The sequence below is a fragment of the Halomonas sp. AOP27-A1-41 genome (genome assembly GCF_052378605.1).
In the GTDB taxonomy this organism is placed as follows: Bacteria; Pseudomonadota; Gammaproteobacteria; order Pseudomonadales; family Halomonadaceae; genus Vreelandella; species Vreelandella citrativorans.
Window position 1 is genome coordinate 1 of sequence record NZ_JBQSXT010000018.1, and the last position, 57,671, is coordinate 57,671.

The window sequence follows — 57,671 nt, forward strand, 5'->3', positions numbered from 1 at the left end:
AGATATCGAACCCCAGCCCAGGTGTTTTTAGGAGAATATTCAGGAGCACTAGAAACCGCAGGTGCTGCACTTATTAGTTGAATTCAGGTTTTTAAGACCCCTTCTTTTTAAATCCATGGGAGTCGCATGAATCTCTTACGCCACTCTCTTGTAGCTCGTATTACTGCTTACCTCCTGGCCATCACGGGGATGACCGTTCTCAGCATCGGCGTCACCATGATGGTTGCCCAAAATAGCCAGGGTGATGCAGCGGCGATTAATGTCGCGGGCTCATTACGCTTGAACAGCGCTCAGCTTTCTGAAGCCTTGGGCCCATTGACCCAAACGCAAAACGGGTCTCAACAAAACGTTAACCAACTGACTGATCAGCTTACCGCGAAACTGGAAGGCCCAGCACTCGCCGTTGGGTATCACTACACCCATGATGAGGTGCTTCAAGAGCAGCTTGCTGGGCTAAAAGCGCTGTGGCATAACACCTTAATCCCCCTGCTTGATGATGCTATTCATGGTAGTAGCAATGATGTAGCACAAGCCAGAGTAGCGCTGAATAATCTTATTCATCATATTGACCAGTATGTCTCGACACTTGAAAGCAGCACTAAATCCAAGATGCATTTACTGGGTTCTCTGCAGCTGCTTTTTTTCCTTTTGATTGGTGTGCTGCTTTTCATTGCGCTCTACGATATTCGGCATAATCTGGTGACGCCGCTTCGCCAGCTTAGAGTCCTGAGCCGAGAAGCGGGCCATGGCAACTTCCAGTATCGCTCTAATTTTTCCAGCCACGATGAGCTAGGCCAGCTTGGGCGCGCTTTTGATCAGATGGCAGCGAGGCTGGATACGCGTTACCAGGCGTTGGAAGCGCGTGTATCTCGCAAGCAGGCAGAACTTAAACGCCACAATCGCGCTCTCCAGATCATTCACAATGGAAGCCGTACGCTTTATGGGGGCGGCAATGACCTTTGCGCCAGCACGGCACCTATCTTACGCGAGCTTGAAGACTTACTGGATATCGGCCCGATCGTGCTTTCGCTGCGCAGCGAGCATGACGATACTGATATGGCAATTTTGGCGACCCACTCATCCGAGCGGCCTCTCTATTGTCGAGACTTAAACTGCCTTGCCTGCCTGGAGCCGCAACGAGGCAATGCGATTGCTCGCAATGCCGAAGCGATCGTGCTGCCCGTTGCGGTTGGCGAGGAGATTCTTGGCTCCCTTACCGTGGGCTACTCTGCGCCCATCAACGCATCGAAGCAGCAGCTACTCAATACGCTTACCGACAACCTGGCCACAGCTATCTTTTTACAGAAGCGTATTGAAGAAGAGCAACAGCTTTCTCTTGTCAACGAGCGCACGATTATTGCCCGTGAGCTTCATGACTCACTCGCCCAGTCACTGTCTTATTTAAAGATGCAGGTAACCCGCTTGGAACGCATGCAGGCGAAGCAATTTTCCGCCGAGCAACAACGTGGCGTGACCAGCGATTTACGTGAAGGGCTGAATAGCGCCTATCGCCAGCTCCGTGAGCTATTAAGCACGTTCCGGCTTAGTTTGGATAAGCCAGGCCTTCAGCCCGCACTACAGCAAACCATCAAAGAGTTTAGCCAGCGGCTTGGGTTCCCGGTCGAGCTAACCTACCGCCTGCCGCCTCACTTACTTAGCGCAAGTGAAGAAATACACCTGCTGCAAATCACGCGTGAAGCACTCGCCAATACACATAAGCATGCCAAAGCTCACTGGGCACACGTTAGCTTGGTATTTGATCAGGCAACACTGCACTTGGCGATTGAAGATGACGGTATAGGCCTACAGGATGATCAGTCCCCCCCCATGCACTACGGGCTAGTGATCATGCGTGATCGAGCCAATAACATTAATGCCGACCTCCATTTCAATAATCGACCGGAAGGAGGCACAGGCGTTTATCTGTGCTTTACCCCGTTGACCGAACGTCTTATCAAGGAAGGAAGTACTTGAATATGGCTAGCGAAATTTACGACGAGCCCGCCACACTTATCGTAATTGATGATCATCCATTGCTACGACGAGGCGTACGTCAATTACTGGAAATGGAAGATGATCTGGCATTGGTATTTGAAACAGGAAGCCCCCGTGAAGGCATCCATCAAGCCATTACGCTTGATCCAGACATGGTACTGCTGGATCTCAATATGCCCGAGATGGATGGCCTGGAAACACTTAAACATTTGCGCGAAGAAGGTTATGCAGGCCGCGTCATTATGTATACCGTGTCAGATCAGGAAGACGACGTGGTCGATGCACTGCGTGGCGGGGCCGATGGCTACTTGTTAAAGGACATGGAGCCAGAGGATATGATTCATCAACTGCGCCAGGCTGCCAAAGGCCGCATGGCCATTAGCGAAAATTTAACAGCGCTACTTGCCCAAGCATTGCGCAACCAGCGTTCACTCCCTACGAAACCGTCTATTAATGCGCTTACTCAGCGCGAAAAAGAGATTCTTGCCGAATTAGCCGCAGGCATGTCGAACAAGCTCATTGCCCGCAAGCTTGATATTACCGAAGGCACCGTCAAGGTACATGTTAAGCACCTGCTCAAAAAGCTAAGCCTGCGCTCGCGCGTGGAAGCGGCTGTTTGGGCCGTACAAGAAGGCCTCAATAAGTAGCTGAAAGCCTGCCATGAGTGGATACCCCTTAAAATCCAACTTCCACTTATTGCCATTTATTACACCACCAAACGCATCATTAAAACTTTTAAAAACAATACATTAGATACTCAGCATACATACCTCGTAAGAGGTACTTGAGAGTTCCCATCCATTGACCTGCCTCATTCCCCCTCTGCTTGCTAGCGCGTATCTTTCGTATAAGCAGTGCTATGCGGCACTTTTCTACAAGGGGGTACATGATGGCCAGAAAAAATGCTGACATTGAACGCTGGGATGTCGAAGACTCCGGCTTCTGGGAAAACGAAGGAAAGCACATTGCAAACCGCAATTTATGGATTTCTATTCCGAGCCTTCTGGTAGGCTTTGCGGTATGGATGATGTGGGGCATGATCGCCACCCAGATGCAAAACCTGGGCTTTCCTTTCACCACTGACCAGCTCTTTACCCTTACCGCTACTGCGGGGCTGGCGGGCGCAACATTACGTATTCCTGCGGCATTTATGCTTAGTTTAGCGGGGGGACGTAATACGGTTTTTCTCACCACAGCATTGCTGATCATACCCGCAGCAGGCACTGGGTTCGCGCTTATGAATCCGAACACGCCTTTCTGGATTTTTCAGGCACTGGCCCTGTTATCAGGTATTGGCGGAGGAAACTTTGCCTGTTCCATGAGTAATATTTCGAGCTTCTATCCCAAAAAACAGCAAGGCTACGCACTGGGAATGAACGCAGGGCTTGGCAATTTTGGTGTCACCACCATGCAAATCCTTGTTCCCCTGGTGATGACTGTCGGCCTTTTTGGTGTTCTTGCGGGCGGCCCCATGGAGCTTCAAAACACAAGCGGAACCTTGATTGGCCGGATTGAGGCGGGCACCCTTACCTGGATACAGAATGCGGCGTTTATCTGGGTGCTCTTTCTCATCCCTTTAGCCTTTGCTGGCTGGTTTGGCATGAACAACTTGCGCCCTATTAGCCCCGACCCAGGCACCCCGCTACAGGCATTTGGCAAGATACTGGGGCTTTATGGTGTCGGTATTATTGCGACATTCCTTGGCCTTGTGGCGCTGTCTTGGCTAAATATGTGGCTGACTCTGCCCTGCACCGTCATTGTCACTCTGATCATGCTGCGCCTTATACCTGGCGAACAAATCAAACCTAACATCCAAAAACAGTTTACGATTTTCCGTGATAAACACACGTGGGCAATGACGCTACTTTACATCGTCACCTTTGGCTCATTTATTGGCTTTTCAGCGGCTCTTCCCCTTTCAATCACGATTATATTCGGCAATATGGCCGAAGTAGCGGCCGATGGCAGCATTACTCGAATCGCCAACCCGGATGCGCCCAGCGCGCTTACGTGGTCATGGATAGGCCCTTTTATAGGTGCGCTGGTACGCCCTATCGGTGGCTGGGTAGCTGACAAATTCGGTGGCTCACTGGTCACACAAATCATCACGGTGGTAATGGTCTTTGCATCAGCCGGGGCGGGTTACGTCATGATGCTGGCGTACAACGCCACCGATCCTAACCAATACTTCTGGTTATTCATGCTGCTGTTTATGGTGCTCTTCACCGCCAGCGGCATCGGCAACGGCTCTACATTTCGCAGTATTGGCTTTATTTTTGACGCGCAGAAAAAGGGTCCGGTACTGGGTTGGACAGCGGCTATTGCTGGTTACGGCTCGTTTATTGCCCCCGTTGTGCTGGGGGATCAAATTCGTGCAGGCTCACCTGAAGTAGCCATGTATGGTTTTGCCGTTTTTTACCTGGTTTGCCTGCTGATCAACTGGTGGTTCTACCTGCGCAAAAATGCCTATGTGCGTAATCCATAGTGGTTTGATGCCAATTAAATTGGGGACCTGGATATCAATGCTATCTATCCTATTGACGCGAAAACTCAGGGGGCATCATGGCTACCCATCGTTTTAAGCAGAATGCAGTACTCATTGCCAACACCTTTGCGTTCACCATGTGCTTTATGGTCTGGACCATGTTTGGTGAAATTGGCGTTCCTATTGCCGAGGAATTAGCACTTAACGGAACGCAGTTTGGCATTTTAACGGCTATTCCTATTCTTACCGGTGCTCTCGCCCGCTTGCCCTTGGGCTCCATGACAGACCGTTACGGCGGGCGTCCGGTTTTCTTTATTGTGCTTTTGGTTATTGTGCCCGCTATCTGGCTGGTGCAGTTCGCTACCGCTTATTGGCAGTTATTAATACTAGGCGCTTTTATCGGCCTATCCGGGGGAGCTTTTTCGGTTGGTATCACTTATACGGCAAAGTGGTTTGAAAAAGATCGCCAAGGCTTGGCAATGGGGGTATTTGGGGCGGGCAATGCGGGTGCCGCTGTTACCAAATACATAGCCCCTACCGTTATCGTTATGCTTGGCTGGCAAGCGGTACCCAATCTGTATGCGATTATCATGCTCACAACTGCCGCTTTCTTTTGGTTCTTCTCGTTTACTGACCCGAGCCATCGCAATACACAACGTAGCTCCTTGCGTGAGCAGCTCAACGTTATCAACGACCCAAAAGTCTGGAAGTATTGTCAATACTACTCGGTGGTGTTCGGCGGCTATGTCGGCGTCTCGCTATGGCTTACCCGTTACTACATGAATGAATATGGCTTTGGCATTCAATTAGCTGCCGTGATTGCCACTATTTTCGTCTTGCCTTCCGGCATTATTCGCGCATTCGGCGGTTGGTTATCGGATCGTTTCGGCGCCCACACCGTGACCTGGACATGCTTATGGGCGAGTCTAATTGCGCTCTTTATCATGTCCTATCCAGAGACTTACTATAGCGTTCAAGGCGCTGCCAATGGGGCTCGCGTGGAGTTTGGATTTGGCATACCCGTGTGGCTTTTCACTACCGCGCTATTTGTAGTGGGCATTGCGTGGGGAATTGGTAAAGCTTCTGTCTTTAAGTATCTTGCCAATGACTACCAGGAAAACCTTGGTTTGGTATCCGGCATTGTCGGCCTTGCAGGCGGCCTGGGAGGTTTTCTACTACCTATCATGTTTGGCGCCCTCGTCGACCTGACAGGCATCGCCACCACCGTATGGATGCTGTGCTTCGCGGTAACACTTATTTCGATTATCTGGATGTGGTGGACAGAAAGACGCGTCAAAACGTTTACAAAAGAGACGGAAGATTAAGCAAATCATACTTCCTCTCTTCTGAAAGCCGTTGTTTACCGTTTGAAGTAGTGGCCTTTAGTAATTTGCCATGATGGAGTGTTGTCTACCACAGTGATCAGCGAGATTATATGCTGCTTATCTGCCGGTTCTTGGCGTGGTTTCAGCCACTCACTGCATCGCCAACCTGGTCCTTGGCTTGGGTCAGGTTGTTTTTGATTATCTTGATGGCACTTCCAACACTTAAAAGGAGTATACCATGGCGCGTTTTGACAACAGAATTGGTCTTATTACTGGGTCTGCCAGCGGCATCGGCAAGGAAATTGCCATTCGTTTTGCTGCCGAGGGTGGTACTCCTATCATCGCTGACCTCAACCTAGATGCCGCCAAGGCCACTGCCGAAGAGATCAAGGCCTCGGGCGCCGATGCGTTTGCGGTGGCAATGAACGTCACCGACGAAGAGCAAGTCGAAAAGGCGGTGAATGAGGTCATTGCCAAGTACGGCAAGATTGACATCCTGGTCAGTAACGCAGGTATCCAGACCGTGCATCCGCTGGTCGACTTTCCGTTTGAAGACTGGAAAAAGCTGCTGTCCATCCATCTTGACGGCGCATTCCTTACTACGCGAGCCTGCTTAAAGCACATGTACGCCGCCAATTATGGCCGTGTAATTTATATGGGCTCGGTCCACTCTAAAGAGGCCTCTAAGCTCAAGGCGCCCTATGTCACCGCCAAGCATGGCCTGATCGGCCTCAGCAAGGTGCTGGCCAAGGAAGGAGCAGAGTACAACGTGACGTCCAACGTGGTATGTCCAGGTTTTGTGCGCACGCCGTTGGTAGACAAACAGATCCCTGAGCAAGCAAAAGAGCTGGGTATCACTGAAGAAGAAGTGATCAAAAACGTCATGCTTAAAGACACCGTGGATGGGCAATTCACTACCACTGACGATGTGACCGATGCCGTACTATTCTTTGCGGGCGCCGAGAGCAATGTGATGACCGGTCAGTCGTTGGTAGTAAGCCACGGCTGGTTTATGCAGTAACCCGCTAGCCTGCTGATGTCGGGGCCCGCATGATTGATTACACCTTCCAAAATAATTCGGGCCTATCAGCCTGACACTGCTTCATTGCGCCCACCGGAGGCTGATGGTGCATTGATGTGGTTGTACAGCCAGTTACAACGTGACAGATCATGTTGCGTCTCTCGGTAGCACCCACCGGGCAATCGTGGGACAAGAAACACGATAACGCAGCGCCAATTCACTATCGCTAACCGAGGCGGGTGCCAGCTGGATCTCGCGGCGGATGCGTGGGGTAGTGGTCGCTGTCTTGTGTAATTTGATATCCATTTCACTGCTCCTGAATAAAGTAAGCAATGAGATCACGTGCTGCCAACAGATATGACTTAACCTATCATCCGGCCTCTTACACCAAGTGTCCAATACCTTACTTAGTGGTATCGCCAGGTTATCAAAGCAAAAGTAAGTTCGTGTACCTCAGCCATGTAGTGGCAAAGCTGGAGATTCAACGGGCTCCATGAAACCGGAACGCCAAAGGGAAAGTAATCTCATGCAACTTAGGAAGGCGTCTTCGGTAGTAGTTAGGAACAGGCAGTTACGAGTCCCTTCAGTTCTACGCGTGGAGAACGCGAGAGACCAAGGGGAGTGCGTGAAGGCTACGACATGTCAATGGAAGCGCCTTAGTCATATCCAGGGCGCACCCGAAAGCCAGTTTACTGAGTCGGCCAGCACGGCAGATCAGATCAGTAATGACGACTTGCACGAGCTGGCCAACAAAGTGCGAAGCGAGGCGCTTATCGGTTCTTCATGCCCTTGCCACTGGCACCGAAGACACCCAAAACGCCATCACCAATCTCTTTGCCAATTTTATCTAGATTATCAAGGAAAGATCGCTTAGTGCCTATTTCGGAGTCGCAAGCGGCGCAAACAACTTGCTCATCATCGTTATCAGGGATGCTGAGTTCGGTATTGCCGCAGTCTGGGCATTGTGCCGTGATTGTGTCAGCCATTTTTTTAGCTCCTGGTGTGTGGAAACTTCAGGATAGCTAAGACGCGCTAACTGCGATAGTGAGACCCAGCGCCCCGGTCGAGGCCGAGAATGCCGACCATTTCCCTGCATTCGCCCCTCACCCGAGGGGCTTTTTTCCAGAATTAGCCGTGTATCAGGCGAGCGCCAGGTGGCACCTGATATCGCAACTTGTGGCAATCGCCAGGAGGCGGCTGGTGGCCAGGTGGCCTATCTGTGTACCAGATTCGGCATTCACCGGGAGGCGGAAGATGCCCATTCGGGACGCCCGAACCCCGCTCGTAGTCACGATGCCCGCCGTACCCATAGCCGTCGCTGTATACCGCGCAACCAGACAGCGCTGCAGCGATAACTGCCGCAGCAGTTAATTGCAATTTTCTCATCTGTATCTCCTACCTCGCGATAGCGCGAGATTACCAGAGATGCCCGCCAAACACTTAGAGGAATCTCGATATGGCCACATTATTGCCAATTACGAAACCCCATTGCCGTTAAAACCGGCGAATACCAAGACCGATAATCAGGCCAGACAAAAGCGCGCTGGCAAAACGTCGGCACGCTGATGAAAAGCGACGACGGCAATGAGTTCATCATTCTGCATCGCTGGTTTAATCCGGCAGGATTGTGCCTAATCCGGATAACCGCGATAGGGTAATCATGTCGTGCTTCAAGCCCAATAAACAGCATGGCAACGGCCATCCGCCAGCAAACAACGGAGGCTAACAACAGCCCCCGCATAACCAGCGTCCATCACAAAATAACCATCAGCCATACGGCGCCCTCAATCCTGCGCAGTATGACGACTTCGACGACGAAATCCCTTTTAACTGACGCCTGATCGGGGCGCTCAAATACCGAAAACGTAGAGCCTAGCGCCTCGCATTGCGGGGCTTTTTAGACTTCGCCATTACTGCCTTGCGCAGAGCGCGCCATATTCTGCGATACAGCGCGGTACGGGCGGCAGCATTGCGCTTTTCAATATCCCGCATTTTCGGGTCAGGGTTGTGGAAAGCCATGTGATTCCCCTTTTTTTATTAACGAAGGCTACCACTGTGATGACGTACGTCGCCAGTGGGCTTCTTTTTGTCTGGAGGAAATTATGCAGGCACCAATTCTCATTAACGAGCCGCTGTTAACGCCGGATATGAAGCGCACCTGGAGTGGAGCTACTCAGCTTTTCCGTAAAGACTACAAAGACCAGCAATTCACCAGTGAAGAAAACGCTGATGTTGTTCTGCGTCCGCCTGAACATCATTTATTTGCCGAGCTGATTGGCGGGCAATGGTGCTGGGTAAACGGCTGCGCTGAATGTAATGGTAAACCACGCGATTGGATGACCTATATCGAGTGCGATAAGCACGACGTTTGTCGCCTCAAAGCCAGTTACCAGAATCCCCATGGGGCGGCAAACACGACCGGCAATGCAAGCCTTGCGCCGAGATTGAGCACGAGGCAGAAAAGACGGAATCGCTTGCAGCGATGCCGAAAGAGCAAGACGAGATTGATTACCGCCTTGAGGATAATCCGCGCTGCCCCTATTGCGATTTACAGTTTGAAGCAGAAAGCGAAGAAATTGACGGCATGGTCAATAGAGAGCAAGAGCGTGAATGCGAGCGATGCGATAACACGTTCACGATTGAAGCAGAGATCAGCGTTACCTATTCAACCGCGAGGATAAAAGGCTAATGAAAACACAGCTATGGACAATAGCCCGCAATCCCACTGGCGAATGGCTCACTGCTGGGTCAGCTAACTTGCCAACGTTATGAGCAGACGGGGGAAGGCGCTGCCCAGCCAGCGCAGGCCGTATCACGCGAAAGCGAGGGCTTTATAACGAGCAGCGCAAGGTAAGACATCCTTAAGGTAGCGACAGCATGATAGAGGTTTCTTAGAAATAGTCGAGGCAAGTTATGGGTTATCTAGACTACAGCAAACTGATGCTCGCCAAGATGGCTAAAGCCGAAGCGCGGGAAACCTGGGAGCGGCATATTGAAAGCCCTGACCAAGCGCTGCCTACTGGCCGGACGAGCCGCGACCGTTACATCGTTACCGGAGATAAACTTGGACCAAGCACTTGAAAAAGCCCAGAGGCCATTAACGAGCAGTTAGCATCCCGACATGAGGACTGAAGCGAATAAAGCGGCATTAATTGCCGAAAATGGGACATTAGCGGAGCGTATTGCTGCACTCGAAGCAGATAATGCGGAGCTGCGTCGGCAGCTTGTTTCGATGAGGGCCGCGTAATGGCTATGGATCAACAATATACCGACGCACTAAAAGAGCTAGAGCAGGTTAAGGTCGAGCGTGACGAACTGGCGGCGCATGCAGAAACGGTAGTGGATACCATAGGCTTTCCGGCTCGCCACGATATTCGCCGCCAGACCTGCGTGATAGTAACGAATATTCAAAATTGCTGGCGTTTTGCAAAGTATCTGCATGCTATTGAAAACAAGTTCTTCATGGTCCCGGGAGAGCCAGACGAAGATTACCCAGATGATGAATGCTTGGTTAATTCCTGGGGCTCAACTGAAGAGCAGTATATTGATCAGTTCGCTAAAGCAATCGCGATAAAGCAGACTGAGGCAATCGAACAATGGGCTGAATGCTTGGAAAATATTGTCAGCCACATCGAAGCCCGGCACTCGAAAGACCCCAATTACCCTGATGTTAGTAAGGTATGCGCGAATTTGCAGTAGATATGCGTGACGCCTCAGCCAAGCTACGCGGCCAATCCAATGAGAGTACGTGATGCGACGCTACCTTAATCAAAGCTTATCAGCTGACAAGCTGGCCATGGGAGTCGAAACATACCGGAAACAGCTGATAGACGTTGCAACCGATTCTGGTTCGGAGTGGATGGATACTCGCTGTCGCCGTTACTCACTGCGCGACTCAGCCGCCAGGTCGAGGGCAATCAATGATCCACCACCCCAAAGGCAGCATGTGCAAGGCCTGCCGCCACGCTATCAAAGACTGCAGCCACCTCCCCTTTCCAACCATGCCCACCTTAAGCAAGTGCAAGCATAAGGTAATCGTGCGATGCACGGAGTTTGAGCATGCTAACCGATCTTCCCAACGTCAAGCGGATCGCTGCCCTACTGAGACGACAGCGATTAATACCTGATACGCCTTATTGGCGAGTATCAACCCAACTCTTTAAAAACTATCGCCGCCAATGAGCGGTTTTTTTATGCCTGGAGATAACCATGGGCGAAATGCTAATGAGCCGCGATGAGGCTGCTACAGAACTGGCTTGTCATCCTGCCACTGTGTCGCGCTGGGTAAAGGATGGCACGCTGCCAGGCCTCAAAATCGGCGGCAAAACCTACGTCAATAAGCAAGCCTTGCAAGCCATGATTGCCGGAGTTGCATCGGTAAGCGACACTACCGATGCACCCGGCGCGAAAACGGGAGGAAAGCCATGCCGTATAAGCGCCCAGACTCGCCTTATTGGTGGGTCTACCTATCCCCGCCGGGAGGCGGCGAGCCAATTAGACGCTCTACTCGGACGACCGACAAGCAAGCTGCAGAGGCGCTAGAAGGAAAGTGGAAAGCGCAGCTTTATCGCCAATCCTATTGGGATGAGGCGCCGGAACGCAGCTTTGCTGAGGTTGCTACAGAGTATCTATTGGCCAGCCAGGATAAACGTTCGCTGTCCGACATCATGATGCGCACCGGCAAGCTGTACGACTTCTTTGGTGCCGATAAGGTGATGGGGACTTTGGAAGGTGCAGATATACGTGCCTTTATTGCCTACCGGCAGAGCGAAGGTGTCGGGCCCGCAACGATCAATCGAGAGCTGGCCATACTGGCGGCCATGATTACCCATGCGGTGACGCATATGGAATGGTCGCTACCCAACCCTGTGAAGGGCCGGATGCTTAAAGAACCGCCTGGGCGCGTGCGCTGGACCACCCGCAAGGAAGCCGACACGCTCATCGAGAAGGCTAAAGCGACTCGCGAGGGTGACCGCTTAGCCGACTTTATCGAGTTGGCATTGCATACAGGCGCACGCAAAGGCGAGCTGCTAAAGCTGGAATGGCGGCGAGTGAACTGGGAGCATACGCTGATAACGTTGGAGCCCGAAGACAGCAAAGCAGGTAAGCGTCGTACGATACCGCTGAACGAGCCAGCAGTGGCTGCGCTTAAGCGTCGGCATCGATACGACCAGACCTATTGCCCTTCTTCTCCTTGGGTGTTCTCTAAGCGTGATGGTAGCCGTTATGTTTACCCGAACCCAATATTTAAAAAGGTATGTGCTTTAGCGGGTATCAAAGCCTTCACCATCCATGACTTGCGGCACACATGCGCAAGCTGGCTGGTGTCGGAAGGCGTACCGCTGGCAGATGTAAAAGAGGTTCTTGGTCACTCCACCATAAACATGACAGAGCGCTATGCGCACTTAGCACCACATCGAGCAAGGGATGCCGTCGCCAAGCTGCAATCACGTTCTCATCACGTAAAAGAACCGGCGGAGAATATAGAAGCGTTGCTGGGCAGAAAAAAGAAAGCCTAGAAACGAAAAAAGCCCCGTAAAAACGGGGCTTTAGAATCGAGGTGGCGGAGGGACAGGGATTCGAACCCTGGATAGGCTATTAACCTATGCCGGTTTTCAAGACCGGTGCATTCAACCGCTCTGCCATCCCTCCGGCTTATGGGTGCGTATAATAGCAGTATTCCCTTGGAAGTCAACACCTTCTAGCCCAATTAATACAATCGCAGGCCTACACGGGTAATCGTGCCTTTTTCCATTTCGCTGACGACCCAGTGAATACCATGCCAATCCACATCATCACCCACGACAGGATGCCCACCCACGCGCAGTGCGACGAACTCGGCGAGGGTCATACTATGCTCCCCCGGGCTTAGCGTTAAGCCATACGCTTGAGCAACGTCCTGCATAAGTGCATCGCCCTCTAATGTGAAGGTACCGAAGAATGCACGCTCATGTTTGAGGCCAGCATCGCCATTGAATAAGCGATTTAGCGCAGAAAGATCTTCTGTGCGCCCTATCACACAGATGACATCGTCTAATTTCAGCCGGGTGCTGCCCTTGGGATGCAGCATGGTGTGATTACGAAACAGCGCTGAAATCAACGCACCCGATGGGAAGCGCAGCAGCCGGATGGGCACATCTTCAAGGTCCCGGTTTTCGACAACGTAAACAAACATCTCAAAATCGTTATCTGGCAAGATCCCCAGCGGCCCACGACGGTTAGGCGTTGTGCCTACTGGCACCTCCACTTTTAATAACCGGGCTGCCAACGTGAGCGAGCCGCCTTGTATCAATAGAGACAACAACACAACCGCAAAGGCGACGTTAAAGTAAAGTGATGCATTTTCTACCCCACCAATGACGGGGAAAATGGCCAGCACGATGGGCACTGCCCCCCTTAAACCTACCCACGCGATAAAAAAGGTTTCACGCCAGCGAAATTTAAAAAATGGCTTAATGGTAATTAAGACCGCCAAAGGGCGCGCAATGAAGATAAGTGCCAGCGCAACCAGGCTTGCGGGCAATGCAACGTCCCACAGCTGGCTGGGTGTTACCAGAAGCCCGAGCACCAGGAAAAGGCCAATCTGGCTTAACCACGCCAGGCCATCGTGTACGGGAAGAATAAAGTTAAGGTGTCGGCCAGGCTGATTGCCGATCATCAGGCCTGCCAGGTAAATCGCAAGAAAACCACTGCCTCCCAGTACGCTGGTAAGCCCGAAAACACTAAAGCCCAGCGCCAATGCCAGCATGGCATAAAGGCCAGGCGCTAAATCCAGCCAGCGGAGCAGCTTGGCGCTTAGCCAGCCACCACCAATGCCGACAATCAAGCCAATACCAAATTGAGAAACAAAGAAGGTCAGGGTTTCAAATGCCCCGCCCATATCACCGACCAAAAGCTCTACCAGCATTAAGGTCAGAAAAATCGCCATCGGATCGTTGGTACCCGATTCGATCTCAAGCGTTGCCCCTACCCGCTCGTTGAGGTTCACGCCACGACCGCTAAGCATTGAGAAAACGGCGGCAGCATCGGTGGAACCCACAATAGCGCCCACCAATAACCCTTGCACCAGCGTTAAATCAAACACCCACATAGCGATCATGCCCACGACCGCACTGGTGATAAAAACCCCGAAAGTCGCCAGCGAAAGTGCCGGCTTAAAACCTACCCGGAACGTTTTAAGGCGCGTACGTAAACCGCCATCAAGCAGAATCATGGCAAGCGCGAGGTGGCCAATTGTGAACGCCATTGAGTAGTCGTCAAAGGCAACGCCAAGAACGCCTTCCTCCCCTGCCAGCATACCTAGCCCCAGGAAGATGAGCAGAAGTGGCACACCAACCATTGACGAGAGTCGGCTCGCCAAAATACTCAGTGCCATTAGAGAACCACCAATTAAAAAGAAGGTGTAAATTCCGTCCATGTCTCTCCGTCTCTACATCAATGCCACACTATTATTGCATGCTACCGGTAAATTTACTGTGCGAACTCAGCAGACCAACACGTTCAAGGCTAGTCACGCACCGTTTGTCAGGGATAAACTCCGCCATCTCGATATCAGGAGTTATGATTATGTCATGCTGCCTTTCTGGTTATAGGCACTTACGCTTTTTGATGGTGATTTTTTGTTTATTTTTCGCATATTCATTAGCTTATGCAGAACAAGACACGCCGAAGGAGGATCAGACACCGCTTTCTCTTGAAAGTGACATTATGATTCCTGACATGCTGTGGCTATCCGTTGACAGTGATGCTGTTGATGAAGTGCCCACTACGGCACTAACACCTCCGGCTCCGCTTGAGCCGCCGCCATTGAAAAGCGTGCGTTTAATGCTGGACTGGTATCTTAGTCCTCAGCATGCGGCCTTGGTCGTTGCGCAAACGAGAGACCTGTTTAGCGCACAGGGGTTGGAAGTGGAGCTTCAAACACCGGCGGACCCTGCGATCGCCATAAAGCTGCTGACAGCGGGAGAAGTGGATTTAGCGTTAACGCGCCAGCCATTGCTGCATCTACTTGCCCACGAAGATGCTCCCATCACGCGCATTGCGACACTGATTGAAACGCCGCTTAACGCTGTCATTGTCACTGGCGACGCTCAACCGGAAAATGCGACGCACTTGGCCGGACTTCATTATGGATACAACACTCGAGAAGGTGCCAACTTGCTGGTTCCCAAGCTCGTGCCGCGCTCCGTACGCCAAACCGATACATTTTTAGCGCCTCAAAGCGTTCATTTTAATGTGGTCAATGCGTTTACTGAAGAGAGCGTGGATGCCATTGCTGACGGCTTTTATCATTTTCTGCCCGAGCAATTAGCCTCAAACGGCATTGCCACGCACACCGTGCGCTATAGCGAGCTGGGCATTCCTCGTCATGATGGGCTAATTGTAGTGGCCAATAGCAACTCATTAGCCAAAAAAGCCGATACGTGGTCGCGTTTTTTGGTGGCGTTAGAAGAAGCCAGCAACTGGATGGTGGAAAATCCGGAGTCCGCCTGGGAAACGCTGATTGGTGCTCACCCCATTCTTGATAACGCAACCAATGCCAACGCTTGGCCGGATATTCTGCGCCGGATCGCATTAAGCCCTGCTACCTTGAACGCACGCCGTTATGCAACGTTTGAAACGTATCTTTTACAGCAAGGGGTAATAGACGCTGAACTGCCCACATCACGTTTGGCCATTGACCCTTACACTCTTTAATCCGGGAGCGCTTATTGTTCAGGAGAAACTCGTAGCGGGGGCTTATCATTAAGACCTGTTAAGTGCAGGCACTGTTTTCAAGCAGCCTAGCGCTCATGGTGTTCCAAAAAGGCCTCAACGGCTTGCTGAAACGCCTCAGGCTGCTCTGCGTGAAGCCAGTGACCTGCGTTTTTAAGCGTTACAACGCGCGCCTGGGGCATCATCTCACGCAAGGCAGGCAGCATATCGTCCGTCACATAGTGCGACTGGGCGCCGCGAAGCACGAGCGTCGGACCTTCATAAGGAGCTTCCCCCGCAGGCAAGTCAATAATATCCTCATACCCTCGCTGGATCTCATCCAGCCCTATGCGTAGTCCCAACTCACCCTCTTCAGTACGCGCTAAATTGGTCGCCAGAAATAGCCGTGTAGATCGCGAATCAACGTGTTCAGCCAGCAGCTCATCGGCTTCACGACGATTTTTTGGCCGGCCTTCTCTAACACGCTTAAGGGCCGCAAAAATATCATCATGGCCATGCTGATAAACGACCGGGGCGATATCGCCTATTGTCAACGTCACTACGCGCTGGGGCGCCAGCCTTGCAAGGCTGATAGCAACTTTACCGCCCATGGAGTGGCCAAGCACATGCGCCTGAGTAATAGAGAGACTATCGAGCAGTGCAATGACGTCCTGGGCCATCGTGGCATAGCGCATATCATCGCTATGCGGTGAACGACCATGGTTACGTAAATCCATGGCAATGACGCGGCGCGAACGCTGCCAGACTTTCAAATGGGAGCGCCAGTTGTCGGCACTACCCATTAAGCCATGAATCACCACAAGCGGTGTCGCATCGGGAGCTCCTTCACTCTCCATTTCCAGATAGTGAAGGTCCACCGTGGCAGCATCAGTCATGTAAACTCCCTAAGCGTTGATTAATCAGGTGATTGTCAACAAGGCCGTCATTGTTAAGCAACAACGATTAGCCGTACATTATTAAACCGTACGCGGAGATAGGTCGGTATGCCCCGTCCAAACCACCAAGCGGCGCGTCAACCAGGCAAGCAGCAAGCCGTACAAGGGTAAAAAGAACAGCAGGCTGATGGCGAGCTTTATGGCATAGTCCACCGCAGCAATTTCTAGCCAGTTTGCGGCCATAAAGGCGTCCGGGCTGTTATAGAATGCGGTGGAAAAGAACGCGTAAGTGTCAGCAAAATTACCCAGCACCGTCGAGCATACCGGCGCTACCCACCAGGCCAATTGACGCAAGCGATCAAATACCTGCACGTCCAGTAACTGCCCTATGACATACGCAAGAAAGCTTGCCAGCGCAATGCGCGCCACAAACACATTCCACTCGCCGAGTGCTTCAAACCCGGCAAAACTGCCCCGCGGAAATATGACCGACACAACATACGATACGACCAGAGCGGGCAACATCACGCGCAAGATAATGGCGCGTGCAGCATTTTTGCCGAAAAGGCGGACCGTTAAGTCAGTGGCTAGAAAGATAAACGGAAAACTAAACGCTCCCCAAGTGGTATGGAACCCAAAGAGCGTAAACGGCAGCTGAACAAGGTAGTTACTGGCAGCAATAATGCCGATATGGAAGGCGACCATTACCACGAGGCAACGGCGGTACTGCGTATCACTTAGTGCAAACATGCAAAATGACCTTTTTTTACAAGCCAAGAGGGGTTAGGGAACCCTCATAAGAAAGCGCATAGCGCTGCTGGCCGCGCATTATACGCGTTCTTAACTGCATTAAAAGTCGCCACCCTGCCTGTCAGCACTTAATTGACTCAATCACTCGGCGTTGCTTTATCGGCATCGCCGATAGCGCGTTCACACATGGCGATACGCACATCCTCCAGGCTTGCAGGGTCATCAATGGTGGAGGGGATCCCAAACGCCTTCCCATCTGCAATCGTGCGCAATAGCTTTCGCAATATTTTTCCAGAGCGGGTTTTCGGCAAACAGTTGACCACCAGCACCTGCTTAAAACATGCGATAGGACCAATATACTCACGGACACGCGCGATCAGCTCATTTTCAAGCGCTATTTCATCGCCGTTAAATCCATCCTTGGGAATCACCAAGCCAAGGGGGATTTGTCCTTTCAGCATATCGTGGATGCCAATCACCGCACATTCAGCCACCGCAGGGTGCGCGCCCACCACCTCCTCCATTTCTCCGGTGGAGAGCCGATGCCCTGCCACATTGATCACGTCATCGGTGCGCCCCATAATGAACAGATAACCCTCTTCATCGAAGTAGCCGCCGTCGCCGGTTAAGTAGTAACCCGGAAACGCCGCCATATAAGCGCTATGAAAACGCTGGGGGTCGTGCCAAATGCCCACCAGGCACCCAGGCGGCATCGGTTGCTTGATAACCACACTCCCCTGCTCCATGGGTGCTGCGGGTTCGCCGTCGCGGCCTAACACCTGTACATTAAATCCAGGCACCGGCAAGGTCGCCGACCCCGCTTTAATAGGCATGGTTGCCAGGCCTGGTTGGTTAGCAGCAATCGGCCAGCCTGTCTCGGTTTGCCACCAGTGATCAATCACCGGCACATCCAGCAAATCATCCAGCCAATGAAATGTAGGCGGGTCAAGTCGTTCGCCCGCTACAAACACGTGCTTCAAGCTACTGATATCGTACCGGGAAAACAGCGCGGCATCCGGATCCGCTTTTTTAATTGCCCGAAAAGCCGTAGGCGCGGTAAAGAAGCTTTTGACGTTGTATTCCTCAATAATGCGCCAGAAGCTACCCGCATCGGGTGTATTGACCGGTTTGCCTTCATAAACAACGCTGGTACAGCCTCGCAGTAGCGGGGCGTAAACAATATAGGAGTGGCCTACCACCCACCCCACATCTGAGGCAGTAAAAAATACGTCGCCTGGCTCCAGGGCGTAAATTGCCTCCATCGAGTACTCAAGCGCCACCGCATAACCGCCAGTATCTCGTACCACACCTTTGGGTTTTCCCGTCGTGCCTGAGGTGTACAAGATATACAGGGGATCGGTCCCTTTTACGGGAACACATTCGGCAAAGGCGGCGCTGGTCACTAAATCCTTCCAGTTATAATCACGTTCGCCCAAGGTAGCCGGTGCTATGTCACGCTGATAAATCACACAGGCATTCGGCTGGTGAGTACTTAATGCCAGCGCCTGGTCAATGATTGGCTTATAGGGAATGACCTTATCCACCTCAACACCACAGGAGGCAGCAACCACCACGCTGGGTTCAGCATCCTCGATTCTTGCCGCAAGCTCGTGAGGCGCAAAGCCGCCAAAAACGACGGAATGGACGGCCCCAAGCCGCGCACAGGCATACATCGCGACCAAGGCTTCAGGAATCATGGGCATATAAATCACCACGCGATCCCCTTTTTTTACGCCAAGTTCGGAAAGCGCACCGGCAAAGTAGGCTACCTGATCACGCAGTTGCCGGTAGGTTAACGTTGCCTTGGCATGCGTTACAGGTGAATCCCAGTAAATAGCAGGCTGTTCCGCTCGGCCCTGCTCAACATGGTGGTCGAGCGCGGCATAGCAGATGTTGATCTCACCATCGCTAAACCAGCGAGCATGCTGCTGGCCATCATAGGTAAGAATCCGTGTAGGTGGCGTAAACCAGGGCAGGCGTTTGGCCTGCTCAGCCCAGAAGTGTTCGGGCTGACTGTTCGCTTGCAGGTAGGATTCTTGGTAGCGGCTCATAATGACCCTGCCTTTATTGTATTATCGAAGTAGCATTGAATAGCTTCTACTCTATAAAGTAATTGCCGTACTCACCCTCATACTATCGGCTAAAGACGGACAATGGGCCAGGGAAGACGTTAAAGAGCCAGCGTTATCATTGATTAACCGTTAAATGAAGATTTGGACAAAACTCACTAAATTACCGATTATTAAATTAATCATCGTTGCACTGCGGCGATGGCATAACAATTGATAAAAATGCATGTATAAACACTAAAAATAACCGCTTCCCGTCCAGTGTAGGCAAGGAGATTATGATGTCTGCGTCCTCAAGCGCCGCTGCATGTCTGCTCGAAAATAACTGCCAAAACCTTGTATCCGCTACGAATTTATTAAAAGCCTTGGCGAATGAAAAACGCCTACAAATACTCTGTTTACTGGCCGAGGAGGAGCTTTCGGTCACGCAGATTAATCAGCAGCTTTCACTGAGCCAGTCGGCGCTTTCGCAGCATCTGGCTATTTTACGCAGGGATGAGCTGGTCAATACACGACGTGAGTCACAAACCATTTATTACTCCTTGCGTAGCGACAGCGCCAAGGCAATTTTAGACACCCTGGCGCAGCACTATACAACGTAAAAAGCGCACTGTTTTTTTAGGGACTACCGACGCTGCCAGCCGGAGGCCTCCAGCATGCTGAGAGCTTTTAGCGCGGCGTTTTCTACACCCGCCGAGACCGCCAAGCCTATTTTGCGGCTGATAGTTTTCGGCGCTTCAAGGCGCACATGGTATACATTGGCGTCGGCCATTCGTTCAACCAGATACGCCTCACTGGTGCCCAGACTATCGATCAACTGATTGGCAACGGCTTCGCTGCCGTACCAAATTTCCCCTGTTGCCAGAGTATCGATATCCATTTCAGGGCGGTGGCTACTCACGTAGTCCTTAAACAGGCGATGAGTATTTTCCAGGTTTTCTACAAATTTTTCACGGCCTTCCTGGGTATTCTCGCCAATCACCGTTAGCGTGCGCTTGTACTTACCCGCCGTAAGTAGCTCAACGTCAATATCATGACGTTTAAGAAGGCGGTGAATGTTCGGCACCTGAGCGACCACACCAATTGAGCCTATTACCGCAAACGGCGCAGCTTTAATATGCTGAGCCGTACAGGCCATCATATATCCGCCGCTGGCCGCCACCTTATCGATACACACGGTGGTGGTAAGACCTGCGCTTTGCAGCCTATCCAGTTGTGCGGCAGCCAATCCATAGGCATGCACAAGCCCCCCAGCAGACTCCAAACGTACCACTACTTCGTCATTGGGCTCAGCGACATCAATAATGGCCGATACTTCCTGAGCGAAAAGCTCCGTTTGAGAAGCCTTGATATCACCGTGAAAATCCAGCACCCATACTCTATTCTTTGATGGAGTAGCCTCTTTGCTTTTCGCTGTTTTTTGACGACTCTTGTCTTCCTGGCGAAATCCCTTAAGCATCTTTTTACGCGCGCCCTGCTCAGTGGCAGCCATGCGAAGACGGCGATTACGCGACTGACGCTGCTCATTGAGTGGCTCAATATGCAACCGAAGATCACTTTCTTGAGTTGCTTTGCTGCGCAAGATCAGCAAGGCGACGCCTCCCAGCAACCCAACAACCATCGTCGCTTGCACCAGAAAGGTGCCCATTCCTGCTATCCATTCACTCACGTATACGCTCCTGCCAAGGTTTAGCACTATCGTTCAATATCCGTTCGCACGGCTTGAACTAAACGATTGTTTAAAATACTCTCATTCACATTCATCGGGTCATTGATGATCCATTTATATATTTTACCGCCTTTGGAGAGATAGTTATGTCAAACAGCACGCTTGATAAGTTGAAAGCACGCTTTAATCCGGATGCGGCTGAGGGTATGGACGAAGTATTTCAATTTCACTTTGAAGATGCGGGTGACCACTACCTTGTTATCAAGGATCGCGCTCTGGATGTTCAGGAAGGCGAACATGATGACCCTTCGGTCAGCTTGAGCATGGGCACAGATACCCTCAAGGGTATTATGACCGGTGATATCAATGGCATGACCGCCTTTATGACTGGCAAGTTAAAAGCAACCGGCAACGTAATGCTGGCCACCAAACTCACCAGCCTGTTTCCCAATTAAACGCTCGCCGTGAACTTTTTAAACAAGGGTGTTAGTGGCTTACTCACGCCATTTAGCCAAATGCGTTTCAATCAGTTCACGTGAAATGGAGTACGGCGGCGGCAACGAAGGTAGTTGCCGCGGCGAAAACCAGGCCGCATCACTAATCTCTACCCCATCGATATTAATACGCCGCGTGGTCGCTTCAGCAAAAAAACCAAACATCAGTGAATGGGGGAATGGCCATGCCTGACTTTGGTGGTAGCGTAGCTTATCAACATGTACACCCACTTCCTCAAACACTTCACGATGGACAGCCTCTTCGGCTGACTCACCCGGTTCAATAAAGCCTGCCAGGGTCGAGTAACGTCCTGGCGGGAAACGTGGGCTTCGTGCTAACAGCATCGCTTCACCACTGGTGACTAGAGTGATAATACACGGTGAAATGCGTGGGTAGTTGCGATGCCCACACGCATTACAGTGCATGGCGAATTCAGCTTCAAGCCTCGTGGCCGCAGCGCCACAACGTCCGCAAAAACGGTGATTTTCAAGCCATGCGCCAACCTGAAGCGCGGTAGAAATCAAGCTAAACCACCCGCTGGGCAGGTCTGCCATCCATTGGCGCCCATCAATCCAGTCATCACCTGGCTCTTTATCAACCCATAGCGCTACTGGCTCGTCATTCCAGTAACACAACGGCTGCATTTGTTCAGTCCAAGGCTGATAAGGCTGAAGCGGCGTCAGCTCCTGGTCGCCCGATAGAGGGGCTGGCGCCAGTTGGCTGCGCGATAGACGAACAACGCGCCCTTCACGTACATGGTGGGGAATCTCACGCCTAAGCATTATGATCACGTTCCTCAAACCAATTCAGCTTATGTGCCTGGCATTTTGCCTGATGAGCGGCGTGCTCTTGTGCGCTTGGGCGGATGACACGCAACTGACCGGGTGTAAGCGTTAGCCGCTGAACCGATAGGCCTTCATTTGACGTATCGGCCTGCTGCTCTTCTGAAGACGTGGCAGCATCCAGCGTCAATGCCGTTTGCCCTCCCGTCATGGCCAGGTAAACGTCGGCCAGAATCTCGGAGTCGAGCAACGCCCCGTGGAGCACACGGTGGCCGTTATCAATGTCATAACGCTTACACAGGGCATCTAGGCTATTACGCTGACCTGGATGCAGCTCCCGGGCCATTGTGAGCGTATCCAGAACGCGGCAGTGCTCACGCACCGGACCTAATGGCGCTCCACTGCGCTGCTTATTTAACCGGCCAAACTCATGATCCATAAAGCCCACATCGAAGGGGGCATTATGAATAACCAGCTCTGCGCCTTCGATAAAAGCCCAGAATTCGTCCGCTATTTGAGCAAACACTGGCTCGTTTGCGACCTTTTCATCATCAATACCGTGAATTGCCACGACTTCTGCGTCGATATGCCGCTCAGGGTTGATGTATTGATGATAGGTACGCCCAGTAAAACGGCGATTCACCATTTCAACGGCGCCAATCTCTACAATGCGATGGCCATCCTTGGGGTCGATACCGGTCGTTTCGGTATCCATGATAATTTGGCGCATCACGCTCTCCTCTGCTGGTGCTCATCAATGGCTTCATTGGCGAGCGCATCAGCGCGCTCATTACCTGGGTGCCCGCTATGCCCTTTTACCCAGTGCCACTCTACCTTGTGTCGATGGGTCTCTTCGTGCAGCGCTTTCCACAGCTCGGCGTTCTTGACTGGCTGCTTGGCGGCGGTTTTCCAGCCGCGTTTAACCCAGTTGTGAATCCACTGAGTAATGCCTTGACGAACATACTGAGAGTCGGTCCATAGCGCGATTTCACACGGCTTATTGAGCGTGCGCAGTGCCATAATGGCGGCCATTAATTCCATCCGGTTATTAGTGGTGTCAGCTTCATAACCTTTTAAGGTCTTTTCATGCTCGCCGCTAGACAGCACCACCCCCCAACCGCCAGGGCCAGGATTTCCCCGACATGCACCATCGGTATATACCGTGACCTGCGGTAGCTGCTCGGCCGCTTGATTACTCAATCTTTCCATCCTTTATTAACAGGTATTGGCGCTACGTATCCTGATGAGACTGGTTATGCGCCGGTTTACCTCTGCGTGTAGCACCGAGCGATGAAGATGAAACAGGGCGTTGTAGCGCAAACTTAATGCGTTTGACGTAAGCCGACTGCTGGCGGCGGTGTGCCTGGATCATGTAACTTTCCCCCCAAGGCAAATTATGCCGACGCCCCAGCGCCTCTCGCCCTTCAGGGCAAGACGCATTCAGCAAGCCTCTAAAACAGCAATAGTCTACGCGTTCGACCTCAAAATCGACAAATGCTAGCCAGTCACGCAGTCGCCCAAGCTTGTGCCACTGCCCGTTCCAAGGGAATTCGGGCCGGCGTTTACGCCACTGATGTGCCAGGCCTTTAACGCTCAGAGGATTAAAACCAAAGAGCATCAGCATTCCGTTGTCCGCCGTCACTCGTGCCGCTTCTTGTAGGGTGTGGTGAGGGTTTTCCAATTGCTCTAGCCAGTGGTGGATGATGACCACATCCATACAACGATCAGGCAACGCCAAACGGTCAGGTGGGCAAACCAGCGTTGATGGGCTGGTGGCGAATTCAAGCGTTGGAACCCAGCGGACCGCGTGCGGTATCGACGACATGGTCATCAAAGAAGGCCCCATGCTTATCTCCAGGCTATGCCTACCCGCCCGGCTTTCAACCACGGGCCCCAGGCAAGCACGTTGCACGTCCCAAAGTGATTGACCAGCATCCGTTTTCCAGTAGGCCTGGCTATTTACCAAGCGGCTGGTCATCGCCTTATCGGCCGTTGTCGAATTTGACATGGACAGCGCTTCCCTCCAAAGTAACGGCTTTTTAACGCTTTCTATGTGTCTTTTCAACGTACTTATCAGCGTAATGACAGCAGGTTTGCAACCCTTAAAAGGATCTCGCCCATGATGAGCGTGACACCGATTCCCGCCCTTAGCGACAACTATATTTGGCTATTGAGACAAGATACCAGTCAAAGCGTTTGCGTGGTGGACCCCGGTGAGGCCGAGCCTGTCATCAAGCTGTTAGAGCGTGAGTCGCTGACGCTGGACACCATTCTGATTACGCATCATCACCATGATCATACGGGAGGCTTGGCAACGCTCATCAAGCGCTACTCTCCCCATGTCATTGGTCCAGCGAATCCAGATATTCAGGGTATTAATCAGCATGTCGGTGACGGCGACACCGTGCGTGTGATGGGACGCCAATTTGATGTCATGGCAACCCCCGGGCACACGCTTGATCACATTAGCTTTTATACGCCGGGTATTCCGGCACTACTGTTTTGTGGAGATACGCTGTTTTGTGCAGGCTGTGGCCGTTTATTTGAAGGCACACCCGAACAAATGCACACGTCATTGAACAAACTCGCGGAACTACCTGCCGATACACTGGTCTTTGCTGCTCATGAATACACACAGGCGAATCTTGTATTTGCCCACGCAGCTGACCCAGAGAATGACGATGTGACTTATGCCTTAAGTGAGTGTGAAAAGGCTCGGGCATTAAATCGCCCCACCTTACCCAGCACAATAGGACGCGAGCTGAAAATTAATCCCTACCTGCGCGTCAGTACCCAAAGCGTACGCCAAGCGGCAGGAGAACAGGGAGCTAATGACAACGACCTCGCGACGTTCGCCACTCTACGTGAGTGGAAGAACCGATTTTAAGAACGCTCCAGAAACCAAATGAATTAAACTATGACCTATCGAACGATGCGACAGCGCTTGGTATTAAGCGCTGGCAGTACGGTAATTATGGGCTTGTTATTGGCCGCTGCCGCTAACTCACAAGCCTCAGCACTCTCATATAGCCCTTCTAATAGCACTACTTCCTACACAGAGCACACGCCTTCAACGCAGGCGGCTTCGACGTCTTTCCACACCAGTTTTTGGGAAGACCTGGAGCTTCAGCATCAGGATGCCTGGACAGCGCTGCGTCAAACGTTTCAGTGGCAGGAGCTAACACTGCCCCCCAGCGCTCAGGCCCGCGTTGATGAGTGGATCGAATATTATCGCGCCAGCCCTGAAAATATAGCCACAATTACTGAGCGCGCCACGCCCTGGCTTGCCTGGATCACTCAACAAGTGAGTGATCGCGGCCTACCCGGCGAAATCGCCTTGATTCCGTTTGTCGAAAGCTCCTTCGACCCCAGTGCGCGTAGCCATCGTGGCGCAGCGGGCCTCTGGCAATTCATGCCCAACACAGGTGATGCGTTGGGTCTGGTTCGTAACGGCAATTATGACGGGCGCCTGGACGTACTCACTTCCACCGCAGCGGCGCTTGATTACCTTGAGATGCAGGCGGATCAGTGGTACGAGGGCGGCATCATGCTTTCGTTGGCGGCTTACAACGCCGGAGCGGGCACCGTTAATCGCGCTCTACGCAAGGCACAAAATCAGGGGCTGGCGGGTGACTACTGGAATCTATCGTTACCGCATGAAACCATGCAGTACATTCCCAAACTAAAAGCGATCGCGACCATCATTAATGATCCGGAACGCTTTGATATTAGCCTGCCAGACATTCACATGGACCCAGCCTTTGCCAAGGTAAAACTGGAGCAACCCTTAAGTATCGTTCAAGCCTCACAGCTTTTAGATGTCAGCCAATCAGCGCTAGCCGAGCTAAACCCAGGGCTGCTGAACGGCAGCATCGACCCCCGCAATGTACAAACGCTTTTAGTACCTGAGGAAGCGGATACACAGGTATTAGCTCAGCTTTCGCAAACCACGTCTAGCGAGCTTGCCTCGACACAAGCGCCCAATGTTCATCGTGTTGAACGTGGAGACAATCTATCCGCCATTGCCAGCCGCTACCAGGTTAATCAAAATGACTTGATACGCTGGAATGCGCTTGATCGACCTAATGCTTTACAACCAGGCCAACTCCTGACACTTTCAGGGCAATGAGTTGACAAGATCTGCTCACATGGGACGTAACCAATGCCACGTGGTGTGTGTGTAAAGACGCTGCTAATCGTTAGCTGCTTCATCATGAGTATGTCAGCCTTTGCAGAACCGACAGAGGCTGAACCTCAACCGCAGATCATAGCTGGCAATAGCCTAACGCCTGCAGATAGCGTCGCAAGCAACAATACCTCTATTCAGACGGTGCACGGGCTGTCACTTTACGATAGCCCTGAGTTACCTGCCGACTTTGCCTATTTCCCTCATGTTAATCCACTGGCTCCCAAGGGCGGCACCATCACCCACACCGCCGTGGGCAGCAGCTTTGATTCCACCAACCCCTTTATCATTCGTGGCACGCCTGCCACCGGCGTAGGCCAGATATACGATACGTTAATGACCAGCAATCCAGGCGAACCCTTCAGCGTGTATGGATTACTGGCGGAAGGCGTCCGCTTGGACCCTGATCGGGAGTGGATTGAGTTTGACCTCCGCCCCGAAGCACGTTTTCAAGATGGCGAGCCGGTAACCGCGTACGATGTGGTGTTCTCCTTTAACCTGCTGCGTGAAGAGGGTAATCCTTTTTACGCCAGTTACTATGCCGATGTTGATAACGCCATTGCGCTAAATGAACACCAGGTTCGCTTCGAATTTAGCAGTACTGAGTCTCGTGAATTACCATTAATCGTCACACAGTTACCGATCCTCCCCCGCCACTACTGGGAACCCCGAGACTTTACCGCCCCGACACTGGCAGCACACCCAGGCTCCGGCCCTTATCGCATCAGTGACGTCGACCCAGGCCGGCGCATCGTATATCAGCGGGACGACGACTACTGGGGTAAAGACCTGCCTGTTAATGTCGGCCGCTACAATATTGAACGCGTGGTTTACGACTATTACCGAGACAGGGATATTGCCTGGGAGGCATTCAAGGCGGGCTTAACCGACTTCAGGACCGATGCCCGTGCGGCGACCTGGGCCATTGGCTACGATTTCCCGGCGTATCGCGAAGGGTTGGTGAAACGCATCACGGTGCCTAATGTAAATCCTTCGCTCATGCAGGCGTTCGTATTCAATCTTCGTAAGAAGAAGTTCCAGGACCCGCGCGTACGCGAAGCGCTCAGCCTGGCGTTCGACTTTCCCTGGCTGAATACCAATATTTTTTATAACGCCTACCAGCGTACCGAAAGTTATTTCCAGAACTCAGAGATGCAAGCTGATGGCCTGCCGTCAGAGGAAGAACTCGCCCTGCTTGAGCCTTACCGAGAGGAGCTTTTAGCCTCTCATCGCTCTGAACGAATATTTACCGATGCGCTCCCTATCGACCAGCCGACGGATCTGCGCGAACGCTTACGCCGGGCGCTCGAATTGCTGAACGAAGCGGGCTACCAGGTGGAAGACGGCGTACTGGTTCATACTGAAACAGGCAAGCCCTTACAGTTAGAAGTGCTGCTTTACGATGCGAGTCTTGAGCGTGTGGTACAGCCTATGCTGCGCAATATGGCGCGTCTCGGTGTACAGACCACCATGCGGATCGTAGACATTAACCAATATCTTAATCGCCAGCGTAGTTACGATTACGATATTGTGATCAGCCATTTCCCCCAATCCAATAACCCAGGTAACGAACAGCGCGACTTCTGGAGCAGTGAGGCCGCCAAAGCGCCGCAAAGCCGTAACCGAATGGCGCTCGCTCACCCGGCAGTGGATGCATTAATCGAGGACATTATTAGCGCAGAGAGCCGGGAGAAACTGGATACGGCGACGCGCGCGCTCGACCGGGTGCTGCGCTGGGGTTTTTACACTATTCCCCACTATCACTCCGGCGAAACGCGTATTGCAGTATGGGACAAGTTCGGCTATCAAGAGCCTTTCCCGAAATACGCGATGGATTTAGATGCCTGGTGGGTCGATACCGACCGTGAAGCAGAATTACAGCGCCGTCACCGGCGTCGCTGAAGGGCTAAATAATAACGATTGGAGCGCACTCTGTGGCACGTTACACCCTACGCCGACTGCTACTGATGATACCGACGCTACTCGGCATCATGCTGCTTAACTTCATGATCGTTCAAGCCGCACCCGGTGGCCCCATTGATCAGATGCTAGCGCGTTTTGAAGGCGCCAACGCCATGGCCAGCACACGTTTAGACATGGGCGGTGCAGATGTTCAAATAAGCGATGATTCGCGGGGCGCACGGGGTATTGACCCGCGCTTTATCGAACAGCTGGAACAGCAGTTTGGGTTCGACAAGCCAGCCCATGAACGCTTTATCGGCATGATGACCGATTATCTTACGCTCGACTTCGGGACCAGTTTTTTCCGCGACCGCCCGGTGATCGAGCTGATAATTGAGCGCCTGCCGGTATCCATTTCTCTGGGCTTATGGACCACCTTGCTGGTCTATGTGATTTCCATTCCACTAGGTATTCGTAAAGCCTTGCGCCACGGCTCACGTTTTGATGTGTGGACCTCAGGGCTGGTGGTTGTCGGCTATGCGATACCGGGCTTTCTATTCGCCATCCTGTTGATTGTGCTGTTTGCGGGCGGCACCTATTGGGACTGGTTTCCCCTCAGAGGGCTAACCTCTCCAGATTTTGCGGACCTTTCGCTAGGCGGCAAAGTAAAAGACTACTTCTGGCATATCACGTTGCCCGTCACAGCGGCCGCTATCGGCAGCTTTGCCACCCTTACCATGCTGACCAAGAACAGCTTTTTAGACGAAATTCATAAACAGTACGTGCTCACCGCTCGCGCCAAAGGTGCTAACGAACAGCGCATTTTGTACGGTCATGTTTTTCGTAACGCCATGCTCATCATTATTGCGGGATTGCCAGCCGCGATGATTGGGATTTTCTTTACCGGCGCCCTGCTGATTGAGGTGATTTTCTCGCTTGATGGGCTGGGCCTTCTAGGATTTGAAGCCGTTATGCAGCGGGATTATCCGGTCATCTTCGGCACCCTGTTTTTGTACACGGTCATCGGGCTTGTGCTAAAGCTGATATCCGATTTGACCTACGTGTGGGTGGATCCACGCATCGACTTTGCAACGAGGGAGTCGTGAAAATGAGCGGTTTTACATCACGGCTATCCCCCATTACGCAGCGCCGTTTAGCCGCCTTTAAAGCAAATCGTCGCGCGCGGATATCGCTTTGGTTGTTTGGCGTGCTGTTCATTATCAGCCTGTTTGCCGAGCTGATTGCCAATGACAAGCCGCTTATTCTGAACTACGACGAGCAGTGGTATACACCTTTACTGGTGGATTATCCGGAAACAGATTTCGGGGGCTTTCTTCCCACCCGTACTGACTATTTGGACCCGTTTATTCAACAGCAAATTAGCGACAACGGCTGGGCCATATGGCCGCTTATTCCGTTCTCCTATCAAACGCTGGACATGCAGATGCAACAACCCTCACCAGCCCCCCCGGATAGCCGCCACTGGCTGGGCACGGATGACCAAGGGCGCGATGTGCTGGCCCGCGTGATCTACGGTTTTCGGCTCTCTGTCTTTTTTGCGTTAGTGCTTACGACAGGCTCGCTGGCGTTAGGCGTTCTAGCGGGCGGTGTGCAGGGGTATTTTGGCGGCAAGGTGGACCTTGTAGGCCAACGGGTCACTGAAATATGGTCGGGGCTACCGGTGCTGTTTTTGCTGATTATTTTAGCAAGCTTCGTTCAACCCGGTTTTTGGTGGCTGCTGGGCATTATGCTGCTGTTTTCATGGCTAGGTCTGGTCGATATTGTGCGGGCCGAGTTTTTACGAGCACGCAATTTGGAATACGTACGCGCAGCAAAAGCCATGGGATTGCCGTCTCGGCTGATTATGTGGCGCCATGTCCTGCCGAATGCCATGGTGGCTACCCTAACGTTTATCCCCTTTCTGTTTACCGGGGCGATTGGTACGTTAACAGCGCTCGACTTTTTGGGCTTTGGCCTGCCGCCAGGTTCCCCATCCCTGGGGGAGCTTGCCGCTCAGGGTAAAAATAATCTGCACGCGCCATGGCTGGGTATTACCGCCTTCATGACGCTTGCCGTGATGCTCTCCTTGCTTGTCTTTATTGGTGAAGGGCTGCGCGATGCCTTCGACCCACGCCACATCAATCAGCGCCAAACGCCTGCGCAGGACACCCAACATGCCTAAACCACTACTTCGGCTAACGGATTTCACGATTGCCTTTGATGATAATGTAGTGGTAGATGCGCTTTCATTAACGGTCAATGCAGGCGAAACGCTGGCGATTGTGGGTGAATCCGGCTCGGGCAAGTCCGTTTCAGCACTAGGGGCTATTAACCTTTTACCCCGCAATGCCATGATAAGCGGCGAGCGCTGGCTAGAGGAGACTGACCTCAATCAACTTGGCAAGCGCGATTGGAACAGCGTGCGTGGCAACCGCGTAGGGTTTGTATTTCAAGAACCCATGACATCACTCAACCCTTTACACCGTATCAGTAAGCAAATTGGGGAAACCCTGCGCCTGCATCAAGGGTTAAGTGGGCAAGCGGCGCGAGCGCGGGCCAGAGAACTGCTTGAACAAGTGAAACTGCCCCGCGTTGATGAGCTGTTGGATGCCTGGCCTCATCAACTCTCCGGTGGTCAGCGTCAGCGCGTCATGATTGCCATGGCCATTGCCAATAACCCAGCACTACTAATCGCCGATGAGCCGACGACCGCGCTGGATGTCACCGTCCAGCAAGACATACTCGGCCTTTTAAAAGAGCTTCGCGATCAGCATGGCATGGGCATGCTGTTTATCAGCCACGACTTGAATCTTGTAAGCCGCTATGCCGAGCGGGTTTGTGTGATGTATCGCGGTAAGATTCAGGAAATGGGGCCGGTTGAAGAGGTTTTTCAAAACCCACAAAGTGATTACACCAAAGCACTGTTAGCAGCGGAGCCTGAAGGCCGCCCGGCAGCGCCTGCCAATGCGGCGCCCTTATTAACCGCTCGCCAGCTAAGCGTTAGTTTTAAGCGCCCCAAAACAGGGCTATTCAAACGCCAGCCTCCCCCCTTTGAAGCGCTTAAAGCAACCGACTTGAGTATTTCGCCCGGTGAAACGTTGGGCATTGTCGGCGAGTCAGGCTCAGGTAAAACGACGCTGGCATCCGCGATTATGCGTCTGGTGCACAGTCAGGGAGACGTTATCTTGGGTGATGCTACCTTGAGCCAGCTTACGGGCAATGCGCTACGGCACCAGCGTCATCGATTACAAATGGTATTTCAGGACCCATACGGTGCGCTTTCACCGCGTATGCCGGTGTTTGATATCGTGAGTGAGGGGCTACGTTTTCACTATCCCGCGCTTTCACTCGATGAAGTTACCCGGCGTGTGCAACAAACGCTGCTTGAGGTGGGGTTACCGGAAGGCTGTGCGGCACGCTATCCCCATGAGTTCTCCGGCGGACAGCGCCAGCGAATAGCCGTGGCCCGAGCCATTATTTTAGAGCCTGAACTTCTAGTGTTGGACGAGCCTACCTCAGCGCTGGACCGTACCGTACAAAAGCAGCTTGTGACGCTACTTCGTCAGTTACAGGAACGTCGTCAGCTTAGCTATCTATTTATTAGCCACGACTTAGCCGTAGTACGTGCCATGGCGCACCGTATTATGGTGCTAAAGGATGGTGAAGTGGTCGAACAGGGCCCCTGCCTTGACGTACTGGCCTCGCCTCAGCATGCATATACTCAATCGCTGATTGCCGCCGCCCATTTGCCACGTTTTTTTGCTTAACGCTTAATTTGAAAATGTAAGCAGATGACTCTGATAGTAGGCGTTGCTTAAAGAATCAAGATAACGGTATAAATTGAGTATTGAATACGCACTTGACCTACTGCCGTTTGGCCAAGTGCGCTTAGCGGCTGAATTTAGAAGCTGTCGATTTCTTCCTGCGTTAACTCGCGCCACTCCCCGGGGCCCAAATCATCCGTTAATACAACATCACCAATAGATTGACGGTGCAGCGCGTTAACATGGTTACCCAACGCGGCAAACATACGCTTAACCTGGTGATAGCGCCCTTCGGTCAGGGTAAGTTCCGCTTGTAGAGGCGTTATAAAACGGAGTAACGCAGGCTGCGTTGGCGTCTCTTCATCATCCAGCAGAATGCCCTGGGCTACCTGATTGATTGCCCACTCCGCATCGTTGCCTTCCATAGGCTCAGCCAAGTCGGCGATATAGACCTTGGCGCAACGATGACGCGGTGAAGTAACACGATGTGACCACTGGCCATCATCAGTCATCAGTAAAAGGCCAGTGGTATCAACATCCAGCCGCCCTACTGGTTGAAGACGCTCTACTTTAGGCAAATCAATCAAATCAATTACCCGTGGATACAGCCCGCGCCTGGCAGTGCACTCAACATCCGTTGGCTTGTGCATGATTAAATAGCGAAGCCCGACCAGCGAAAGCGTTTCGCCATTGAATTCCACCTCATCCTGCTCGGTATCAATCTGGGTGGCCGACTGCTTAATAGGCTCACCATTAAGCGTTACTTCGCCATTTTTAAGCGCTCGTTTTGCCAAACTACGCGTTAGCGGTGTGGTTTCACTTAAAAATCGATCAAGGCGCATTATTGGCCCACTCCTGGCAGTAACGAAAAATGGTCGGCATCTTGCCAGGCAGGAAATTTTTCACGAAAAGCATTTAACTCCGTTTTATCAAGCGTCCCCGTTTCAATAAACGGCGTATTTTCAGAGTGGTCGATGAGCGGTTCGCCCTTGAAATCGACCAGCATGGAGTCGCCGCTGTAAGCAAGGCCCTTGGCATCTTCACCAACGCGGTTAACCCCCACGACATACGAAAGGTTTTCCACCGCCCGAGCCTGGAGCAGCGTTCGCCAAGGCTGCCGACGCGGTGCTGGCCAGTTGGCAACACACAGTAGCACATCATACTCGAAGTGCTCTTGCGCTGCTGGCTGTTGACGCAACCAAACAGGAAAACGCAGGTCGTAGCAAACGCTTAACAGCAGCTTAAACCCCTTGAGCTCGACTATTTCACGCTGGCTGCCCATACCATAGCGTTCATGCTCGCCCGCCATACGAAACAAATGGCGTTTATCGTAATGGCGGATATCACCCTCGGGCGTGGCCCATATCATACGGTTGTAATACTGGCCGTCATCAACGATGGCCACACTCCCGGTTATGACACAGTTACGCGCTTTAGCTTGCGCTTGCAGCCAGGCGACGCTTTGACTTTGCGCCATGGGCTGGGCCATTTCGCGCGAGTTCATGGTAAAACCCGTTGCAAACATCTCGGGTAATACGATGAGATCGGTGTCACGGCTATCCAGATCGCCCAGCAAACGGACCAAATGATCATGGTTGGCCTGTGGGTCTTCCCAGCGCAAATCGCACTGTACCAGGCTCGTTCTTAGCTGACTCATGTCACGTCTCCTTTGCCAGTATGTTTTCGCAATTATGTGGTAGATTAGCATTTTTAAATAATGAGGCTGCTATGCTTTCCCCTCCAGCGCGTGATCCACAGGCCATCAAAGGCGTCACATTTGGGTTAGCAGCCTATATAATGTGGGGGTGTTTCCCGCTTTTTTTCGCGCTGTTTGACGGTATTCCAGCGTTTGAAATTCTTATCCACCGAATAGTGTGGTCGTGTGTTTTTCTTGTGATACTCATCACGATGTTAAGCCGTTGGTCCCCCGTGATAACGGCGTTGAGCCAGCCTCGCCGTTTAGGCCGTGTACTGATTTGCGCCGTGTTAATCGGCTTCAATTGGGGGCTTTATATTTACGCGGTGGAAAGCAATCAGGTGTTGCAAGCAAGCCTTGGCTATTTTTTAACGCCACTCGTTAACGTGGCACTGGGCGTGCTGGTGCTGCGTGAAGTGATGGCACGTCTTCAGTTAGTGGCGTTAGGCCTTGCAGGCTTGGCCATTGCCATCCAATTTGCACTGCTGGGTGAACTGCCCTGGATCAGCCTGATGCTAGCACTCAGCTTTGGTAGCTACGGGCTTTTTCGAAAGCAGGTGCCGCTGGACGGTTTATCGGGACTGTTTGTAGAAACCCTCCTGCTGTTCCCGCTGGCACTGCTCGCCCTGACATGGCTTAGCTGGCAGGGTAATTCACACTTCATGATTGATGTACCAACGAGTGTTTTACTGGCGGTAAGCGGCGTAATAACCGCTTTACCGCTGATGGCTTTCGCGGGTGCGGCTCGACGCTTACGGCTCTCGACGTTGGGTTTTTTGATGTACATTAACCCTACAATTCAGTTTTTGATCGCCTTAACCATTTTTGGTGAACCGCTGGGTACCATACAGCTTGCCACTTTTATTATGATCTGGTTTGGGCTTGCGCTCTATTCCTGGTCATCCTGGCAATCACGCCCGCACCAGGCCGCTATCCGCTAACGCTTCTTGCCCTGAATGCGATAATGTCAGGGCAGAGCTCGCCTCTTCTACCCCCTCTGGCTGATAGCCAACCCGGAAACCTCCCCATCGTGAGTAGACACGTAGCCATCACGATTACAGGCAATCGCATAGCTCAAGCTATACTCCGTCAGCAGCGGCTCTTGTACGCTTGCCTACCTGTTGCCCCCCTCGGAACGCTCTCGAATACGCACCATTATTGTCCCCATCGTAGAGACAACTCCTTGGCCGCTTTGATGCTCCTTAACCAGCGTTTCTACGTTTTGGGTCGCGATTGAGATCTTGAGCCGCCAAGCTCCGTACCTCTTCGGCCACCACGGCAAACGCGCTGCCATGTTCACCCGCTCGGGCCGCTCCAATCGACGCATTAAGTGATAACAAATAGGCTTGCCTAGCAATGCCTTCAATCATTTCGGTGACATTACGCATCCGCTCTATCCAGATGCTGCTGGTCGGCCATAAAAACACTGAGCGGCGCAAAGCGGGTTATGCTGATGAAATAAGTAACACTTTGGTGGAAGAGAGGTGGCTTATTTAAGAACCTTAGCCGTAATTACTGGCATAACGCGTTAATATAAGGATTAATAAAAGAACCAACGGTTCTTAAAAACCATTGATGCCTGATGGCCCGGAGCCCATGTTTAAGCGTTATTTACCTATTCTCACTTGGCTGCCGCACTATCATAGACGCCTGCTGGGTGCTGATGTGCTTGCTGGGATCATTGTGACCATCATGGTCATTCCGCAATCGCTTGCTTATGCATTACTAGCGGGACTGCCAGCCGTTGTCGGATTATATGCCAGTATCCTGCCGCAGCTTCTATACACCCTAATGGGGACAAGCCGTACGCTCGCCGTAGGCCCCGTTGCCATTATCGCGCTGATGACTGGCGCAGCGCTCGCTTCCGTAGCGCAGCCAGGCACTGGTGCCTACTTACAGGCAGCCTTGGTACTTTCATTACTTTCTGGCGCTATATTAGTCGCGATGGGCGCGCTACGGATGGGCTTTTTAAGTAACTTTTTAAGTCATCCGGTCATTTCTGGCTTTTTAACCGCTTCTGGAATACTCATTGCAGCAAGCCAGTTAGGGAGTCTCTTAGGCGTCTCCAGTAGCGGCTTCACGCTAACTGAGCGTGTGATGACGCTACTCCCCAACCTGCCTCAATTTAACCCCTACACATTTGCGATTGGCGCAGGCACGTTGGTATTTCTTATTGCCATGCGTCGCTATGGGAAGCAAACGCTTAGCACACTGGGCCTTCCTGCCGCGCTTGCTGACTTAATCACCAAGGCGGGGCCTGTTTTTGCCGTCGTTACAACTACGTTTATTACCTGGCATTGGCAACTCACAGAGGCAGGCGTTAAGGTCGTAGGCGCTATTCCAAGCGGCTTGCCAGCGCTTAGCTTTCCGTGGGAGGACGCCTCTTTATGGCGAGCATTGTTAATTCCGGCGCTGCTGATTAGCCTGGTAGGTTTTGTCGAGTCCGTGTCCATGGGCCAAATGCTGGCGGCAAAACGGCGCCAGCGCATCTCACCGAACCAGGAACTGATCGGCTTGGGAGCCGCCAATCTGGCAGCGGGTGTTACCAGCGGAATGCCGGTAACGGGGGGGCTTTCAAGGACGGTGATCAACTATGACGCCGGAGCCCAAACCCCAGCGGCAGGGGCGTTTGCGGCTCTGGGCATTGCACTTATCACCTTATCATTTACCGGCTGGCTTTATTACCTGCCGATTGCCACCCTGGCCGCCACCATTACGGTGGCTATTTTAACGCTGGTGGATATTTCCATGCTGCGTCAAACCTGGTGTTATTCGCGCAGCGATTTTGCCGCAATGGCCGTGACCATTTTATTGACGCTGACCGAGGGGGTTGAAGCCGGTATTATGAGCGGTGTTGCATTATCGATAGCGCTATTTCTTTACCGTACCAGTCGCCCACACAGTGCACTGGTTGGCCGGGTACCGGATACCGAACATTTTCGTAATACCCACCGCCATAATGTAGAAACCATTAGCCATGTGGCACTGCTGCGTATCGATGAAAGCCTCTACTTTGCCAATGCTCGCTACCTGGAAGATACTGTTTATAACCTGGTGGCCAGTCATCCTGAACTTGAGCATGTGGTACTGATTTGTTCAGCGGTTAACCTGATTGACGCCTCTGCGCTGGAAAGCCTTGATGCCATCAATGCGCGACTCAAAGATTCCAACGTCAAACTTCATTTGTCGGAAGTGAAAGGTCCTGTCATGGACAAGCTTAAAAAGAGCGACTTTCTGGACGCTCTAACAGGTCGGGTTTTTTTGAGTACCTACGCGGCCTGGCGAGAGTTTTCCTAAATAAGATGGATAACATGCGTATAACTGGCTACTCTAAACGGCGATTAATCAGCTACAGTATAATTACGAAGGAGTAAGTAATACGTTGTTTTGAGAGGGCTTCTCTAGATGGTTCGATTAAAGTAATGTGAATATTTTAGCGAGCCAACGGCGTTTAGGAGCAAAAATGCCAAGTGAGTGGATTATAAAGCGGGACGAAAAATTAGTATTACAGGGCGAATGGACGCTTTCTAATTACAAGCAGCTAAAAAATGCGGCTCAAAACTATTCCCAGCCAAACGATATATCCCTTACCGGTATTGAGCGACTGGATACCGCAGGAGCCGCTGTCATTGTTGGCATGATCGGTATTGAAAAGTCTCGCGCAATAAGCGACTGGGCAGGCGAACTCCCCCAGGAACAACAAGCGCTTTTAAAGCGTATCGCTGAAGCAATGGATGCCCCGATCGAAGCCGTGCAGCATAGTTCCAACCGTCTCACGGATGCGCTGGCAAGTATTGGGGAGCACATGGCGGGGTTATGGTCACAGCAACGCCAGTTGCTGGCCTTCATCGGGCTCGTCATCGCGACACTGGTACAGGTCGCTTTTAAACCAAAACGTTGGCGAATAACGGCCACCGTCGCCCAAATACAGCAAAGCGGCCTTAATGCCGTTCCCATTGTTGCTTTGTTAACCTTCATGGTGGGTGCGGTCGTTGCGTTTCTGGGCGCCACTGTTCTCGAACAATTTGGCGCGACTGTTTACACCATTGACCTGGTGGCATTTTCATTTCTACGTGAATTTGGCGTTTTGTTGGCAGCAATTTTATTGGCAGGCCGAACTGCCAGTGCATTTACGGCTCAGTTGGGGTCGATGAAATCCAATGAAGAAATTGACGCGCTACAGACGCAGGGGCTAGACCCTATTGAGTTATTAGTGCTGCCCCGGATCATAGCGCTTCTCGTTAGTCTGCCTCTACTTACCTTTATAGGAATGATGTGTGGCTTAATGGGAGGCGCGCTTGTCGCTGTGCTCTCTTTGGATATATCAACGGGGCAATTTCTTTACATACTGCAAAAAGATGTTGCGTTGAATAATTTCCTGGTAGGGATGAGCAAGGCCCCCATATTCGCCTTTGTTATTGCCGTCATTGGCTGTCTGGAAGGCTTCAAGGTTAGTGGTAGTGCACAATCAGTAGGTTCTCATACCACATCCAGTGTCGTGCAATGCATTTTCATGGTTATTTTGATTGATGCACTTGCCGCTCTGTTCTTTATGGAGATGGGCTGGTGAGCGAACCTACTGACTCCTCAAACCAATCACCCAGCCACTCGTCTGGACGACCGGTGATTGAAGTTCGCGGCCTGGAAAACCGCTTTGGTAACCACGTCGTTCATGAATCGCTGGACCTTGATCTACTCGACGGTGAGATTCTCGGAATCGTGGGCGGATCAGGTACGGGGAAATCTGTTCTTTTGCGCAGTATCGTGGGGTTAAAACGCCCCAATGCAGGCAAAATTAATGTGTTGGGTAATGATCTTAACCAGCTAAGCAGCAAGGAGCGCAGCCAGGTTGAGCGACGCTTTGGCGTGCTTTTTCAACAAGGCGCCCTGTTTAGCTCGCTTAGCTTACAAGAGAATGTGGCGCTACCCATTATTGAGCATGCCAAATTACCACGAGAAAATGCGGAATATCTGGCGCGGGTAAAACTCTCGCTGGTGGGGCTTGAGCCCGAAGCTGCATTGCAGTATCCAGAGTCGCTCTCTGGGGGCATGATTAAGCGTGCCGCCTTGGCGCGCGCACTGGCATTAGACCCTGACATTCTGTTTCTTGATGAACCTACTGCAGGCTTGGACCCTATTGGCGCCGCTGCGTTTGACCAATTGCTGGTCACGTTGCGTAATGCGCTCGGCTTTAGCGTTTTCCTGGTAACACACGACTTGGATACACTTTATGCAGCTTGCGATAGAGTGGCCGTACTTTCTCAGAAACGTGTTTTAGTAACGGATACCATTCAAAATGTTGCCCGGACGGATGATGAATGGGTTCAGAACTACTTTAACGGGCCTCGTGGCAGAGCCGCCAACAAGACCGCCCACTCAAATGATCGTCAGCTAAGGAGTGAGTAGCACATGGAAACACGCGCTCATCACGTTCTAATTGGTTTATTTACAGTAATAACGGCGGCAGCGGCTCTGCTATTTACGCTCTGGATCAGCCATGCAGCGGGTCAGCGCGACTATCAAACGTACCGTGTCTTGTTTGAACGCAGCGTTAGCGGGCTAACAGTAGGAAGTGCAGTGCAATATAACGGCATCAGAGTAGGCGATGTAACAACGCTGAATCTCAACCCTGCAGATCCTCGTCAGGTTATTGCCAAAATTCGTGTCGAAAAAGATACCCCCGTCAAAGAAGATACTCACGCGCAGCTAGCGTTTGCGAGTATTACTGGCAGCATGTCGATACAGCTCTACGGTGGAACACCGGATAGTCCTGCGTTAATTGATCATGCGGGTGATGAAATACCCGTTATTCATGCAGACCCCTCCCCGCTCTCCACTTTTTTAGAAGAGGGTAAAGAAGTGGTTGATAACATTAATTCAATTTTGGCCAATGTGAATAACCTCTTCGATGATAGTAATCGTCAGAATGCAAGTAACGTACTGACGAATATAGACCAAATTACCGAAATGATAGCGTCACAGCGTGAAGCGTTTGAAGAGAACTTAGCCCTATTAGGCACTGCATCACGCCAAGCGACCACCACGATGGCCAGTATTAACGTACTGAGTGAGCAAGTTACCCAGCTGCTCGAACAAGATGGACAAAACGTTATGCAAAATGCTGCCAATGCCAGCCAGGATATCGCCCGCGCAGCGCAGCGGATGGAGCAACTGATAGAGCAAAATGCTGACGCAGTTGATAGTACCTTGCAAGGCACCCGCGATATTGGTCCTGCGCTTTCTTCCTTGCGTTCAACGCTTAACTCATTGGATCGTATCGCCCGTGAACTGGATGAAAACCCAATTGAATTCTTGTTGGGCCGGGACCAGATAAAGGAATTTAGCCCATGAACTTACGCCCTGTTTTTGCCGTACTCACTGTATCCGTACTCTTGTTGAGCGCTGGGTGCTCCATCGTCCCTAAAAACGACCCGGCGACGCTTTATCGCCTCCCCTCCACTAACGTGCCTGGCATAAACATGCCCACCAATGCAGCGACTGAAACATTGGGCATTGCTACGCCAGAAGCCGGATATCTGCTGAGCGGTAATCGCATCGTGGTCTATCCGGAAAAAAATATCGTTAATGTGTATGAAGGCGCTCGCTGGTATGAAGATACTCCCGCTCTCGTTCAATCACGGTTAATAGAAGGTTTGCAACAAAGTCAGCTCTTTGGCAATGTCGGAACCGATCAACTGCCTTCTCAATTGCAGCTACTTAGCTCACTGCGTAGTTTTCAAAGTGAGTATGAAAATGGGCGTCCTAATGCCGTTATTCAGCTCGATGTCCAGCTTGTAAACACCCATGACCGAATGCCTATTGCTTACCGCACGTTTACCACAACCAGCCAGGCAACCGATGTTGATATATCTTCAGTGGTCGACGCCTTTGGCCGCGCAAGCGACACACTGGTTGAACAGCTGATCACATGGCTGCAAGCCAACAGGTCTTCTTTTTAGACCACTGTCTGACGCCACTTTAAGCCTGCTGATGTCTATCCGTAAGAGATCAGCAGGCTTTTATGTTTTTAACGTGTTCTCGTGGATTTTGTGGGTAGTAGCGCTCGGGCTGCCGCTCCAGATGGGTAAAAAAGCGGGTGTCCTTATAGGGCATCTTCATAAAACCAGAAACGCCCAACCCCTGGATCTGGTTAACCGCGCCTAAAATATGGGTAAGCAATGTTTGAAACTCGCGCTCTCTTGCGGGGTCAAGCAGTCGGTAATAACTATGTATTTTAAGATGCTGAGGGAGCGCCTCGAAGATAATCATTCCGGTATGATGAATATCGTTAAGTTGCTGCAGGATCGTCATAATCTCGGCGGGCAATATCAATAGCTCTTCCGGATCGGGCCCATCTTCAAAATAACTATGCTGGCGGCTCCGATCCTCCAGCTCTGGCACCGCGCTCATTTCGTAGTTAATCGCCATATCTGGCTGGCAGTAAAACGGCTCACGCTCCGTTTCCCGCTCTATATGCAGCGTTTGACGCGCATTAAATAAGCAGCTTTTGAAAACGCCTTGGCGATGAATGGCGCGCGCCAAGTGAACCGTATTATTAACAGCTTCAATAAAGGCGGGCTTCACGTCTGGGTCATGCAAGTTAAGGGAAGAATCAATATATACCCCTTCGCGCTCCCAACGTACGGCCAGCCCTCCTACTACCGGATATTTACCCAGCCGACTTACCGAGGCTAAAAACGCTTTTTCTGTCTCCCCCATCCCCTGCATAAACTGTTTATAGTAACGGTCCAGCTGTACATCGTTAACCTCGTTAAGCGTTTCCTCAACGCTGGCTTCTCGCAGAAACGCCTTGCGAGAGCTATACACCACGGTATCAATTTCCTGCTGCACAGGGCGAACCCATACGGGCACAAGAGGCGCCTCGGGGCTGGGGGGAAAATCAAGCATTACCACGTTTGCCATGCGCGGCATTGTATCGATAAAGTAGCTGCCGGCGGTAAGGCGAACCTGTGGGTCGGGGTCCAGCATACCATCCAATGTACGGGCAAATTCCATAGGCAACCCCAGGGAGCTTGCAGGAATAGCGCGATGGCCAAACCGGCACGACTGTGCTGATGCCAGCGCATACAACGTGCCCGCCACGCCCTGTTCATCAAAACGTGGCGAAGAGAGCGCACCGTTTAGCTGCTCTTCACCAATAAAATAGACGTCACCCAAACGTGCGTTGGTTTGCTGCAGGTTATCGGACATCAGCTCCATCACATTCGCCCCAACAAACTGTAGTTGAGCATCCAATTGAGCAAAAACAGATGACCCCCAATCAATCAGTGCAATAGACTCCGTGTCAGGGTCGAAGACCAGGTTGGAGGGTTTGATATCGCCATGTACCACTGGCCGGCCATGGGGCCCAGCGTCGCGGCGAAGCGCGATTAAAATATCAACAAGCTGACGCGCTATACGCATAATCAAGCGTGGTGACAAACGTCCTCTTTTGAGGGATATCTGCTCTAGGTTCCAACCGGGTGCGCGCTCCATGACTAAAATCGACTGACCTCTTGCGCGCTGGTAGGTGATTAACTTGGGAATGCGAGCATGGGACACTTGATCCAGCATAAACGCCTCTTCTTCGAGACGTTCCTGTAAGTGTGTAGGCAGCGTAATGCGAGAAAATTTGAACACGTAGTGCGCCAGCGTATTGCCACTGGGCACGCTGCCAGAAAACACAAAACCGTAGGCGCCTTTGCCAATCAGCTCAATCCCCTGATACCCAAGCTGACTAAGCTGGGCCTGGCAGAGCGCTACCCAGTCTTTAAGCTTTTGCGCATCATTATGGCTCAGCAGATAGACCGACTGCTCTTCAGGTATATAAAATTGCTGTAACGGCGCCTGCGGCATCTTGTGTCCTAAGCGTGCGTTTATCCCAAATAAAGCAGCATGGTTTCAGGCGCTTCCAAAAAGCCTTTCCATGTATTACAAAAGCGCGCAATGGTACCGCCATCAATGAACCGATGATCTCCTGCCCAGGTAATTGTCATAATGGCGCGGCGCTGAACGGCGCCTTGCTCATCAAAACGCGGCAGCCACTGCATTTTGCCTATCGCAACAATAGCCGCTTCGGGGGCATTAATAATAGGCGTGGCATAAGTCCCCCCCAGGGCACCGATATTGGAAATACTGATCGTCCCTCCCTTTAGATCAGCCTGGTCGACACGGCCTTCACGTGCAGCAACGGTCAAGCGGCCCACTTCACGAGCGATATCAAGTAACGTCAAACGCTCAACGCCTTTAACATTGGGCACTAATAATCCGGTTTTGCTATCTACCGCCATACCAATATTGCACTGAGGATAGTAGTGAAGCTCATCACCGGCTTCATTGAGTTGCGCATTAAGTATCGGCGTTTCGGCCAAGGCGAGTGCTAACGCCTTCATAAAAAAGGGCATCAGCGTAAGGCGCTGCCCTTGAGCATCTGCCTGTGGCTTTAGCCGCTCGCGTAGCGCCAATAGCTCAGTAACATCAAGCTCTTCGCCATAGTGAAAATGCGGAATAGTCGTTGCAGAGGCAACCATGCGTTTTGCCATCACAGCACGCACGCCCCGTAAGGGCTCTATACGTGGCGCGTCTTGCTCTGGGTTGTGCGCCTCGTTGATAGTAGGCGTTGGCTTGGCTATCGACGGCTCTATCTCGTTGTGGTGAATATGCGCCAGCACGTCTTCTTTAAGCACTCGGCCCTCTTTGCCGCTGCCAGCCACCTCGGTAATTGTTAACCCATGCTCTCGTACTAACCGCCTTACCGCGGGGCTCGCGGGCACTTTTCCATAAGCTCCCTGTGCAGCCGGGTTACTAGGCGGCGTAGCGACGGGTAACTCAGCAGCGTCATCCGGCACATCCGGTAGCTCGCTTATTGACGATGCATGATGCGAAACAGAGCGGCCTCCTTCCCCTTCGTTCTCATCCAAGCCCTGGTAGGCGTAGAGTGGAGCATGCACTTTGGCAATTTGCCCTTGTGGCACATAAAGCCGTGTTACCACACCCGCTTCAGGGGCAGTGATTTCCACCAGCGCTTTGTCGGTCATTACCTCAACGATGGGCTGGTCTTCCTCGATATGATCACCTTCCGCAACCCGCCACTCCACGACTTCACACTCAACGATGCCTTCGCCAATATCTGGCAATTTAAAATCACTCATTGCTCTTCTCCTTGGGCGCTAGAAATTAACGCTTTCACGAATCGCTTCAAAAATCTTCAAATGATCGGGAAAATACTCTTTTTCCAGCACCAAGGGGAAAGGAGTATCCAGCCCGGTCACCCGCTTTATCGGCGATTCGAGATAGAGAAAACAACGCTCTTGAATGGTCGCTGCTATTTCGCCGGCAAAACCTCCGGTTAGCGGTGCCTCATGGCTGATGACGAGCCGACCTGTTTTTAGTACAGACTCAGCAACGGTATCGGCATCCCAGGGAAGCAGGGAGCGCAGATCAACCACTTCGCAGGCAATGCCTTGCGCTTCAGCAAGCTCTACTGCTTTTTCAATTACCTCCATCTGGGCGCCCCATCCTACCAGGGTAATATCGCTGCCCTCTTTGATGATGTCTGCTTCACCTATCTGCAGCTGATAATCCTCTTCCGGCACCTCGCCCACTGAAGCACGGTAAAGACGCTTGGGTTCTAAAAAAAGCACCGGATCTGGATCGCGGATGGAAGCCAGCAACAGGCCTTTTGCCTGGTAGGGATTACGCGGCACCACCACTTTTATCCCAGGCGTATGGGTAAAGTAGGCTTCCGGAGACTGAGAGTGATAAAGCCCACCGGATATCCCCCCACCGTACGGGGTACGGATCGTTAGTCCGCCGACGTTAAACAAGTCGCCTGAACGATAACGATACTTGGCCGTTTCGTTAACAATCTGGTCAAACGCGGGAAAGATATAGTCGGCAAACTGGATTTCGGCGACAGGCACCGAACCCTGTGCTGCCAAACCGTTGGCAAAGCCAATAATGCCTTGCTCTACCAGGGGCGTATTAAAACACCGCGCTTTACCGTATTTTTCCTGTAGATGGCTGGTGGCGCGAAACACACCACCGAAAATGCCGACGTCCTCGCCAAAGCAAATGACCTTTTCATCCTCCGCCATGGCAATATCCAGCGCATTGTTAATGGCCTGCAACATGTTCATCGTGGGCATGTTACGCCTCCCCTTTAGAGTCAGTGGGCGTCTGCACGGTCAAGTCTAACGACCGAGCGCCTTGGGGGTACGCCTCAGGGTAGCGACGAATATGGCTTTTAAGTTGGTCGAATTGACGTTGAAGCGCTGGGGTTACATCGGCATAAACATCACTTACCAGGCTATCCAATGAGGGTGGAGGCCGCTTTTCAGCACGCTTCATGGTTTCAAGCACATCACGGCGCAGTGATTCCTGCTGCTGGGCTTCCTCCTCTTCGCTCCACCAACCTTTTTTCAACATCCATTTTTGCATTCGCAGCACGGGGTCCTTGAGGCGCCATGTCTCTTCTTCGCTTTTTAAGCGATAGCCAGAAGGATCATCAGAGGATGAGTGGGCGGCAAGGCGATACGTCATCGCCTCAATCAGCACCGGGTGATTATGCTCAACCGCCAGCTTGCGCGCTTGCCGAGTGGCTTCGTATACGGCAAGTACATCGTTGCCATCTACACGAATAACGTGCATGTGATAACCAAACGCACGTGGTGCAATGCCATCCGCGGCAAACTGCTCAACGGCAGGAGTGGAAATGGCATAGCCATTATTACGGCAGAAAAAGATGACGGGCACTTTATGGACAGAGGCCATATTAAGCGCCGCATGAAAGTCACCCTCTGACGCTGCGCCTTCGCCAAAAAAGGTCAACGTACACTGCTCATCGCCTGCGAGTTTTTGACCGTAGGCATAGCCGGTTGCCTGGGGGATTTGGGTAGCCAAGGGTGACGAAATCGTCATGTAGTGAAGTTTACGCGAACCGTAGTGAACCGGCATTTGGCGGCCCTTGCCATAATCCAGCTCATTGCCGAATAGCTGGTTCATAAACTCATCAATAGAAAAACCGCGATACATCAGCGCACCCTGCTCACGGTATTGCGCCATGATCATATCCGCATCGTCCAGGGCGGCGGTGGCGCCCACCACCGCCGCTTCTTCTCCTACGCACTGCATGTAGAAGCTAAGCCGCCCCTGGCGCTGTGCGGCCATCATACGTTCGTCAAGAATACGAGTGGATAGCATGGCCTGGTAGAGCCTGCGTGCATGTTCACGCTCTAGCGCAGGCGCTTCGGCACCGCTATAAAGTTCGCCTTCAGGGTCGAGCAAGCTGAAGGTGGAGATGGAAAGCTCATCGCCCGTCAGAAACGTCGGCTGGTGTACGTAGCGAATCATCATTATTGTCCTTGTTATGCCTCTTTTGAAGGCAGTATTGTCGGAGATGACTGTTTATGCCAGTGGATTTATCTGGTTTCAGTCAACGCAACGACTACGACAGTAACGCAGCACAAGGACTTTAGGCATACCACTTAAGACGAAGAGACCAACGACGACAAGATATTCTGGAGCGGTTCAAGGAGATGGCGGTTTAGAAGCAAGGCGTTAGGAAGAAGAGAGTCGTAAGCGCAGCCTGGTTTGAAGTGCATCAAACATGCTATCAACCGTAAGCGCCAGAAGCGCAATCACCAAGGCACCCTGAAGGACGTAAGCCATATTGTTATTAATAATGCCGGCAATGATCGGGTCCCCGAGGTTACTGGCGCCCACCGTGGCACCGAGTGCAGCGGTCGCAATATTGATAGTCACCGAGGTACGAATACCCGCCAATATGACGGGCGCAGCCAAGGGCAGCTCTACCTGGTAAAGCACCTGGAGGGGTGTTAGCCCCACCGCACGGGCTGCGGTTTTAATATCTTTATCAACATCCTGAAGCCCTGCCAGGGTATTGCGTACAATCGGCAGCAGGCCATAAAGCATCAACGCTACAATAATGGGCAAGGTGCCAAAACCCAGTACCGGCACGGCTAATGCCAATACCGCCACGGGGGGAAACGTTTGTCCAAGTGATGCAAGTTGCGACACTAACGGCAAAAAATCCTGCCCTTTTCGACGCGTTACCGCAATACCTGCGCCAACCCCCAGGCTAATAGTGACAATCGCGGCAACTCCAACGACCAGCACATGGCGCTCAAGCAACACATAAAAAGGTGTACGTTGATAGATAACCTGCCGAACATCCGGCTCTATCCATTGAAAGATACCTTGGGCGTGCGGTATTCCCACGATACAGACAGCCAACAGCGTGCCCCATAAGAATGGCCACAACCAGACCGTCTTTGCGGTGACTTGGGTCGAACGCATCACACGCTTCACATCAGGCTTCACGCATGCTTCCTTTTTCCAACTGGGCCTCTTTTACTATCTTGCGCAGAGAAAGCTCGCCAATTGGAACATCCTGCTGATCGACTACAGCAAGACGATCCGTATGGTCGCGCAGCATCATGGAAAGCGCTTGGCGCAACGAAAAGTCAGCGGGTATACGAAATTGCGAGGGTAATGTTGGACCCATCGAAGACATGTGGTCCTTGACTCGCGTTAAGGCCGCTTGCTTTAAACCACGCTCAAGCCCACCCAAAAGCGATTCAACAAAAGGGTCCTTGGGGTGCTGTAATAGTGAAAGCGGTGTCCCCTGCTGCACGATATGGCCATCGCGCATAACGACAAGATGATTAGCCAACTTAAGCGCTTCATCCATATCATGTGTGACAAACACAACGGTTTTATGTAACCGCGCCTGAAGGCCTGCCAGCTCATCCTGCAACTTGACGCGCGTGATAGGATCCAGCGCGCCAAAAGGCTCATCCATTAATAAAATATCCGGATCAGCCGCCAGGGCGCGAGCAACACCTACGCGCTGAGCCTGCCCACCAGAAAGCTGATGCGGATATTTATGTGCGAACTCAGCAACCGGCAAGCCAAGCAAGCCCATTAGCTCCTCAACCCGCGCCTGAATATCTTTCGCAGGCCATTTCAGTAGGCGTGGTACCAGCCCAATATTGCGAGCAACCGTCCAGTGAGGGAATAGGCCCGTGCTTTGAATCACATATCCGATCCGGCGGCGCAGCTTGACCGGGTCATACGCTTCAATGGCCTGGCCATCCAGAGTAATCTCACCATCACTTTTTTCGATTAAGCGATTGATCATGCGCAACGTGGTCGATTTGCCACAGCCAGAGGTACCTACCAGCGCACAAAACTGGCCTTTTTCCACTTTTAGATTAATGGCATCAACTGCCGTTTCAGCACCGAAACGCTTTGAGACGTGTGAAAGTTTGATCATTGGACGCCTCCTGGGCGCAGTGCTTCTGCCAAGGCACCCAGGCCCGCATCCACTAACAAAGCTAATATCAAAATGGGCAGTGCACCCAGCAGCACCATGTCCATGGCGGCCTGGCCTAGCCCCTGAAAGATGAAGGTACCTAAGCCCCCTGCGCCAATCAAAGCCGCTACTGCCGTGAGCCCAATGGCTTGAACCGTCGTAATACGCACACCCTCCAACAGCACAGGCAGAGCCAAGGGCAGGCGAACCTGCCAAAACCGCTGAATACGGTGCATGCCCATGGCGCTTGCGGCTTCCAGAGTATCCGGACTGACCTCTTCCAAGGCAGTGTAGGTATTACGCACCATGGGCAGCAGGCTATAAGCCACCAGCGCAATCAGCGCGGGCGTATTACCAATTCCACTCACCCCAACCTTAGCCAGGAAAGGCACATTGGCGGCAAGCCACGCCAGCGGCGCCAGCAAAAGGCCAAAGAGTGCCAGGCTAGGGATGGTTTGGAGGAAATTAAGCAGCGCAAAAGCAACCTTTTGCAGCCTGGCAAAGCGACGCATCAACAGGGCAAGCAGCGTGCCCATTACCACACTCATACTCACAGCGGTGCTCACCAGGAAAATATGCTGCCTGATCGCCTGTATAAATTGATGATCCCGCGCTTTAAATTCCTGAACCAGAGCCAAGTCGCTTAACCAGAGCCACGCGCAAAGCCACCAAATCAGTCCAACGCCTGACAATATGAGAACCGGCCATAAACGTTTTAAACCAAGCCGCAGGCGTAGTTCAACGATACCTAACAATGAGATAAACAAGACAACCCAATAACCGCCCCCGATGCCTAATCGCGCTTGAGGAAGCTCTGGGTCTATTAAAAAGTGGCTGGCGACCATTAATCCAAACGGCATCAGCGTCAGTAGTAATACCACTACGCCCAAGGCCGCCCAATAGTGGGTACGGCTGGGCTGATACGCCAGGCTTCCCAACGCAATGACCAGTAATGAGACAAGCACAGCACCGGGCCAGCCGAAGGCGCCCTGAACGTTAACACTCTCTCCTTGCACAATTCGGTTAGGTGCAACGCTGACGGTATCCACCCCCCAAACCGCTGCCAGCATCACCACACTTAAACTGATTAAAACAGCATTAGGGTAACCACCACGCCCCAAACGAGGCGTGGGCAGCGCATCCAAAAGCGACATTTATTAGTTATCCAAACGGTCGAGATAGTCGTTAGCGACCTGACTTGCCGATAAACCGTTAACGGCTACATCCGCGTTAAGCGCTTGCAGCGTTACCTCGTCCAGGGTTGTAAATACATCATGAAGCAGCGGCTCGATATCCGGATAGGCTTCAAGAATACTTTCTCGTACGACCGGTGCGGGCTGATAGACAGGTTGAACGCCTTTCGAATCTTCCAATACCACCAGGCCCAGGGCACTTAAGCCGCCATCCGTGCCATAGGTCATCGCTGCGTTAACGCCACTGGTTTGTTGAGCCGCGGCACGCATTGTAGCCGCTGTATTACCGCCTGAAAGCACCAGCAGTTGTTCATCCGTTAACTCAAATCCGTACGCCTCTTGAAAAGCGGGTAACGCCTGAGCGGATTCAACGAACTCTGCACTAGCCGCAAATTTGAAATCGCCGCCATCGGCAATATAAGCAGTAAGATCATCCAGTGTTTTCAAATTATGCTCATCTGCAACATCCTGACGAATACTCATGGCCCAGGTATTATTCGCGCTCGCAGGCGTTAGCCATACCAACCCATTTTGCGCATCCAATTCACGTACGGTTTGATGTGCCTGGTCAGCATCTTTCCATACATCGCTATCCGCCATATCGAAAAAGAAAGCACCGTTTCCGGTGTATTCAGGATATAGATCAATTTCTCCAGCAGTTAGCGCGGTACGCACCACATTCGTAGCACCCAGTTGAAGGCGGTCTTGCGTTGGTATGCCGTTGCGCTCTAGCGTCTGAATGATTAACTCACCCAGCACCGCCCCTTCCGTGTCGATTTTGGAGGCAACGACAACGGGCTCATTGGCATTCGCTTGGCTTAATGTTGTCAACGACAGGGCAGCGACAGATAGCAGAGATTTGATAGTAAAGCGCATCTTGGCAATCCTTTAGTAGACGTCTTTTAGTGAGGGGAGGCATTACTAGTATAAGTGGCATTTGAGTGGCTGCCAGACGCCGCTATAGCGACGCCTGGCACACCGGCTCTTGCTAAGGAGATTCAATGACCCACGTAGTTCCTTCACGTGAGTCTCTTAACACGATACCTAGCGCCGCCAACTCATCACGAACGGCATCTGCCTGAGCAAAATCCTTGCTCGCTTTCGCTGCCTGACGCTGGGCAATTTTTTCCTGGATAGCCGTTTCGCTAAGCGCTACCCCTTGCGACTGAGAGCCTTTTAAAAACGCGGCAGGCGTTTGCGTGAGAAGCCCCAACACACCAGCGAGCTGTTTTAATTCACCAGCCAGCCCCACGGCCTTTTCAGGTGTATCGCTTTTGGCACGATTAACCTCTCGCGCCAACTCAAATAGTACAGCGAGCGCCTCCGGGGTATTGAAGTCATCGTCCATGACCTGGGTGAAGCGGTCACGATAAGGACTAGCGGCTTCATCCATTTGGGCCGCAGTGTCGACGCCATCCAGCGCGGTATAAAGGCGCGTTAACGATTTACGCGCCTCTACGAGGGAATCAACCGAGTAGTTAATCGCACTCCGGTAATGGCTGGCGACCAACAGGTAACGCACCACTTCCGGATCATGCTCGGCCAATACGTCTCGGATGGTGAAGAAGTTGCCTAGCGACTTCGACATTTTTTCCTGATCCACACGGACAGCGCCCGCATGCATCCAGGTGTTAACGTAAGTTTTCCCCGTCGCGGCTTCTGACTGAGCAATTTCGTTTTCGTGGTGCGGGAAGGTCAAATCGGGCCCGCCACCGTGAATATCAAAGGTATCCCCCAAACAGCAGGTCGACATGGCCGAGCACTCGATATGCCAGCCAGGACGGCCATCGCCCCAGGGTGATGACCAGTGCGCCTCACCCGGTTTTGCCGCTTTCCAAAGCACAAAATCAAGCGGATCTTCTTTATGAACATCCACATCAACCCGCGCACCTGAACGCATATCGTCTAGCTGACGGTTATTGAGCTTGCCGTACGTGGCGAATTTGCGCACCCGGTAATACACATCGCCATTTCCGGCAGGATAGGCAAAACCTTTTCCGATCAACGTTTCGATCATGCCGACGATATCCCCAATATGCCCCGTTGCACGAGGCTCTTGGCTGGGTGGCAGCACGTTCAGCCGCGCTTCGTCTTCATGCATGGCATCAATCATGCGCTCGGTTAGCGCCGTAATGCTTTCACCATTCTCCTCAGCACGCTTAAGGATTTTATCGTCGATATCGGTGATGTTACGCACGTAGGTAACGTCATAGCCACGGTGGCGCAAATAGCGAGTAATGACATCAAATGCGACCATGACGCGGGCGTGGCCAAGGTGACAATAGTCATACACCGTCATGCCGCAGACATACATGCTTACCTTACCCGCGACCAGCGGCGTAAATGGCTCCTTGCGACGCGTCAGCGTATTGTAAATTTGCATATGACGATCCTTAACCTTTCTGTTTGATTTTCGCCCAGCTATCTTTCAACCCTACGGTACGGTTAAACACCAGTTGCCCCGGCTTGGAGAGATGACGGTCAGCGCAGAAGTAACCCATGCGTTCAAACTGGAAACGATCTTCCGGCACGGCTTTGGCCAGACTTGGCTCGCCGATTGCCTGGCAGATGACCAATGATTCTGGGTTCAGGTGCTCAAGGAAATCGACATCCTTGTCACGGTCCGGTTGCTCGACCATGAACAGATTGTCATACAGACGCACTTCCATGGGCACACCGTGAGTGGCGCTGACCCAGTGAACCACGCCTTTCACCTTGCGCCCTTCCGGATTTTTGCCGAGCGTGTCGAAGTCCACCGAACAGCGCAACTCAACCACTTCACCGGCGTCGTTCTTGATCACCTCGTCACACCGGATGACGTAGCTGTTGCGCAAGCGAACTTCCTTGCCTGGCGCCAAGCGGAAGAACTTCTTGGGTGCATCTTCCATGAAGTCATCCTGGTCGATGTACAGCTCGCGACCAAACGGTACCTTACGCGTCGGCATGTCGTCACGCGCGGGGTGCCCCGGCACGTCGTACACTTCCTCGTGGTCTTCTGCCACATTAGTCAGTACGACCTTGAGCGGTTTCAGCACGCACATGGCACGCGGCGCGTTATCTTCAAGGTCCGAGCGAATAGCGTGGGTCAGCATGGCGATATCGACAAGCCCGCCATCGGCACGCGTCACGCCGATCATTTCGCAGAATTTACGAATAGAGGCGGCGGTATAACCACGGCGGCGCATGCCGGAAATCGTCGGCATCCGTGGGTCATCCCAGCCGTCTACGATCTGCTCGTCCACTAACAGCTTCAATTTGCGTTTAGAGGTCAGCGTATAATCCAGGTTTAAGCGCGCAAACTCAATCTGACGTGGTTTGGCGGGAACCGGGAGATTATTCAGGAACCACTCATATAGCGGACGGTGGTCTTCAAATTCCAGCGTACAGATTGAGTGAGTGATACCTTCGATCGCATCCGACTGCCCATGAGTGAAGTCGTAGGAAGGATAAATCTTCCATTTATCGCCGGTTTGGTGATGATTCGCATGACGAATGCGATACAAGATGGGATCGCGCAAGTTGATGTTAGGCGATGCCATATCGATTTTGGCACGTAGCACTTTTTCACTTTCACCGAATTCGCCAACACGCATACGCTCGAGTAAATCCAGGTTCTCCTCAACGCTACGTTCGCGGTAAGGGCTTGGCTTGCCAGGAGCGGTTAGCGTACCGCGATACTCACGGATCTCATCGGGCGTGAGATCATCCACGTAGGCTTTGCCTTCGCGAATTAAATGCTGTGCCCAGGCATAAAGCTGGTCAAAGTAGTCAGAAGCAAAGCGAACCGGGCCCGCCCAGCTAAAACCTAACCAACTGACGTCTTCTTTGATGGCATCAATATAAGCCTGCTCTTCTTTCGCCGGGTTGGTGTCGTCAAAACGCAGATGACACTCACCACCCATTTGCTCCGCCAATCCGAAATTTAAGCAGATCGACTTTGCGTGGCCGATGTGCAGAAAACCGTTCGGCTCTGGGGGAAAACGCGTCACGATTTTTGTGACCTGGCCGCCCTCGATCTCGTCGCGTACTTGGTTGCGAATGAAGTTCGGCGCTGGGGTGGTCTCGTTGGTCATGGTGGTGTTGAAAACCTCGTGGTGGATGGCGTGCCAGGCAACCTCTGCCTACGCTATTAGGTTAGCGCTTCGCGGTGCCAAGCAAAACCGCTATTATAGCGTGACGCCGATGCACAGCGCCAAGGCGAACGTCTTCATTGAACAGGAATTTATTCATGATCGTATTACAGACAAACCACGGTGACATCACTATCGCGCTTAATCATGAAAAAGCGCCGGTAACAGCGGCTAACTTCGAGCAGTATGTTCGTGATGGATTTTACGATGGCACACTGTTTCACCGCGTCATTGACGGGTTTATGGTGCAAGGCGGTGGCTTTGATCAGGATTTCAACCAGAAGCCGACACGTGATTCGATCGAGAATGAAGCGGATAATGGCTTAAAGAACACCATCGGCACGCTTGCCATGGCTCGAACGCAAGACCCCCATTCGGCGACTGGCCAGTTTTTTATTAATGTTGGCGACAACGGCTTTTTGGATCACAGCGGAAAAAGCCTTCAAGGTTGGGGTTACGCTGTTTTTGGTGAAGTAGTTGATGGTATGGACGTGGTCAACGCCATTAAGGGTGTGAGCACAACACGCCGTGGCATGCATGCGGATGTGCCTGCGGAAGATGTGATCATTGAGCGTGCTTATGTAAAAGAAGCAGAATAACTCTTCGGGAGCATCATGCGCACACTGCTTGTAGCTGACATGCACTTAAGCAGCGACACCCCTGAGATCAATCAGGGGTTTTATCGCTATCTGGAACAAACTGCCCAGGGCGCAAGCGCCCTTTATATTTTGGGTGATCTTTTTGATGCGTGGATGGGTGATGACTTACTCGACACTCAGCATCCCCTTAGCGCCGTGGCGCTTGAAGTCATCCAACGCTTACGCAAGCTGAGCGATGACGGCACGGCTATTTATCTGTCTCATGGCAACCGTGACTTTCTGCTGGGCGAACGGTTTGTTAATGCCTGCCAGGCAACACTGCTCTCCGATGTGCAGGAAGTGGAGTTGGAGGGCGTGCCGCTTGTACTGTTGCATGGCGACAGCCTGTGCACCCAGGATGAAGCCTATATGGCGTTCAGGCAGCAGTCGCGCAATCCTGAATGGCAAGCACAGATTCTAGCGCTGCCTCTTGAGCAGCGCCTGGAGCTTGCCAAAAGCCTACGCATGCAATCAGGCGATGCCAACGCAAACAAGGCAGAAGCGATTATGGACGTGACCCATGCTGAAGTCGTACAACTGATGGAGCGTTATGGCGTTGCCACCATGATCCATGGCCATACACACCGCCCTAAGGTTCATGATCTTACGGTGGAAGACGTACCTGCTAAACGCCTTGTACTGGGTGACTGGGATGACCAGCACGGCTGGGACGTGATTATCGAGGAGTCTGACCGCCCTGAACCCAGGCTGCGTCAATTCTCCTTGGCCACGCCGCCCGCGGCGTAACTGCCTTCAGCAAACACAAAAAAGCCGATCAATCGATGATCGGCTTTTTTATTCATACCTGACAACGTTAGCGCTTGATATCCGCATCCTGATACAGGGTGTCAATCAAGCCCTGGATCACCGCTTGGGCTCTTAACTGCTCAGCCATTTGCGCGACAAAACCCGCTATTTGATCATTATCTTCGCCTGCCGATACGTCATCCAACGCGATAACCGCAACATCTTGCGACAGCGTAACAGCCCGGTACTGGCTTTCACCTTCATCCGGATTCGGCATACGGAAGACTTCCGACACCAACCCTTGAGGTAAAGAACTATTCTGCTGACGACTAACGTTAGTGGCTTCAAGCCAATTGACGTCGAGCGTCTCACCCGCATTAAGCGAAGAGGTCATTGCTTGAGCCTGCTCAAGCATGGCTTGTTGACGCTGTTGGGCGGCAACGGACTGCTCTACCTCATCGCGAACGTCATCCAGGCTTATCAGCGTCGCTTCACGGTGTTCGGCCACACGCAAGACCAAGCGTCGATCATCGTCGAGCTCAATCACTTCACTGTTATAGCCATCCGTCAGCACCTCTTCGCTGAAGGCTTCATCCAGCACGCCCGGCTCCGAAAGAACGCCTTCGCCTTCACCACGCGCGAGCCAATCGGTTTGCGTCAACGTTAAACCAATATCATCAGCGACGCTTTGCAAATCGTCCGCAGCAAAGCTCTGGTCAATCAGTTGCTGGACGTTAGCGTTAAACGTATCGTTAACTTCTCCTAACGCCACGTTTTGACGCAGAGTGTCGCGCTGCTCTTCAAACGAGGGGGCATCAACATCGGTCACTCGCAGAATGTGGAAGGCACCATCAACTTCAACGACCTGCGACGTTTCGCCTTCAGCAAGAGAGAATGCAGCCTCATCAAATGCATTGCCGAAAATACCGCGCGAAATCGTACCTAGATCGCCTCCTTCCTCGGCACTTGCTGTGTCATCAGAGTAGCGGAGTACCGTATCAGCAAAGGATTCGCCATCTTCCAGGTCATCATAAGCAGTGTCAGCAATGCTGCGTGCTTCTTCACGGGAACGTTCATCACCAAAGGTCACCATGATATGTGAAATACGCCGATCTGCATTTTGATTCTGTTCACGCCACGCCTGGCGAAGCGTCTCTTCATCAATTTCACTTTCAGCAGCCATGGCTTGGCGATCAATCAGCACATACTCAACGCGTACCTGCTCAGGCCGCTCGAAACGCTCCTGATGGGCATCATAGTAAGCCTGTACCTGCTCGTCGGTGACATTGATATCAACATCTACGTCGTCGTTGTTCATCAGCACATAACGAAAACTGCGCTGCTGATTTTGTAACTCGGCCAAACGAGCCTGTTCGCTGGGCAGGCTAAAATCGCTGAATGCCAAGCCTTGCTGCAAATGCTGACGCTTAATGTCGACGCGCAAGTCCTGACGAAACGAGAGAGGTGAATAGCCTGCACCCGCTAGCCGGTTACGGAAAATGTCGGCCGAGAAATGACCATTTTGATCATGAAACTCGGGGAGGCCTACAATAATTTGGTCTAACTGTGCATCGGAGACGTAGAACCCGCCGTCATCAGCGTACTGAGTAAGCAGTTGCTGGGTGATCAACTGGTCCAGCATATCATTGCGCAACGCACGCTCTTGTTCCGGCGGAACCTGGCCTGACCGAAGCGCTCGCTGCACCTCCAGCTCAACCTGCTGACGCATGATGGGCTGGCCATTGACACTTGCGACTTCATTGGGATCGCTGCCAAACACACTAAACAGTGATTCCACCCCAAACAGCGCCATGGCAGCCACCATGAGACCGATAATAATTTTGGCGCCCCAGCTTCTGGAGCCATTTCGAATACTTTGCAGCATGCTAGCCTCAGATAAACACAGCCATATAAATAAACCTTCACGTTGCCCGAAATCGTTTTCGGATAACCCCTTAAATACCAGGCCAAAAAATAACATGGGCGCATCGCGGATGCGATGCGCCCATTAGATTACATAAACACAGAACAATTAATTAACGGCGTCTTTCAGCGCCTTGCCTGCTTTGAAGCCAGGTACTTTCGCCGCTTTAATTTCGATAGGCTGGCCCGTCTGCGGGTTACGGCCAGTACGTGCAGCACGCTCTTTAATAGCGAAGGTACCAAAACCTACCAGTGAAACGCTTTCACCTTTTCTGAGGCTATCGGTGACAGACTCCACCATGGCATCCAATGCGCGGGTTGCCGCTGCTTTAGGAATATCGGCAGACGCGGCAATGGCTTCAATCAGCTCAGACTTATTCACACTTCACCCCTTAACTGTTTCAAAAAAATGGCTCTGTACGGCATGGCCACCAGAAGGTACAACCTCAAAGCATAGCTGCGTTTTATAGCAATGCCTTGAAACACCTGTCAAGCAAACACACCGTGGAATGCCCGCTGCACAAGGCTTTGGGCAAATTCTTTAAGTAAACATTAAAGACCAATGGCTTTAATATTAGTGTGTATTGGCTACGGTGGAGGAAGTAAACGATGTTTTAGCACCCTTTTCAGCACTTTTTAAAGACGTGCCCTCATCGTTTTCATCGCTCACTAGCGCCACCGCCAATACATCATCTATCCAGCGTACCGGACGAATATCAAGTGCACCCTTGATATTTTCCGGTACTTCCTTGAGATCACGACGATTTTCTTCAGGAATCAAGACGGTCTTTATACCACCGCGACGGGCTGCCAGCAATTTCTCCTTCAGGCCGCCTATCGGCAACACCTCGCCCCGAAGGTTAACTTCACCGGTCATCGCTACATCACAGCGCACTGCACGCTGCGTATAAGCCGACACCATAGCCGTTACCATCGCGACACCAGCACTGGGGCCATCTTTAGGCGTAGCCCCTTC

The 57,671-nt window shown here is 52.1% G+C and carries 53 protein-coding genes, 1 tRNA gene and 1 pseudogene (1 of these 55 running past the window's edge); 27 read left to right on the forward strand and 28 right to left on the reverse strand.

Annotated elements, in window-relative coordinates:
* Positions 1–126 precede the first annotated feature (126 nt).
* The 5 genes from ACT3TC_RS12230 to ACT3TC_RS12250 all read left to right on the forward strand — a co-directional run bounded on the left by ACT3TC_RS12230 (position 127) and on the right by ACT3TC_RS12250 (position 6,826).
* Positions 127–1,974, forward strand: a complete 1,848-nt coding sequence (locus ACT3TC_RS12230) for a histidine kinase (protein ID WP_444640225.1) — start codon at positions 127–129, stop codon at positions 1,972–1,974.
* A gap of 2 nt (positions 1,975–1,976) precedes the next feature.
* A complete protein-coding gene (gene narL / locus ACT3TC_RS12235; RefSeq protein WP_444640226.1) occupies positions 1,977–2,642 on the forward strand; it encodes a two-component system response regulator NarL in 666 nt (221 codons plus the stop codon).
* 242 nt (positions 2,643–2,884) lie between these two features.
* Entirely contained in the window at positions 2,885–4,480 is a 1,596-nt protein-coding gene (locus ACT3TC_RS12240) for an antiporter (RefSeq protein ID WP_444640263.1), read from the forward strand.
* Positions 4,481–4,557: 77 nt separating this feature from the next.
* Positions 4,558–5,805, forward strand: a complete 1,248-nt coding sequence (locus tag ACT3TC_RS12245) for an MFS transporter (RefSeq protein WP_444640227.1) — start codon at positions 4,558–4,560, stop codon at positions 5,803–5,805.
* 238 nt (positions 5,806–6,043) lie between these two features.
* Complete coding sequence (locus tag ACT3TC_RS12250; RefSeq protein ID WP_444640228.1) at positions 6,044–6,826, forward strand: 3-hydroxybutyrate dehydrogenase; 783 nt, start codon at positions 6,044–6,046, stop codon at positions 6,824–6,826.
* 140 nt (positions 6,827–6,966) lie between these two features.
* Here the strand turns inward: ACT3TC_RS12250 and ACT3TC_RS12255 are convergent.
* Positions 6,967–7,132, reverse strand: a pseudogene (locus tag ACT3TC_RS12255) (IS481 family transposase); the annotation flags it as partial.
* Positions 7,133–7,596: 464 nt separating this feature from the next.
* Positions 7,597–7,812 carry a hypothetical protein gene (locus ACT3TC_RS12260; protein WP_444640229.1) on the reverse strand — a complete coding sequence of 72 codons (216 nt, stop codon included), beginning with the start codon at positions 7,810–7,812 and terminating at the stop codon, positions 7,597–7,599.
* Positions 7,813–8,928: 1,116 nt separating this feature from the next.
* Between ACT3TC_RS12260 and ACT3TC_RS12265 the strand changes: the two genes are divergently transcribed.
* The 5 genes from ACT3TC_RS12265 (at position 8,929) to ACT3TC_RS12285 (ending at position 12,345) form a co-directional block, all read left to right on the forward strand.
* Positions 8,929–9,507, forward strand: a complete 579-nt coding sequence (locus tag ACT3TC_RS12265; RefSeq protein WP_444640230.1) for a hypothetical protein — start codon at positions 8,929–8,931, stop codon at positions 9,505–9,507.
* Between the two features lie 232 nt (positions 9,508–9,739).
* A complete protein-coding gene (locus ACT3TC_RS12270; protein ID WP_444640231.1) occupies positions 9,740–9,907 on the forward strand; it encodes a hypothetical protein in 168 nt (55 codons plus the stop codon).
* Between the two features lie 165 nt (positions 9,908–10,072).
* On the forward strand, positions 10,073–10,525 hold the full coding sequence (locus ACT3TC_RS12275; protein WP_444640232.1) for a hypothetical protein: 453 nt from the start codon (positions 10,073–10,075) through the stop codon (positions 10,523–10,525).
* Between the two features lie 525 nt (positions 10,526–11,050).
* A complete protein-coding gene (locus ACT3TC_RS12280; RefSeq protein ID WP_444640264.1) occupies positions 11,051–11,368 on the forward strand; it encodes a helix-turn-helix domain-containing protein in 318 nt (105 codons plus the stop codon).
* On the forward strand, positions 11,251–12,345 hold the full coding sequence (locus ACT3TC_RS12285; RefSeq protein ID WP_444640233.1) for a tyrosine-type recombinase/integrase: 1,095 nt from the start codon (positions 11,251–11,253) through the stop codon (positions 12,343–12,345). Before ACT3TC_RS12280 ends, ACT3TC_RS12285 begins: the two co-directional genes overlap by 118 nt.
* A 42-nt stretch (positions 12,346–12,387) precedes the next feature.
* Here ACT3TC_RS12285 and ACT3TC_RS12290 read toward each other — a convergent pair.
* Positions 12,388–12,478: transfer RNA gene (locus ACT3TC_RS12290), tRNA-Ser, on the reverse strand.
* Between the two features lie 58 nt (positions 12,479–12,536).
* Positions 12,537–14,243, reverse strand: coding sequence for a potassium/proton antiporter (locus tag ACT3TC_RS12295; RefSeq protein WP_444640234.1), 1,707 nt, complete (start codon positions 14,241–14,243; stop codon positions 12,537–12,539).
* A gap of 290 nt (positions 14,244–14,533) precedes the next feature.
* Between ACT3TC_RS12295 and ACT3TC_RS12300 the strand changes: the two genes are divergently transcribed.
* Positions 14,534–15,523 (forward strand): ABC transporter substrate-binding protein, encoded by a 990-nt coding sequence (locus ACT3TC_RS12300; RefSeq protein WP_444640235.1) that lies wholly within the window; start codon positions 14,534–14,536, stop codon positions 15,521–15,523.
* A gap of 86 nt (positions 15,524–15,609) precedes the next feature.
* On the opposite strand, the gene ACT3TC_RS12305 is transcribed toward ACT3TC_RS12300, so the two are convergent.
* The 3 genes from ACT3TC_RS12305 to ACT3TC_RS12315 form a co-directional block, all read right to left on the reverse strand.
* Positions 15,610–16,416, reverse strand: a complete 807-nt coding sequence (locus ACT3TC_RS12305; protein ID WP_444640236.1) for an alpha/beta fold hydrolase — start codon at positions 16,414–16,416, stop codon at positions 15,610–15,612.
* 81 nt (positions 16,417–16,497) lie between these two features.
* Positions 16,498–17,166, reverse strand: a complete 669-nt coding sequence (locus ACT3TC_RS12310; RefSeq protein WP_444640237.1) for a 7-cyano-7-deazaguanine/7-aminomethyl-7-deazaguanine transporter — start codon at positions 17,164–17,166, stop codon at positions 16,498–16,500.
* A gap of 137 nt (positions 17,167–17,303) precedes the next feature.
* Positions 17,304–19,217, reverse strand: a complete 1,914-nt coding sequence (locus tag ACT3TC_RS12315) for a propionyl-CoA synthetase (RefSeq protein ID WP_444640238.1) — start codon at positions 19,215–19,217, stop codon at positions 17,304–17,306.
* A 299-nt stretch (positions 19,218–19,516) separates the two neighbouring features.
* On the opposite strand from ACT3TC_RS12315, the gene ACT3TC_RS12320 reads away from it, so the two are divergent.
* Positions 19,517–19,837, forward strand: a complete 321-nt coding sequence (locus ACT3TC_RS12320; protein WP_087111368.1) for an ArsR/SmtB family transcription factor — start codon at positions 19,517–19,519, stop codon at positions 19,835–19,837.
* Between the two features lie 23 nt (positions 19,838–19,860).
* On the opposite strand, the gene sohB is transcribed toward ACT3TC_RS12320, so the two are convergent.
* The gene (gene sohB / locus ACT3TC_RS12325; RefSeq protein ID WP_444640239.1) at positions 19,861–20,904 is read right to left on the reverse strand and encodes a protease SohB; all 1,044 of its coding nucleotides are present in this window, start codon (positions 20,902–20,904) and stop codon (positions 19,861–19,863) included.
* A gap of 146 nt (positions 20,905–21,050) precedes the next feature.
* On the opposite strand from sohB, the gene ACT3TC_RS12330 reads away from it, so the two are divergent.
* A complete protein-coding gene (locus ACT3TC_RS12330; RefSeq protein WP_172118767.1) occupies positions 21,051–21,359 on the forward strand; it encodes an SCP2 sterol-binding domain-containing protein in 309 nt (102 codons plus the stop codon).
* A gap of 39 nt (positions 21,360–21,398) precedes the next feature.
* Here the strand turns inward: ACT3TC_RS12330 and nudC are convergent, their stop codons facing one another.
* From nudC to ACT3TC_RS12350, 4 genes are read right to left on the reverse strand one after another with little or no spacing between them, the layout of a single operon-like run.
* Entirely contained in the window at positions 21,399–22,181 is a 783-nt protein-coding gene (nudC, locus tag ACT3TC_RS12335; protein ID WP_172118768.1) for an NAD(+) diphosphatase, read from the reverse strand.
* The gene (gene dnaQ, locus ACT3TC_RS12340; protein WP_441679369.1) at positions 22,174–22,911 is read right to left on the reverse strand and encodes a DNA polymerase III subunit epsilon; all 738 of its coding nucleotides are present in this window, start codon (positions 22,909–22,911) and stop codon (positions 22,174–22,176) included. Before dnaQ ends, nudC begins: the two co-directional genes overlap by 8 nt.
* Complete coding sequence (gene rnhA, locus ACT3TC_RS12345; RefSeq protein WP_406565437.1) at positions 22,911–23,390, reverse strand: ribonuclease HI; 480 nt, start codon at positions 23,388–23,390, stop codon at positions 22,911–22,913. The genes dnaQ and rnhA overlap by 1 nt, the downstream gene beginning before the upstream one ends.
* A gap of 22 nt (positions 23,391–23,412) precedes the next feature.
* The gene (locus tag ACT3TC_RS12350; RefSeq protein WP_444640240.1) at positions 23,413–24,189 is read right to left on the reverse strand and encodes a class I SAM-dependent methyltransferase; all 777 of its coding nucleotides are present in this window, start codon (positions 24,187–24,189) and stop codon (positions 23,413–23,415) included.
* 111 nt (positions 24,190–24,300) lie between these two features.
* On the opposite strand from ACT3TC_RS12350, the gene gloB reads away from it, so the two are divergent.
* Genes gloB through ACT3TC_RS12380 form a run of 6 tightly spaced genes read left to right on the forward strand, consistent with a single transcriptional unit; the run spans position 24,301 to position 32,036 of the window.
* On the forward strand, positions 24,301–25,068 hold the full coding sequence (gene gloB / locus ACT3TC_RS12355; protein WP_444640241.1) for a hydroxyacylglutathione hydrolase: 768 nt from the start codon (positions 24,301–24,303) through the stop codon (positions 25,066–25,068).
* 30 nt (positions 25,069–25,098) lie between these two features.
* Entirely contained in the window at positions 25,099–26,310 is a 1,212-nt protein-coding gene (locus tag ACT3TC_RS12360) for a transglycosylase SLT domain-containing protein (RefSeq protein WP_444640242.1), read from the forward strand.
* Between the two features lie 33 nt (positions 26,311–26,343).
* Complete coding sequence (locus ACT3TC_RS12365) at positions 26,344–28,269, forward strand: extracellular solute-binding protein (protein ID WP_444640243.1); 1,926 nt, start codon at positions 26,344–26,346, stop codon at positions 28,267–28,269.
* A gap of 32 nt (positions 28,270–28,301) precedes the next feature.
* On the forward strand, positions 28,302–29,375 hold the full coding sequence (locus ACT3TC_RS12370) for a microcin C ABC transporter permease YejB (protein ID WP_444640244.1): 1,074 nt from the start codon (positions 28,302–28,304) through the stop codon (positions 29,373–29,375).
* Positions 29,376–29,377: 2 nt separating this feature from the next.
* The gene (locus tag ACT3TC_RS12375) at positions 29,378–30,451 is read left to right on the forward strand and encodes an ABC transporter permease (protein ID WP_444640245.1); all 1,074 of its coding nucleotides are present in this window, start codon (positions 29,378–29,380) and stop codon (positions 30,449–30,451) included.
* Positions 30,444–32,036 carry an ABC transporter ATP-binding protein gene (locus tag ACT3TC_RS12380; RefSeq protein ID WP_444640246.1) on the forward strand — a complete coding sequence of 531 codons (1,593 nt, stop codon included), beginning with the start codon at positions 30,444–30,446 and terminating at the stop codon, positions 32,034–32,036. The genes ACT3TC_RS12375 and ACT3TC_RS12380 overlap by 8 nt, the downstream gene beginning before the upstream one ends.
* 134 nt (positions 32,037–32,170) lie before the next feature.
* Here the strand turns inward: ACT3TC_RS12380 and ACT3TC_RS12385 are convergent, their stop codons facing one another.
* Complete coding sequence (locus ACT3TC_RS12385; RefSeq protein WP_444640247.1) at positions 32,171–32,875, reverse strand: pseudouridine synthase; 705 nt, start codon at positions 32,873–32,875, stop codon at positions 32,171–32,173.
* The gene (locus ACT3TC_RS12390) at positions 32,875–33,690 is read right to left on the reverse strand and encodes an amidohydrolase (RefSeq protein WP_444640248.1); all 816 of its coding nucleotides are present in this window, start codon (positions 33,688–33,690) and stop codon (positions 32,875–32,877) included. The genes ACT3TC_RS12385 and ACT3TC_RS12390 overlap by 1 nt, the downstream gene beginning before the upstream one ends.
* A 71-nt stretch (positions 33,691–33,761) precedes the next feature.
* On the opposite strand from ACT3TC_RS12390, the gene rarD reads away from it, so the two are divergent.
* A complete protein-coding gene (rarD, locus tag ACT3TC_RS12395) occupies positions 33,762–34,670 on the forward strand; it encodes an EamA family transporter RarD (protein WP_444640249.1) in 909 nt (302 codons plus the stop codon).
* A 261-nt stretch (positions 34,671–34,931) separates the two neighbouring features.
* Here the strand turns inward: rarD and ACT3TC_RS12400 are convergent, their stop codons facing one another.
* Positions 34,932–35,117 (reverse strand): methyl-accepting chemotaxis protein, encoded by a 186-nt coding sequence (locus tag ACT3TC_RS12400; protein WP_444640250.1) that lies wholly within the window; start codon positions 35,115–35,117, stop codon positions 34,932–34,934.
* A gap of 208 nt (positions 35,118–35,325) precedes the next feature.
* Between ACT3TC_RS12400 and ACT3TC_RS12405 the strand changes: the two genes are divergently transcribed.
* From ACT3TC_RS12405 to ACT3TC_RS12425, 5 genes are all read left to right on the forward strand, one after another.
* Complete coding sequence (locus ACT3TC_RS12405) at positions 35,326–37,026, forward strand: SulP family inorganic anion transporter (RefSeq protein ID WP_444640251.1); 1,701 nt, start codon at positions 35,326–35,328, stop codon at positions 37,024–37,026.
* A gap of 166 nt (positions 37,027–37,192) precedes the next feature.
* Complete coding sequence (locus tag ACT3TC_RS12410; RefSeq protein WP_172118782.1) at positions 37,193–38,299, forward strand: MlaE family ABC transporter permease; 1,107 nt, start codon at positions 37,193–37,195, stop codon at positions 38,297–38,299.
* Positions 38,296–39,135, forward strand: a complete 840-nt coding sequence (locus tag ACT3TC_RS12415; protein WP_444640252.1) for an ABC transporter ATP-binding protein — start codon at positions 38,296–38,298, stop codon at positions 39,133–39,135. Before ACT3TC_RS12410 ends, ACT3TC_RS12415 begins: the two co-directional genes overlap by 4 nt.
* Positions 39,136–39,138: 3 nt before the next feature.
* Positions 39,139–40,080: an MlaD family protein gene (locus ACT3TC_RS12420; RefSeq protein ID WP_172118784.1), complete on the forward strand. Its 942-nt coding sequence runs from the start codon at positions 39,139–39,141 to the stop codon at positions 40,078–40,080.
* Positions 40,077–40,688 carry an ABC-type transport auxiliary lipoprotein family protein gene (locus ACT3TC_RS12425; protein ID WP_444640253.1) on the forward strand — a complete coding sequence of 204 codons (612 nt, stop codon included), beginning with the start codon at positions 40,077–40,079 and terminating at the stop codon, positions 40,686–40,688. The genes ACT3TC_RS12420 and ACT3TC_RS12425 overlap by 4 nt, the downstream gene beginning before the upstream one ends.
* 49 nt (positions 40,689–40,737) lie before the next feature.
* On the opposite strand, the gene ACT3TC_RS12430 is transcribed toward ACT3TC_RS12425, so the two are convergent.
* The 10 genes from ACT3TC_RS12430 to ACT3TC_RS12475 all read right to left on the reverse strand — a co-directional run bounded on the left by ACT3TC_RS12430 (position 40,738) and on the right by ACT3TC_RS12475 (position 53,330).
* Positions 40,738–42,585, reverse strand: coding sequence for a protein kinase domain-containing protein (locus tag ACT3TC_RS12430; protein ID WP_444640254.1), 1,848 nt, complete (start codon positions 42,583–42,585; stop codon positions 40,738–40,740).
* A gap of 20 nt (positions 42,586–42,605) precedes the next feature.
* The gene (locus ACT3TC_RS12435; RefSeq protein ID WP_444640255.1) at positions 42,606–43,880 is read right to left on the reverse strand and encodes a 2-oxo acid dehydrogenase subunit E2; all 1,275 of its coding nucleotides are present in this window, start codon (positions 43,878–43,880) and stop codon (positions 42,606–42,608) included.
* 18 nt (positions 43,881–43,898) lie between these two features.
* Positions 43,899–44,876 (reverse strand): alpha-ketoacid dehydrogenase subunit beta, encoded by a 978-nt coding sequence (locus ACT3TC_RS12440; protein WP_444630002.1) that lies wholly within the window; start codon positions 44,874–44,876, stop codon positions 43,899–43,901.
* Position 44,877: 1 nt separating this feature from the next.
* Entirely contained in the window at positions 44,878–46,080 is a 1,203-nt protein-coding gene (locus ACT3TC_RS12445; RefSeq protein WP_444630018.1) for a thiamine pyrophosphate-dependent dehydrogenase E1 component subunit alpha, read from the reverse strand.
* A gap of 207 nt (positions 46,081–46,287) precedes the next feature.
* Positions 46,288–47,046: an ABC transporter permease gene (locus ACT3TC_RS12450; protein ID WP_193054613.1), complete on the reverse strand. Its 759-nt coding sequence runs from the start codon at positions 47,044–47,046 to the stop codon at positions 46,288–46,290.
* A 13-nt stretch (positions 47,047–47,059) separates the two neighbouring features.
* Positions 47,060–48,025, reverse strand: a complete 966-nt coding sequence (locus tag ACT3TC_RS12455; RefSeq protein ID WP_172118790.1) for an ABC transporter ATP-binding protein — start codon at positions 48,023–48,025, stop codon at positions 47,060–47,062.
* The gene (locus ACT3TC_RS12460) at positions 48,022–49,218 is read right to left on the reverse strand and encodes an ABC transporter permease (protein ID WP_172118791.1); all 1,197 of its coding nucleotides are present in this window, start codon (positions 49,216–49,218) and stop codon (positions 48,022–48,024) included. The genes ACT3TC_RS12455 and ACT3TC_RS12460 overlap by 4 nt, the downstream gene beginning before the upstream one ends.
* A gap of 3 nt (positions 49,219–49,221) precedes the next feature.
* The gene (gene osmF / locus ACT3TC_RS12465; protein WP_193054606.1) at positions 49,222–50,133 is read right to left on the reverse strand and encodes a glycine betaine ABC transporter substrate-binding protein OsmF; all 912 of its coding nucleotides are present in this window, start codon (positions 50,131–50,133) and stop codon (positions 49,222–49,224) included.
* Between the two features lie 112 nt (positions 50,134–50,245).
* On the reverse strand, positions 50,246–51,640 hold the full coding sequence (gene cysS / locus ACT3TC_RS12470; protein WP_444640256.1) for a cysteine--tRNA ligase: 1,395 nt from the start codon (positions 51,638–51,640) through the stop codon (positions 50,246–50,248).
* A 10-nt stretch (positions 51,641–51,650) separates the two neighbouring features.
* Positions 51,651–53,330, reverse strand: coding sequence for a glutamine--tRNA ligase/YqeY domain fusion protein (locus tag ACT3TC_RS12475; RefSeq protein ID WP_444640257.1), 1,680 nt, complete (start codon positions 53,328–53,330; stop codon positions 51,651–51,653).
* 155 nt (positions 53,331–53,485) lie between these two features.
* Between ACT3TC_RS12475 and ACT3TC_RS12480 the strand changes: the two genes are divergently transcribed.
* Entirely contained in the window at positions 53,486–53,986 is a 501-nt protein-coding gene (locus tag ACT3TC_RS12480; RefSeq protein ID WP_087111461.1) for a peptidylprolyl isomerase, read from the forward strand.
* Between the two features lie 15 nt (positions 53,987–54,001).
* Positions 54,002–54,772: a UDP-2,3-diacylglucosamine diphosphatase gene (locus tag ACT3TC_RS12485; RefSeq protein WP_444640258.1), complete on the forward strand. Its 771-nt coding sequence runs from the start codon at positions 54,002–54,004 to the stop codon at positions 54,770–54,772.
* A gap of 67 nt (positions 54,773–54,839) precedes the next feature.
* Here the strand turns inward: ACT3TC_RS12485 and ACT3TC_RS12490 are convergent, their stop codons facing one another.
* From ACT3TC_RS12490 to lon, 3 genes are all read right to left on the reverse strand, one after another.
* On the reverse strand, positions 54,840–56,657 hold the full coding sequence (locus ACT3TC_RS12490; RefSeq protein ID WP_444630004.1) for a SurA N-terminal domain-containing protein: 1,818 nt from the start codon (positions 56,655–56,657) through the stop codon (positions 54,840–54,842).
* 147 nt (positions 56,658–56,804) lie between these two features.
* Positions 56,805–57,077: an HU family DNA-binding protein gene (locus ACT3TC_RS12495; protein ID WP_444640259.1), complete on the reverse strand. Its 273-nt coding sequence runs from the start codon at positions 57,075–57,077 to the stop codon at positions 56,805–56,807.
* A gap of 192 nt (positions 57,078–57,269) precedes the next feature.
* Positions 57,270–57,671, reverse strand: the end of a protein-coding gene (gene lon, locus ACT3TC_RS12500; RefSeq protein ID WP_172118798.1) for an endopeptidase La. 2,013 nt of this gene lie beyond the right edge of the window; only the last 402 of its 2,415 coding nucleotides appear in the window; its start codon lies beyond the right edge, outside the window — the gene reads right to left on this strand; the stop codon is at positions 57,270–57,272.

Excerpts from the sequence above, each read along its gene's own strand:
- ACT3TC_RS12375 (WP_444640245.1), top strand. The coding sequence starts at position 29,378 with ATGAGCGGTTTTACATCACGGCTATCCCCCATTACGCAGCGCCGTTTA.
- ACT3TC_RS12460 (WP_172118791.1), bottom strand. The coding sequence starts at position 49,218 with ATGTCGCTTTTGGATGCGCTGCCCACGCCTCGTTTGGGGCGTGGTGGT.
- ACT3TC_RS12270 (WP_444640231.1), top strand. The coding sequence starts at position 9,740 with ATGGGTTATCTAGACTACAGCAAACTGATGCTCGCCAAGATGGCTAAA.
- ACT3TC_RS12260 (WP_444640229.1), bottom strand. The coding sequence starts at position 7,812 with ATGGCTGACACAATCACGGCACAATGCCCAGACTGCGGCAATACCGAA.
- ACT3TC_RS12390 (WP_444640248.1), bottom strand. The coding sequence starts at position 33,690 with ATGAGTCAGCTAAGAACGAGCCTGGTACAGTGCGATTTGCGCTGGGAA.
- ACT3TC_RS12385 (WP_444640247.1), bottom strand. The coding sequence starts at position 32,875 with ATGCGCCTTGATCGATTTTTAAGTGAAACCACACCGCTAACGCGTAGT.
- ACT3TC_RS12435 (WP_444640255.1), bottom strand. The coding sequence starts at position 43,880 with ATGAGTGATTTTAAATTGCCAGATATTGGCGAAGGCATCGTTGAGTGT.
- ACT3TC_RS12280 (WP_444640264.1), top strand. The coding sequence starts at position 11,051 with ATGAGCCGCGATGAGGCTGCTACAGAACTGGCTTGTCATCCTGCCACT.
- rarD (WP_444640249.1), top strand. The coding sequence starts at position 33,762 with ATGCTTTCCCCTCCAGCGCGTGATCCACAGGCCATCAAAGGCGTCACA.
- ACT3TC_RS12455 (WP_172118790.1), bottom strand. The coding sequence starts at position 48,025 with ATGATCAAACTTTCACACGTCTCAAAGCGTTTCGGTGCTGAAACGGCA.
- ACT3TC_RS12315 (WP_444640238.1), bottom strand. The coding sequence starts at position 19,217 with ATGAGCCGCTACCAAGAATCCTACCTGCAAGCGAACAGTCAGCCCGAA.
- ACT3TC_RS12295 (WP_444640234.1), bottom strand. The coding sequence starts at position 14,243 with ATGGACGGAATTTACACCTTCTTTTTAATTGGTGGTTCTCTAATGGCA.
- ACT3TC_RS12275 (WP_444640232.1), top strand. The coding sequence starts at position 10,073 with ATGGCTATGGATCAACAATATACCGACGCACTAAAAGAGCTAGAGCAG.
- ACT3TC_RS12485 (WP_444640258.1), top strand. The coding sequence starts at position 54,002 with ATGCGCACACTGCTTGTAGCTGACATGCACTTAAGCAGCGACACCCCT.
- ACT3TC_RS12365 (WP_444640243.1), top strand. The coding sequence starts at position 26,344 with ATGCCACGTGGTGTGTGTGTAAAGACGCTGCTAATCGTTAGCTGCTTC.
- ACT3TC_RS12285 (WP_444640233.1), top strand. The coding sequence starts at position 11,251 with ATGCCGTATAAGCGCCCAGACTCGCCTTATTGGTGGGTCTACCTATCC.
- ACT3TC_RS12445 (WP_444630018.1), bottom strand. The coding sequence starts at position 46,080 with ATGATTCGCTACGTACACCAGCCGACGTTTCTGACGGGCGATGAGCTT.
- ACT3TC_RS12350 (WP_444640240.1), bottom strand. The coding sequence starts at position 24,189 with ATGTCAAATTCGACAACGGCCGATAAGGCGATGACCAGCCGCTTGGTA.
- ACT3TC_RS12240 (WP_444640263.1), top strand. The coding sequence starts at position 2,885 with ATGGCCAGAAAAAATGCTGACATTGAACGCTGGGATGTCGAAGACTCC.
- ACT3TC_RS12300 (WP_444640235.1), top strand. The coding sequence starts at position 14,534 with ATGATTCCTGACATGCTGTGGCTATCCGTTGACAGTGATGCTGTTGAT.
- ACT3TC_RS12450 (WP_193054613.1), bottom strand. The coding sequence starts at position 47,046 with ATGCGTTCGACCCAAGTCACCGCAAAGACGGTCTGGTTGTGGCCATTC.
- ACT3TC_RS12490 (WP_444630004.1), bottom strand. The coding sequence starts at position 56,657 with ATGCTGCAAAGTATTCGAAATGGCTCCAGAAGCTGGGGCGCCAAAATT.
- osmF (WP_193054606.1), bottom strand. The coding sequence starts at position 50,133 with ATGCGCTTTACTATCAAATCTCTGCTATCTGTCGCTGCCCTGTCGTTG.
- gloB (WP_444640241.1), top strand. The coding sequence starts at position 24,301 with ATGATGAGCGTGACACCGATTCCCGCCCTTAGCGACAACTATATTTGG.
- narL (WP_444640226.1), top strand. The coding sequence starts at position 1,977 with ATGGCTAGCGAAATTTACGACGAGCCCGCCACACTTATCGTAATTGAT.
- ACT3TC_RS12310 (WP_444640237.1), bottom strand. The coding sequence starts at position 17,166 with ATGTTTGCACTAAGTGATACGCAGTACCGCCGTTGCCTCGTGGTAATG.
- ACT3TC_RS12475 (WP_444640257.1), bottom strand. The coding sequence starts at position 53,330 with ATGACCAACGAGACCACCCCAGCGCCGAACTTCATTCGCAACCAAGTA.
- ACT3TC_RS12245 (WP_444640227.1), top strand. The coding sequence starts at position 4,558 with ATGGCTACCCATCGTTTTAAGCAGAATGCAGTACTCATTGCCAACACC.
- ACT3TC_RS12360 (WP_444640242.1), top strand. The coding sequence starts at position 25,099 with ATGACCTATCGAACGATGCGACAGCGCTTGGTATTAAGCGCTGGCAGT.
- ACT3TC_RS12410 (WP_172118782.1), top strand. The coding sequence starts at position 37,193 with ATGCCAAGTGAGTGGATTATAAAGCGGGACGAAAAATTAGTATTACAG.
- ACT3TC_RS12380 (WP_444640246.1), top strand. The coding sequence starts at position 30,444 with ATGCCTAAACCACTACTTCGGCTAACGGATTTCACGATTGCCTTTGAT.
- ACT3TC_RS12265 (WP_444640230.1), top strand. The coding sequence starts at position 8,929 with ATGCAGGCACCAATTCTCATTAACGAGCCGCTGTTAACGCCGGATATG.
- ACT3TC_RS12425 (WP_444640253.1), top strand. The coding sequence starts at position 40,077 with ATGAACTTACGCCCTGTTTTTGCCGTACTCACTGTATCCGTACTCTTG.
- ACT3TC_RS12400 (WP_444640250.1), bottom strand. The coding sequence starts at position 35,117 with ATGCGTAATGTCACCGAAATGATTGAAGGCATTGCTAGGCAAGCCTAT.
- ACT3TC_RS12420 (WP_172118784.1), top strand. The coding sequence starts at position 39,139 with ATGGAAACACGCGCTCATCACGTTCTAATTGGTTTATTTACAGTAATA.
- rnhA (WP_406565437.1), bottom strand. The coding sequence starts at position 23,390 with ATGGAAAGATTGAGTAATCAAGCGGCCGAGCAGCTACCGCAGGTCACG.
- ACT3TC_RS12320 (WP_087111368.1), top strand. The coding sequence starts at position 19,517 with ATGTCTGCGTCCTCAAGCGCCGCTGCATGTCTGCTCGAAAATAACTGC.
- ACT3TC_RS12250 (WP_444640228.1), top strand. The coding sequence starts at position 6,044 with ATGGCGCGTTTTGACAACAGAATTGGTCTTATTACTGGGTCTGCCAGC.
- ACT3TC_RS12230 (WP_444640225.1), top strand. The coding sequence starts at position 127 with ATGAATCTCTTACGCCACTCTCTTGTAGCTCGTATTACTGCTTACCTC.
- ACT3TC_RS12305 (WP_444640236.1), bottom strand. The coding sequence starts at position 16,416 with ATGACTGATGCTGCCACGGTGGACCTTCACTATCTGGAAATGGAGAGT.
- nudC (WP_172118768.1), bottom strand. The coding sequence starts at position 22,181 with ATGCTTAGGCGTGAGATTCCCCACCATGTACGTGAAGGGCGCGTTGTT.
- ACT3TC_RS12480 (WP_087111461.1), top strand. The coding sequence starts at position 53,486 with ATGATCGTATTACAGACAAACCACGGTGACATCACTATCGCGCTTAAT.
- ACT3TC_RS12440 (WP_444630002.1), bottom strand. The coding sequence starts at position 44,876 with ATGCCCACGATGAACATGTTGCAGGCCATTAACAATGCGCTGGATATT.
- ACT3TC_RS12405 (WP_444640251.1), top strand. The coding sequence starts at position 35,326 with ATGTTTAAGCGTTATTTACCTATTCTCACTTGGCTGCCGCACTATCAT.
- cysS (WP_444640256.1), bottom strand. The coding sequence starts at position 51,640 with ATGCAAATTTACAATACGCTGACGCGTCGCAAGGAGCCATTTACGCCG.
- dnaQ (WP_441679369.1), bottom strand. The coding sequence starts at position 22,911 with ATGCGCCAAATTATCATGGATACCGAAACGACCGGTATCGACCCCAAG.
- ACT3TC_RS12430 (WP_444640254.1), bottom strand. The coding sequence starts at position 42,585 with ATGCCGCAGGCGCCGTTACAGCAATTTTATATACCTGAAGAGCAGTCG.
- ACT3TC_RS12330 (WP_172118767.1), top strand. The coding sequence starts at position 21,051 with ATGTCAAACAGCACGCTTGATAAGTTGAAAGCACGCTTTAATCCGGAT.